The sequence below is a fragment of the Streptomyces sp. NBC_01717 genome (assembly GCF_036248255.1).
Classification (GTDB): domain Bacteria; phylum Actinomycetota; class Actinomycetes; order Streptomycetales; family Streptomycetaceae; genus Streptomyces.
Genome location: NZ_CP109178.1, coordinates 57,672 through 115,342 on the forward strand (window position 1 = coordinate 57,672; position 57,671 = coordinate 115,342).

Annotated in this window: 42 protein-coding genes and 9 pseudogenes (2 of these 51 cut by a window edge); 27 read left to right on the top strand and 24 right to left on the bottom strand. The window is 69.9% G+C overall.

Features of this window, described 5'->3' with window-relative positions; translation table 11 throughout:
- The 4 genes from OHB49_RS00245 to OHB49_RS00260 form a co-directional block, all read right to left on the bottom strand.
- Window positions 1-1,315, bottom strand: the start of a protein-coding gene (locus OHB49_RS00245) for a S8 family serine peptidase (RefSeq protein ID WP_329156892.1). It extends 2,558 nt beyond the left edge of the window; only the first 1,315 of its 3,873 coding nucleotides appear in the window; its start codon is at window positions 1,313-1,315; the stop codon falls past the left edge of the window.
- 80 nt (window positions 1,316-1,395) lie between these two features.
- Window positions 1,396-3,654: a M4 family metallopeptidase gene (locus tag OHB49_RS00250; RefSeq protein WP_329156894.1), complete on the bottom strand. Its 2,259-nt coding sequence runs from the start codon at window positions 3,652-3,654 to the stop codon at window positions 1,396-1,398.
- An 883-nt stretch (window positions 3,655-4,537) separates the two neighbouring features.
- Window positions 4,538-4,765, bottom strand: coding sequence for a hypothetical protein (locus tag OHB49_RS00255; protein WP_329156896.1), 228 nt, complete (start codon window positions 4,763-4,765; stop codon window positions 4,538-4,540).
- Window positions 4,766-4,979: 214 nt separating this feature from the next.
- Window positions 4,980-8,741: a S8 family serine peptidase gene (locus OHB49_RS00260; protein ID WP_329166281.1), complete on the bottom strand. Its 3,762-nt coding sequence runs from the start codon at window positions 8,739-8,741 to the stop codon at window positions 4,980-4,982.
- A gap of 568 nt (window positions 8,742-9,309) precedes the next feature.
- Here OHB49_RS00260 and OHB49_RS00265 point away from each other — a divergent pair.
- Both OHB49_RS00265 and OHB49_RS00270 read left to right on the top strand, forming a co-directional pair.
- Window positions 9,310-10,314 carry a LuxR family transcriptional regulator gene (locus tag OHB49_RS00265; RefSeq protein WP_327122536.1) on the top strand — a complete coding sequence of 335 codons (1,005 nt, stop codon included), beginning with the start codon at window positions 9,310-9,312 and terminating at the stop codon, window positions 10,312-10,314.
- Window positions 10,315-10,744: 430 nt separating this feature from the next.
- Window positions 10,745-10,969 (top strand): hypothetical protein, encoded by a 225-nt coding sequence (locus OHB49_RS00270; protein ID WP_329156900.1) that lies wholly within the window; start codon window positions 10,745-10,747, stop codon window positions 10,967-10,969.
- Window positions 10,970-11,172: 203 nt separating this feature from the next.
- On the opposite strand, the gene OHB49_RS00275 is transcribed toward OHB49_RS00270, so the two are convergent.
- On the bottom strand, window positions 11,173-11,364 hold the full coding sequence (locus OHB49_RS00275; protein WP_329156901.1) for a hypothetical protein: 192 nt from the start codon (window positions 11,362-11,364) through the stop codon (window positions 11,173-11,175).
- Here OHB49_RS00275 and OHB49_RS00280 point away from each other — a divergent pair.
- Window positions 11,363-11,614, top strand: a complete 252-nt coding sequence (locus OHB49_RS00280) for a hypothetical protein (RefSeq protein WP_329156904.1) — start codon at window positions 11,363-11,365, stop codon at window positions 11,612-11,614. The two genes, OHB49_RS00275 and OHB49_RS00280, sit on opposite strands and share 2 nt — an antisense overlap.
- Window positions 11,615-11,929: 315 nt before the next feature.
- Here OHB49_RS00280 and OHB49_RS00285 read toward each other — a convergent pair whose 3' ends face one another.
- Both OHB49_RS00285 and OHB49_RS00290 read right to left on the bottom strand, forming a co-directional pair.
- Window positions 11,930-12,076, bottom strand: a complete 147-nt coding sequence (locus OHB49_RS00285) for a hypothetical protein (protein ID WP_329156905.1) — start codon at window positions 12,074-12,076, stop codon at window positions 11,930-11,932.
- Window positions 12,077-12,149: 73 nt separating this feature from the next.
- Window positions 12,150-13,139 (bottom strand): LacI family DNA-binding transcriptional regulator, encoded by a 990-nt coding sequence (locus OHB49_RS00290; RefSeq protein ID WP_329166282.1) that lies wholly within the window; start codon window positions 13,137-13,139, stop codon window positions 12,150-12,152.
- 211 nt (window positions 13,140-13,350) lie between these two features.
- Here OHB49_RS00290 and iolC point away from each other — a divergent pair, with 211 nt between their 5' ends.
- From iolC to OHB49_RS45650, 6 genes and pseudogenes are all read left to right on the top strand, one after another.
- Entirely contained in the window at window positions 13,351-14,295 is a 945-nt protein-coding gene (iolC, locus tag OHB49_RS00295) for a 5-dehydro-2-deoxygluconokinase (protein WP_329156906.1), read from the top strand.
- Entirely contained in the window at window positions 14,289-15,170 is an 882-nt protein-coding gene (locus OHB49_RS00300) for a Cgl0159 family (beta/alpha)8-fold protein (protein WP_329156908.1), read from the top strand. Before iolC ends, OHB49_RS00300 begins: the two co-directional genes overlap by 7 nt.
- Window positions 15,167-16,027, top strand: coding sequence for a 5-deoxy-glucuronate isomerase (gene iolB, locus OHB49_RS00305; protein WP_329156910.1), 861 nt, complete (start codon window positions 15,167-15,169; stop codon window positions 16,025-16,027). The genes OHB49_RS00300 and iolB overlap by 4 nt, the downstream gene beginning before the upstream one ends.
- Window positions 16,024-17,880, top strand: coding sequence for a 3D-(3,5/4)-trihydroxycyclohexane-1,2-dione acylhydrolase (decyclizing) (gene iolD / locus OHB49_RS00310; protein ID WP_329156912.1), 1,857 nt, complete (start codon window positions 16,024-16,026; stop codon window positions 17,878-17,880). The genes iolB and iolD overlap by 4 nt, the downstream gene beginning before the upstream one ends.
- A gap of 135 nt (window positions 17,881-18,015) precedes the next feature.
- A pseudogene (locus OHB49_RS45645) lies at window positions 18,016-18,453 on the top strand (aldehyde dehydrogenase family protein); the annotation flags it as partial.
- A gap of 69 nt (window positions 18,454-18,522) precedes the next feature.
- Window positions 18,523-18,750 (top strand): annotated as a pseudogene (locus tag OHB49_RS45650) (aldehyde dehydrogenase family protein); the annotation flags it as partial.
- A gap of 69 nt (window positions 18,751-18,819) precedes the next feature.
- Here OHB49_RS45650 and OHB49_RS45655 read toward each other — a convergent pair.
- Window positions 18,820-19,071, bottom strand: a pseudogene (locus tag OHB49_RS45655) (aldehyde dehydrogenase family protein); the annotation flags it as partial.
- Window positions 19,072-19,311: 240 nt separating this feature from the next.
- Between OHB49_RS45655 and OHB49_RS00325 the strand changes: the two are divergent.
- Both OHB49_RS00325 and OHB49_RS00330 read left to right on the top strand, forming a co-directional pair.
- Entirely contained in the window at window positions 19,312-20,253 is a 942-nt protein-coding gene (locus OHB49_RS00325) for a TIM barrel protein (RefSeq protein ID WP_267009355.1), read from the top strand.
- 49 nt (window positions 20,254-20,302) lie between these two features.
- Window positions 20,303-21,310: a Gfo/Idh/MocA family protein gene (locus OHB49_RS00330; protein ID WP_328623925.1), complete on the top strand. Its 1,008-nt coding sequence runs from the start codon at window positions 20,303-20,305 to the stop codon at window positions 21,308-21,310.
- Window positions 21,311-21,359: 49 nt separating this feature from the next.
- Here OHB49_RS00330 and OHB49_RS00335 read toward each other — a convergent pair whose 3' ends face one another.
- Both OHB49_RS00335 and OHB49_RS00340 read right to left on the bottom strand, forming a co-directional pair.
- A complete protein-coding gene (locus tag OHB49_RS00335) occupies window positions 21,360-21,623 on the bottom strand; it encodes a hypothetical protein (RefSeq protein ID WP_267009353.1) in 264 nt (87 codons plus the stop codon).
- A complete protein-coding gene (locus OHB49_RS00340) occupies window positions 21,620-22,438 on the bottom strand; it encodes a phytanoyl-CoA dioxygenase family protein (RefSeq protein ID WP_329156917.1) in 819 nt (272 codons plus the stop codon). Before OHB49_RS00340 ends, OHB49_RS00335 begins: the two co-directional genes overlap by 4 nt.
- 70 nt (window positions 22,439-22,508) lie before the next feature.
- Between OHB49_RS00340 and OHB49_RS00345 the strand changes: the two genes are divergently transcribed.
- Entirely contained in the window at window positions 22,509-23,291 is a 783-nt protein-coding gene (locus OHB49_RS00345) for an AraC family transcriptional regulator (RefSeq protein WP_329156919.1), read from the top strand.
- Window positions 23,292-23,460: 169 nt separating this feature from the next.
- Here the strand turns inward: OHB49_RS00345 and OHB49_RS00350 are convergent, their stop codons facing one another.
- The 8 genes from OHB49_RS00350 to OHB49_RS00385 form a co-directional block, all read right to left on the bottom strand.
- Window positions 23,461-25,410, bottom strand: a complete 1,950-nt coding sequence (locus OHB49_RS00350) for an alkaline phosphatase family protein (RefSeq protein ID WP_443079461.1) — start codon at window positions 25,408-25,410, stop codon at window positions 23,461-23,463.
- A complete protein-coding gene (locus OHB49_RS00355) occupies window positions 25,394-27,070 on the bottom strand; it encodes a histidinol-phosphatase (protein WP_329156921.1) in 1,677 nt (558 codons plus the stop codon). Before OHB49_RS00355 ends, OHB49_RS00350 begins: the two co-directional genes overlap by 17 nt.
- Before the next feature lie 114 nt (window positions 27,071-27,184).
- Window positions 27,185-29,029, bottom strand: coding sequence for a LamG-like jellyroll fold domain-containing protein (locus tag OHB49_RS00360; protein WP_443079462.1), 1,845 nt, complete (start codon window positions 29,027-29,029; stop codon window positions 27,185-27,187).
- 127 nt (window positions 29,030-29,156) lie between these two features.
- A complete protein-coding gene (locus tag OHB49_RS00365; protein ID WP_329156923.1) occupies window positions 29,157-32,108 on the bottom strand; it encodes a glycoside hydrolase family 2 TIM barrel-domain containing protein in 2,952 nt (983 codons plus the stop codon).
- On the bottom strand, window positions 32,108-32,959 hold the full coding sequence (locus OHB49_RS00370; RefSeq protein WP_267009346.1) for a carbohydrate ABC transporter permease: 852 nt from the start codon (window positions 32,957-32,959) through the stop codon (window positions 32,108-32,110). The genes OHB49_RS00365 and OHB49_RS00370 overlap by 1 nt, the downstream gene beginning before the upstream one ends.
- Before the next feature lie 9 nt (window positions 32,960-32,968).
- Window positions 32,969-33,943 (bottom strand): carbohydrate ABC transporter permease, encoded by a 975-nt coding sequence (locus OHB49_RS00375; protein WP_371797151.1) that lies wholly within the window; start codon window positions 33,941-33,943, stop codon window positions 32,969-32,971.
- A gap of 3 nt (window positions 33,944-33,946) precedes the next feature.
- Window positions 33,947-35,227, bottom strand: a complete 1,281-nt coding sequence (locus tag OHB49_RS00380; protein ID WP_329166286.1) for an ABC transporter substrate-binding protein — start codon at window positions 35,225-35,227, stop codon at window positions 33,947-33,949.
- Window positions 35,228-35,301: 74 nt separating this feature from the next.
- The gene (locus tag OHB49_RS00385) at window positions 35,302-36,357 is read right to left on the bottom strand and encodes a carbohydrate kinase family protein (RefSeq protein ID WP_329156925.1); all 1,056 of its coding nucleotides are present in this window, start codon (window positions 36,355-36,357) and stop codon (window positions 35,302-35,304) included.
- 127 nt (window positions 36,358-36,484) lie between these two features.
- Here OHB49_RS00385 and OHB49_RS00390 point away from each other — a divergent pair, with 127 nt between their 5' ends.
- From OHB49_RS00390 to OHB49_RS00400, 3 genes are all read left to right on the top strand, one after another.
- A complete protein-coding gene (locus OHB49_RS00390; RefSeq protein ID WP_326623966.1) occupies window positions 36,485-37,234 on the top strand; it encodes a DeoR/GlpR family DNA-binding transcription regulator in 750 nt (249 codons plus the stop codon).
- Window positions 37,231-38,577, top strand: a complete 1,347-nt coding sequence (locus tag OHB49_RS00395) for a 6-phospho-beta-glucosidase (RefSeq protein WP_329156927.1) — start codon at window positions 37,231-37,233, stop codon at window positions 38,575-38,577. The genes OHB49_RS00390 and OHB49_RS00395 overlap by 4 nt, the downstream gene beginning before the upstream one ends.
- 66 nt (window positions 38,578-38,643) lie before the next feature.
- On the top strand, window positions 38,644-41,751 hold the full coding sequence (locus tag OHB49_RS00400) for an alpha-mannosidase (protein ID WP_329156929.1): 3,108 nt from the start codon (window positions 38,644-38,646) through the stop codon (window positions 41,749-41,751).
- Window positions 41,752-42,065: 314 nt separating this feature from the next.
- Here the strand turns inward: OHB49_RS00400 and OHB49_RS00405 are convergent, their stop codons facing one another.
- Complete coding sequence (locus tag OHB49_RS00405) at window positions 42,066-42,197, bottom strand: hypothetical protein (protein ID WP_327122555.1); 132 nt, start codon at window positions 42,195-42,197, stop codon at window positions 42,066-42,068.
- 141 nt (window positions 42,198-42,338) lie between these two features.
- Here OHB49_RS00405 and OHB49_RS00410 point away from each other — a divergent pair, with 141 nt between their 5' ends.
- Window positions 42,339-43,484, top strand: coding sequence for a hypothetical protein (locus tag OHB49_RS00410; RefSeq protein ID WP_329156931.1), 1,146 nt, complete (start codon window positions 42,339-42,341; stop codon window positions 43,482-43,484).
- A 173-nt stretch (window positions 43,485-43,657) separates the two neighbouring features.
- Here OHB49_RS00410 and OHB49_RS00415 read toward each other — a convergent pair whose 3' ends face one another.
- Together OHB49_RS00415 and OHB49_RS00420 are read right to left on the bottom strand one after the other, a co-directional pair.
- Window positions 43,658-45,214 (bottom strand): hypothetical protein, encoded by a 1,557-nt coding sequence (locus OHB49_RS00415; RefSeq protein WP_329156933.1) that lies wholly within the window; start codon window positions 45,212-45,214, stop codon window positions 43,658-43,660.
- Window positions 45,215-45,216: 2 nt separating this feature from the next.
- Window positions 45,217-45,933 carry a hypothetical protein gene (locus OHB49_RS00420; RefSeq protein ID WP_329156935.1) on the bottom strand — a complete coding sequence of 239 codons (717 nt, stop codon included), beginning with the start codon at window positions 45,931-45,933 and terminating at the stop codon, window positions 45,217-45,219.
- Between OHB49_RS00420 and OHB49_RS00425 the strand changes: the two genes are divergently transcribed.
- The 6 genes and pseudogenes from OHB49_RS00425 (at window position 45,916) to OHB49_RS00450 (ending at window position 49,613) form a co-directional block, all read left to right on the top strand.
- Window positions 45,916-46,137, top strand: coding sequence for a hypothetical protein (locus OHB49_RS00425; RefSeq protein ID WP_329156937.1), 222 nt, complete (start codon window positions 45,916-45,918; stop codon window positions 46,135-46,137). The genes OHB49_RS00420 and OHB49_RS00425 overlap by 18 nt on opposite strands.
- A 21-nt stretch (window positions 46,138-46,158) precedes the next feature.
- Window positions 46,159-46,385, top strand: a pseudogene (locus tag OHB49_RS00430) (hypothetical protein); the annotation flags it as partial.
- A gap of 278 nt (window positions 46,386-46,663) precedes the next feature.
- A complete protein-coding gene (locus tag OHB49_RS00435; protein ID WP_329156939.1) occupies window positions 46,664-47,566 on the top strand; it encodes an AraC family transcriptional regulator in 903 nt (300 codons plus the stop codon).
- Window positions 47,567-47,662: 96 nt separating this feature from the next.
- A complete protein-coding gene (locus OHB49_RS00440; RefSeq protein WP_329156941.1) occupies window positions 47,663-48,127 on the top strand; it encodes a nitroreductase/quinone reductase family protein in 465 nt (154 codons plus the stop codon).
- 46 nt (window positions 48,128-48,173) lie between these two features.
- On the top strand, window positions 48,174-49,202 hold the full coding sequence (locus tag OHB49_RS00445) for an aldo/keto reductase (RefSeq protein WP_329156943.1): 1,029 nt from the start codon (window positions 48,174-48,176) through the stop codon (window positions 49,200-49,202).
- Between the two features lie 198 nt (window positions 49,203-49,400).
- Window positions 49,401-49,613 carry a hypothetical protein gene (locus OHB49_RS00450; RefSeq protein ID WP_329156945.1) on the top strand — a complete coding sequence of 71 codons (213 nt, stop codon included), beginning with the start codon at window positions 49,401-49,403 and terminating at the stop codon, window positions 49,611-49,613.
- 40 nt (window positions 49,614-49,653) lie between these two features.
- Here OHB49_RS00450 and OHB49_RS00455 read toward each other — a convergent pair.
- Window positions 49,654-49,998: pseudogene (locus OHB49_RS00455) on the bottom strand (IS6 family transposase); the annotation flags it as partial.
- Between the two features lie 342 nt (window positions 49,999-50,340).
- On the opposite strand from OHB49_RS00455, the pseudogene OHB49_RS00460 reads away from it, so the two are divergent.
- Window positions 50,341-50,880 (top strand): annotated as a pseudogene (locus tag OHB49_RS00460) (hypothetical protein); the annotation flags it as partial.
- Here the strand turns inward: OHB49_RS00460 and OHB49_RS00465 are convergent.
- Window positions 50,859-51,242, bottom strand: a pseudogene (locus OHB49_RS00465) (GntR family transcriptional regulator); the annotation flags it as partial. The pseudogenes OHB49_RS00460 and OHB49_RS00465 sit on opposite strands and share 22 nt — an antisense overlap.
- A gap of 47 nt (window positions 51,243-51,289) precedes the next feature.
- Here OHB49_RS00465 and OHB49_RS00470 point away from each other — a divergent pair.
- The 3 genes and pseudogenes from OHB49_RS00470 to OHB49_RS00480 all read left to right on the top strand — a co-directional run.
- Complete coding sequence (locus tag OHB49_RS00470) at window positions 51,290-52,615, top strand: MIP/aquaporin family protein (protein ID WP_329156947.1); 1,326 nt, start codon at window positions 51,290-51,292, stop codon at window positions 52,613-52,615.
- The gene (locus OHB49_RS00475) at window positions 52,521-54,911 is read left to right on the top strand and encodes a SpoIIE family protein phosphatase (RefSeq protein WP_329156949.1); all 2,391 of its coding nucleotides are present in this window, start codon (window positions 52,521-52,523) and stop codon (window positions 54,909-54,911) included. The genes OHB49_RS00470 and OHB49_RS00475 overlap by 95 nt, the downstream gene beginning before the upstream one ends.
- Window positions 54,912-55,033: 122 nt before the next feature.
- A pseudogene (locus OHB49_RS00480) lies at window positions 55,034-55,769 on the top strand (IS256 family transposase); the annotation flags it as partial.
- A gap of 17 nt (window positions 55,770-55,786) precedes the next feature.
- Here OHB49_RS00480 and OHB49_RS00485 read toward each other — a convergent pair.
- Window positions 55,787-57,472, bottom strand: a complete 1,686-nt coding sequence (locus tag OHB49_RS00485) for an IS4 family transposase (protein ID WP_329156951.1) — start codon at window positions 57,470-57,472, stop codon at window positions 55,787-55,789.
- A 130-nt stretch (window positions 57,473-57,602) separates the two neighbouring features.
- Here OHB49_RS00485 and OHB49_RS45660 point away from each other — a divergent pair.
- Window positions 57,603-57,671 (top strand): annotated as a pseudogene (locus OHB49_RS45660) (transposase) (its annotated part continues 21 nt past the right edge of the window); the annotation flags it as partial.

The following is a 57,671-nucleotide window of genomic DNA, read 5'->3' on the forward strand; positions in this document are numbered from 1 at the left end:
CGACGATGCCGACGCCGGGGGCGGTCACGTCGGGCTTGACCGCACCGTCACCGAAGCGCGGGCCGCGGCTGGAGAAGGGGGCGAGGGAGTCGTCGCGGTCGACGGCCCCCACGGTCAGCGCGGCGTCGGCCGCGCCCGGCGTGCCGACCGTCGACTGGCCCGGGCCCGAGTTGCCCGCCGCGATGACGAAGAGCGTGCCGGTGGACGCGGTCAGGTCGTTGACAGCCTGGCTGAGCGAGTCAGTGCCGTCGGTCTCCATGTTCGCGCCGAGGCTCATGTTGACGACCTTGGCGTGCTCGCCGGCCGCCCACTCCATGCCGTCGATGATGCCCGACTCGTAGCCGCCGCCGTCGTCGCCCAGCACCTTGCCGATCAGCAGGTCGGCCTTCGGCGCCACGCCGCGCCGGGTCCCCCCCGACGCAGCGCCGGTGCCGCCGACGATCGAGGCGACATGCGTGCCGTGACCGAAGTGGTCATCGGTGTTGCCACTGTCGGAGAAGTCCTTGGACTCCGCGATGCGCCCGGCCAGGTCCGGGTGGTTCGCATCGACGCCGGAGTCCAGCACGGCCACCTTCACGCCCTGGCCCTCGTAACCGGCCTTCCAGGCGGTCGGCGCATTGATCTGCGCGGTGCTGCGGTCCAGCATGGCCTTGACCTTGCCGTCCAGCGAAACCCTGGGGGTGACCGCGGCACGGGCAGCGTCCGACGTTCGGCCCGGGTTCAGGGTCTTCCAGAACGTGCCCAGGTCGTGGTCGGCTACCCGCAGCGACCGCGCGTGAATGCTCGCCAGGCTACGGGAGGGCGTCTCGGCCGCCTTGAGCGCCAGCAGCCGGTCGGCAGTGGCCCCGGCGGCCTTCGCCGCCTGCGCGGTGACCCTCGCCCCGACCCGTGACGGCAGCGGCGTCGAGGAGACGATCAGCGGCAGTGTGGAGGTGTGGGCCTCGTCGTAGCCATCGGCGATCAGCGCCGTCACGTTAAACAGCCGCCGGTCCAGGGTGCCGGCTGTCACCAACCCTTGGGCGTCGAACGGAAGCACGGTCAGTGCCTTGTCGTCCCCCTCCAGGGTCTGGAAGGGGATGTGCTCGCGCCCGGGGCCGGGCTGCACCGACGCGGTGTGCCGTCCGCCGGGCAGCGTCGTCACGGTCACCTGGTCACCGGTCACCAGCCGCACGGTCGCGGAGCGAGCCCCCGGCACGGCGGCGGGACGAGTGGGGGTCCCGGTGGCTGCCGTCTGCGCTGCGACTGCGGCCGGCACGGCGCCTGCGACCAGGATCAATACTGTCGATATCGCCGCCTTTAGGCGGATTCTAGACATCAGTGAGACACCTCTCGTATGGCTGGGGGCAGTCGGGCTGTGATCAGGAGCACTGATCCAGCTGGGATGGGGCGCGCCGGTCAGAAGGTGAGCTTCCAGCTGTTGATGTAGCCGCTGTCCAAGTGGTAGGCGTCCTGGACCCTCAGCTTCCAGGTGCCCTTGGCGGTCTCGCTGGAGGCGTTGACGGTGTAGGTGGCATTGACGTTGGCAGCCGAGTCGAAGCCGTCGGACTTCTTCAGCCGGTACAGGCTGCCGTCCGGGGCGACCAGGTCGATGACCAGGTCACCGCGGTAGGGGTGGACGATGTTGACGTCGACCTTCAGGGCGCTCGGCGCGTTACCGGCGCGACCGGTGACGTTGATGTTGGAGTACACCGCGGCGCCGGCGTCCGGGATGGGCACGTCGGTGGTGTTCGCGAAGACGTTGCCGCCGATGGTGGAGACCCCCCACTCGAAGGTCGCCGAACCGGTGACGTTGGAGGAGTCCTTGGCCGTGACGGTCACGGTGCCGAGGCCGACGGTGGTCGGCGTGCCGGAGATCAGGCCGGTGCTCGCGTTGATCGACAGGCCGGCCGGCAGGCCGGTGGCGGAGTAGGTCAGCGCTCCGGGGTTGTTGCTGCCGGCCTGGATCTGCAGGCTCGCGGGGGTGTTGACGATCGTGTTCTGGGCCGCCGGCTTGGTGACCGTGACGCGGGCGACGACGCCGATGGCGGCCCAGGTGTCGGCGACCGTGTTGTAGGTGGCGCTGCCGGCCCCCCACAGATCGGCGGCAGCCTGCAGGGTCTGGGCGCGGGCGCCCGAGTAGTCGGTGGTGGAGGTGAAACGCTCGCTCAGGGCCTTGTACCAGAGCTTGGCGGCGTTGTCCCGGCCGATGCCGGGCACCGACAGACCGCCAGCGGTGGGGCTGTTGTAGCTGACGCCGTTGATCACCTTCGCGCCGCTGCCCTCGGACAGCAGGTAGAAGAAGTGGTTCGCCGGGCCGGAGGAGTAGTGCACGTCGAGGTCGCCGATGCCGGAGTACCAGTTGTCGGGCGAAGTGCCGTCGCGCGAGGGCTTGTCCTGGTAGCGCAGCGGGGTTCCATCGCCGTTGACGTCGATCTTCTCGCCGATGAGGTAATCGCCGACATCGCTGGCGTTGTTGGCGTAGAACTCGACCGAGGTGCCGAAGATGTCCGAGGTCGCCTCATTGAGGCCGCCGGACTCACCGCTGTAGTTCAGATTCGCGGTGGCGGCGGTGACGCCGTGGCTCATCTCGTGACCGGCGACGTCGAGCGAGGTCAGCGGGTGGCTGTCGCCGCTGCCGTCACCGTAGGTCATGCAGAAGCAGCCGTCGTCCCAGAACGCGTTGACGTAGGCGTTGCCGAAATGTGTGCGCGAGGAGGCGCCGACTCCGTCGTTGCGGATGCCGTTGCGGCCCATCACGTTCTTGTAGAAGTCCCAGGTCTCCTGGGCGCCGTAGGCGGCGTCCACACCGGCGGTCTGGGCGTTGGACGGGAGGCCGTTGCCCCAGGTGTCCGTGGAGTTGGTGAACAGGCTGCCGGTGCCCGAGTCGCCGTGGTTCAGGTCGTACGTCGCGTGCCCGCCACGGGTGTTGTCGGTCATGCTGTATGTCGAGCCGGACAGCGTGGTCCCGAGGGTGACCTGGCCGCTGTACTCGCTGTTGCCGATGCCGGTCTTGATCCCTTGGTACTCGAAGAGCTTGGCGCCGGTCTTCGCGTCCGTGATGACGTGCAACTGGCTCGGGGTGCCGTCGTCCTGCAGGCCCCCGACGACGGACTCCCAGGCCAGCACCGGTGCGCCGGAGGCCGCCCAGACCACCTTGCGGGAGGTGTCGACGGCCGGGCTCGTGGCGCCCTCGGCCTTCGCACGGCCGATCGCGAAGCTCTCGGCCGACGCAGCGGACCGGGTCGCAGTGGTGCTCGGCACGCTGATGGTCGCGTTGGTGGCCTTGTCGGCCCCCTTCAAGGTCCCGTCGGCGGCCGTGTGCACGACGAGGTCGCCGCCGAGGACCGGAAGGCCCGCGAACGTGCGCTCGTAGCGGGTGTGCACTGTGCCGTCGGCGTCCTTGAGGACCGACTTGGGGATCAACTGCTCCTGGGCGCCGAGGTGCAGCGACCGGGCAGTGGCCGCCCGGCCAGCCTTGGCGGCCCCGAGTAGCTCCGCGCGCTGCGCGGAGGAGAGCTGGACGGGCAGGGCGCCCGCTCGGGGCTGGACACGCACGGCGCTGTGCGCGTCAGCGGCGCTGGCCGACGCGCTGCCGGACGAGGCGGCGACGGCCAGCAGCGCGGCACTGGCTATGAGCGCGCCGGTGGCAACTGTCTTGCGGGGAGATCGTCTCACTCGGACTCCTTCTGCGGCGGCCACGGGAGAGCGGCCGGTGACAGTCCGGGCAGGCGGGGTTTGATGCTGCCCGGTTAGAACTGATGGTGTGGGTGGGACATGCGTGGCCGTTGCGTCGAAGGCGATCACTGCGCAGTGAGACTTCTTTCGCACAGCTGGGGTGCAAACTTTCGAAATAGTTGGCTAACGAAGCAAGAAATGTCACTGGCCACGGGTGTCGTAACTGCGACATGTCTCAACGGCGACACGCGCCGCCTGCGCGCTCGCTACGCTGTCAGCGCGACATGGATTGTCAGGAATTTGGTGTGCGCCTGGCATCACCGACTGCCCCATGCTTCGATCAAATGACCTAGTTATTGGATGAGGCGTGGCGCATGACATCGTGACTTTGACCAGATGTCACATGCGGTGATCTGGGCGGGAATGTCGCACTATCTCCGCCGTCAACTGGATCCAAGTCATCAGAGAAACACCTTTCGTTCAAAGGGGGCGGTGTCCGCCCGAAAGAATCGGCCGATGAAGCAGCACTTGTCACTGACAGCGTGTCAGTCCCGGGCTCTCGGCGACCGTTGCGCCGGCACGCTCGACCATCGCTCGCTGGGACGGCGGGGGATCATGCGGTCGTCGGCGGCGACCAAGTACCACTGGGCTTGGTCCGCCCCGCGGGCTCACTGACCGCGCCGTTGAGGGCTTCGAGGCCCCTCGGGACCTGCGAGTCAGCCGTGGACTGCGCCTGCGGGAGGTCACCGGCGAGGGAGGCCTGGAACTGGTCGGTCCAGGAAGAGATAGCCGTTCTTGGGCGGAAGGATCGGCGGGACGAGCGCGCTGGGCGGCGGGCCGGCGATTAGCGCGCCGACCTTGGGATCCTGGCCGGCTTCGGAGATCACAACACTGCCGTAGGAGTGCCCAGCCGGGCGAACAGACCATCCTGCTCCGCGATGACCTGAAGGGTCGCCGCGACGTCCCCGGCGAGGGAATCGGTCGGGTTCTGCACGAGGCTGACTTTGTAGCCCGCGCTCACGAAGCGCTCGTGGACGCCCTGCCAGCCGGATCCGTCCACGAATCCGCCGTGCATGAGAACCACGTTCCGTACTGCATGTTGCGCTGTCATGGTGATGTCCCCCATAGGGAATTCCCACGTTCTTCGGACGCATTCACCGTATGGATTCGTCGCCTGCGCGGCTTCGGTTAGATGACTTAGACGGTGTCCTGGGTGGTGAGTTTGAGGAAGCGTTTGTAGCAGCAGAGGGCACGCCGCCGCCCCCAAGGCCCCTGTCCGCGGTCTCCACCGCGGACAGGGGCCTTTCGTCAGCCGCCCGCTGTCGCTACTTCAGGCCGAAGGCGCGGATTACGGTCTGGCTCACACTGTTCCCCTTCGTGTCCCGCGCCGTCGTGCGCAGGCTCGCGAAGCGGGCCCGGGACGGCGCGTCGAGCTGCGCCTTCCAGTCGCCGCCCGACTGCCGCAGCGTCGTCCGGCGCCACGTGGCACCGTCGTCGTACGACACTTCCAGCATCACCGTGCGAATCTCGCCCGTGCCCGCCGCTCCCTTCAGGTGCGACGGGGTGACTGTCAGCCCGGTCCGCCGATGCGCATTGCCGGCCAGGTTGGTGGCCACCGCATAGTCGAGCTGCACCAGCGGCAGAGGCGTGAGAACCGTGTAGTCCGTGGTGCTGGAGGTGAACCCCCACTCGGTGCGGGTACGGGTCGAATACGGCCTGTCCGGCAGGTTCCGCTTGCCCTCCACCACGATCCGGTAGGGCAGCGGGTCCGGTGACACGTTCTCGACGGTGACGATCCGCTCGTTGACGTCCTCGCCGAGCAGTTCGTCGCCCTGGTACAGCGAGATCTTCGAGGTGTCGCCGTCGGCCCAGACAACGCCGGCGTGGCCGCCGGCGTCGCCCCAGGCCGGTACGGCGGAAGTGCTGATGATGTCGCCGGCCCGGAAGGGGGCCCGCCAGCTGATGCCGTCGTTGAGCAGTCGCGGGCGCTGGATGGGTGAGAACCAGCTCTCGCCGGTGGTGCTGCGCGGCTTGTACGAGCGCACCACGCCTCTTTGGCCGAGGTCGCTCATGCCCGCGCCGGAGACCCAGCGGACGCCGGTGCCCGCCGTGACCCACGACGTCAGCGTGCCCTGGGTCGCAACCGGCGTGGAGTCACTGAGCATGGGGCCGTTGAAGATGGCGGATATGTCATCGCGGAACTCGCGGGCCTCGCCCTGCTTGGTATCGCGGAACGACTCGTCGATCCGGGCCAGTTCGCCGGGGCCGGGCCGGTAGGACGGGTCGCGGGGGATCGCCCCGTCCTGGTGGCGGACCAGGTCGTACAGGTAGCGCGGATGCGGGTGAGAGACCACCTTCAGCGTTGCCATTCCGGGCTTGCGGATCCGGTTGAGCAGCCGTGCGCTGTCGTCGGTGCCGAGCGAGGCCACCGGCAGCGGGGCGGCGGCGGGCAGGTCGGCCCAGGGGTCAAACTTTCCGTAGCCGTCGTTCAGGATCAGCAGCTGCCTGGCGCCGGCCGTTGCCGCGGCCGCGGCCTGGTCCGGGGCGGGCACGGTGTCACTGCGGCGGACGACCGCCACTTGGCCGCGCACCTTCAGCTTGCGGAAGTCCGCGGCCGATCCGTTGCCGGCCCAGACGGCCCGGTAGGTGCCGGTGCCCTCGGGCAGCGCGCGGGACAGGCTCTGGATGACGACGTCGTCGTAGGTCTGCGAGCCGGAGGAGAACGTCAGCGGCGGCTGGACCTGCCGCCAGCGGGTCGCGAAGATGTACGAGCCCTTCGTCACCTTCGGCGTCGGGGTCACCCAGAGGCTGTCGTACAACCAGTACTCGGGCATGTAGCTGTCCATGAACGGAAACAGGTCGCCGTTCGTCCGGTACTGGTCGACCCTCATGAACTGGTTAGCGGTCGGCTGCGGGGTGAAGGCGGCCGCCCTGCGCAGCTTCGCGGCGTCGAAGCGGACGGTGCGGTCGGCGTCGAGGTCGATCTGCGGCGCGGAGAACATGGCGAAGCCCAGCGTGTGGGTGCCGTCGATCCCGGGAACGGCGGTGTTCATCCACGCCGAGTAGGTGCTCGGGGGCAGGCGCAGGCTCATGCGGCCCGAGGCATCGACCTCGTAAATCTTGGGCGCGGTGTTGCGCTCGACGTCCTTCAGAACGAGGGTGCCGGGCAGGGCGTCCCCGTGGCGGTCCTTCGCCGTGACTGACAGCGTGACCCGTCGCCCCTCCTTGTTCACGCCGACCGGCGTGCGGGTGAGGACCGTGCCGTCGGCACGGGTGGCAGTGAGCCGACTGGAGTAGGCGGCATTGTCCTCCGCCGCGTCGAGGTGGGTGATCACGCCGACGGTGGCGGTGCCGCGCGCGGGCACGCTCAGCTGCGAGTCGGTGAGGGTGAACACACCTTCGGGCAGCTGGTCCTGGCTCAGGGACAGGTCCACGGTGAGCGGCTCGGACCCGGTGTTGGTGTAGGTGACGTCCTTGCGGACGGTCTGGCCCGGCGTGTACGGGTAGTGGACCTGGGTGAACGCGGCCCCGGAGGCGAACAGCGTGGCCTTCACAGCGGCGGCGATGTCGAGCCGGCCGCTGCCGGCCTCGAAGGGGCTGAACCGCTGGGTGCTCGCGGTGGTGCTGACCAGGGCGTTCTTGAGCTGCTGCCCCGTCCAGTCCGGGTGCTTGGCGGCCAGCAGGGCCGCCGCGCCCGCGACGTGCGGTGTCGCCATCGACGTACCGCTCATCGTCTGATAGGCACCCTCCCCCTCCGCCGCGTACTGCGAGCGGGCCGCCAGCACGTTCACACCCGGGGCTGTCAGATCGGGCTTGATGGCATTGTCGCCCACGCGGGGGCCACGGCTGGAGAACTCCGCCAGCTGATCCACGCCCTTCCCCGGGCCGTTCACCGCGCCGACCGTCAGCGCGGCGTCCGCCGCTCCCGGGGCGCCCACACTGTACGGCGCGGGGCCGGAATTGCCGGCCGCGATGACGAACAGCGTTCCGGTCTCCTCGCTGAGCCGGTTCACCGCCTGGCTGAGCGGGTCGGTGCCGTCGGTGGGCCCGCCGCCCAGGCTCATACTGACGACCTTGGCGTGCTGGTCCCGGGCGGCCCACTCCATGCCCGCCAGGATCCAGGAGTCCTGACCACTGCCGTCGTTGTCCAGCACCTTGCCGATGTGCAGCCCGGCGCCCGGGGCGACGCCCTTCTCCTTGCCGCCGGACGCAGCCCCGGTACCGGCGACAGTCGAGGCGACATGGGTCCCGTGGCCCTGCCGGTCGGTGACGTCCTGCCCCGGCACGAAACTCTCCGTGGCCACGATGCGGCCGGCGAAGTCCGGGTGCGCGGCGTCGATCCCAGTGTCCAGCACCGCGACGTCCACGCCCTGCCCGGTGTCCCCGCCCGCCCAGACGTCAGGGGCCCCGATTTGCGCGGTGGTGTCGGACAGCGTGGCCTTGACCTTCCCGTCCAGCCACACCTTCGCGACCCCGCCCGCCAGCGTTCCACGGGCCGCGGCACCGGCGGTCCGCGCCTTGGCGGAGGATGCCGGAGTGCCGCTGAGGGAGGACCAGAAGTCCGCCGCCTGCGCGTGCTTGGCCGATATCGCCGCGCCCTGGATGCTGCTCAGGGCCAGGGTCGTGCCGGCGCCCTCGGGGACCTTCATGTTGCGGGAGCGGGCAGCCGCGTCGGTGTACGTGACGATCAACGGCAGATGGTCACTGCGCGCGTCGTCGTAGCCGTCCGCGAGCAGTTCGGTCACGTTGAACAGGTGCTCGTCCAGCGCCCCGGACGCGATGAAGGGCAACGCCGCGTCGGGATACACATAGATGTCGTCACCGACCGACATGACGTGCGCGCCACCGGTCCTGCCCTGCGGATCGGCCACCGACGTGACCGAGTGCCTGCCGCCGTTCGCGGTCACCGTGACCTTGTCACCGGTGATCAGCGTGACGGTACGCACAATCGCAGGACCGGCGGCGGAAGTCGCCGTCGGGAACGGGGGCGGCGGAGTGGCGTCGGCCGACGCGGTAGGGCCGGTGGCCGTCAGCACCACCAGCGCGGCGACGGCGGCTGTCAACCCGCGTCTGCGGGACGGAGGCATACGCAAGGGAACCTCATGAACTAGATGGGCAGCGGTCCTTGGCAGTCAGCCATCCCTTCGCATCACTGTAAAGTCAGCGCTTTGGCACTTCTGTGCCACGTCACCAAGTGGACATGGCGCAAGTCCACGCAATGATCCCCAAGCGGGACATGCTGCACGGTGCGAGGAGTTGCCGGATCCCCAAGGAGGCCCAACCATGCAAGCTGGCTGCCGCTGTCTTGCGCGGTACGGCCGGGCATGCCTCAACATGCAGTTTCCTTGGCCCTTTGACGGGTCGTCAGTTTAGCTGTCTTGCCGTCGTCGACTGCCCGGCTGGACGCTGCGAGCAGGAATGATGCTCCTGATGTTCAGCCCGCACGCCAGCGGCCTGACTTCCTGGCCCTGGGCTTCTTCCCGGCAGCCGGAGTGGAATCGATCGAAGATGTCGTTCATTGCGGCGGCGCGACGGCAACAGGCCGAGGGACCGTAACTGGAGGCAACCGACGACCGGGGCCCGTTCCTCTGGCCGCCACCACGGCTTGTATTTTCCTGATCGGTGTCACACGGGCAAGGCCAGAGGTGGAGAGCAATGATGGAAAACGACGCACCCTTGGAGTTGGTTGGACTCGATACAGAGGCGGAGGCTGTCTATCGCCATCTTCTGGTGCGCAGTGGCGGGACCGTCGACGAGATAGTGGCGGCATTCGGAGTGAGCTTCGAGCACGCATTGGCGTTGCTCGAACGTCTGCACCACTCCGGGTTGGTCAGCCGTAGGTCCTCGGGGGCGTTCCTCACGGTGGATCCCCGTCACGCGCTGCGGACACTGGTGGAATCACGCGAGCGTCAGCTGGCTGCCGTGCGGGACGCTGCGGGGCCGTTGGGTGCGATCTTCGACGACGCCAGGCGGTCCAGTACGGCCGAACCCGCCACCAGGACCATCAGCGGTCCGGAGGCGGTCGGCGACTGCTACTACCGCTTGAAGCAAGCTGCCCGATCCGAGATCTGCGCCATGGACCGCCCTCCGTTCCTGCTGGCTCCGAATGGACCACTCGACGAGGCAGCGGTCCGGCGCGGGGTGCGAGTGCGTGTCGTCTACGCGGCTGCCAGCTTCGATGCTGAAAGCGGCTGGCAGGCGCTGGGCAGCCTCGTGTCGCGTGGGGAAGAAGCCAGGGTCGTGCCGGCGCTGCCTATCAAATTGGCGATGGCTGACCGGTCGGCCGCGATGGTCTCGCTGAGCTTGTCAGCCGACAGCAACGAGTGTCTCTACACCGAAGCACCCCCCTTGCTGAAAGCACTGACCGAACTCTTCGAGCATTACTGGACCACCGCGCCCTCACTGAGTGGGGGCCCCGACTCCGAGTCGTTGCCGTCACCAGGGCCGTCCACCCAAGGCGACCAGACCCGGAAGCCCACTGACGAAGAACGGAACCTGCTTGCGCTCTTTGCCGCTGGGGTCAAGGACGACGCCATTGCCCGCCAATTCGGGGTTTCGACACGGACGCTGCGGCGGCGGATCCAAGACCTTTACGCAGAGCTAGGGACCACCAACCGGTTCGGCGCCGGTGTAGCAGCAGCTCGACGCAACTGGGTTTGAGCATCCCGGCCCCGCTCGGACCAATCGGAATTCCCCACGAGCCGACCACTCCCTCGGCCCGGATCGCGCCGGACCATCCGTTCGCATCGAGCATCAGGCGGGCCCATCAGGGAGCCGAGTGCCCCGCAGGGATGGGTGGCAACGCCCGTACAGCATGCAGGACGGACACCCAGTGAGCTCTTGGGCCGCGGCTCACGTGTTGTAGCTCAGGCGGCCATCCTGCGTCGTGCGGGGTGGCCATCGGGGTGGTGGTTGACCCATGCCAGGCCTCCGATATCGAGGCGTTGGCGGGCGCGCGTGACAGCTACATAGGCGAGCCGGGCTTCGCCATCGTCGATGGGCCCGGGAAGTGTAGGTGGGCTGATAGCGGTCGTTGAAGGCGTCGGTCGCGGTGGTGCAGGCGGCGCCGTTCACGTAGCGGGTGCTGCTGGTGAGCTTGCCTTCTCCGAAGGTGTCGTACGTCCACTTGGCCAGTACGGTGTCGCCCTGCTTGGTGTCGGTCTTGCGGCCGAGTTCGTCCTACTCCGTGGTCAGGGTGATGTCGCTGGTCGTCGGACACAGCGGTGACGTGGCCAAGGTCCTCGTACGTGTTGTGGACCGTGCCATGGTCCGGGTCCTTGACCACGTCTTCTGGCCGCGACTGTCGAAGGTGTAGCTCCAGATGTTGCCGTCAGGGTCGGTGACCGATTCCGGCTTGTCGTACTTCCCCTACGTGTAGGTGGTCTTCTGCGAGGCAGTTCGAGCGGTGTTGGTGTACTGCAGCAGGTCGTTTTTGTGCGGCCACGGGCGTCGGTCACCATGGTGGAGGCGGTGCCGCCCTCCGGTGGGATCACCGTAGTGCGGTCTCGTCTTCGTGCGTCACTGCTCGTCGCCGAACTTGACCGACAGCGCGTCGGTGACCCGGCCCGTTCCGTCGATCAGGTTCTGTGTCGCGGTCGGGACCGTGTTCACCGCGGCAGATCCAAGTTTCGCCGACGGCAGGCCGGTTGCGTAGTAGGTGGAGTACGACTGCCAGGCCCAGCCTCGGGTGTCGTACATCCTCTCGGTCATGACCCGGTTCTGGGTGCCGGTGGCCGGGGGCCTGTGTCTGGCGCTCACGCAGCAGCCCGTCGTTCAGCGCCGTACCAGGTACAGCTGGGCACCCCACCAGTCCGAGCCGGTCATGGTTCCCGTAACCGACGAAGTGGCCGACGGTCCCTGGCGCGCCACCCTTGAACGCAGAAGCGGACTGCTCGTCAAGAAGTTCCACGCGAAGATCAAATTCCCGCACACCCAGGCATCGCCCCAGCAGCCGCCGTAGACGCCGAAACGTCCAGCGGTAACGCACTCAAGGGACTGATCGCGGAGATCCTCCTGCTCGGCACCGCCCTCCTGATCATCACCAACCGCATTCGCCGCCACGGCAGAACAACAGCCGACGCATAGCAACCTCCCGGCCAGCCTGGAGCGGGCGCACATTAGGCGTGGACGGGTCTGATCTCGCCTGTCGGCTGCGTCGTGCACCTACCAAGTCCAGAAACCTCCAGCAGAGCGCAGGGCTACTCATTGCCCCCTTGGTCCCGCGTTCAACGGAGTGGGCCAATGGCCCAGGCGTGCCACCCCGGCCGGAGTGGCTTCAGCGGGCGTCGTAGCGTCGGCGGGATTCCTCGATCTCGTCGAGGGTCTCCCGGTCACCGGTGAGAGCGGCGAGGGGGGTGGTCAGCAGTCGGGGTATCGGTGGTGGCGGCGTGTTCAGTTCCTTGGCGCGCGTGGCGTAGTTCACCTCCACCCCACGCCACCGCCTGCCGCGTCTCCGCAACCCGGCGGGGTGTGGCTGTGCGACGGGAGACCATTCCTCACGCCCCCGGCGGCGGCCCCGTCGTCCCGCGCACCATCAGCCGCGGTTCCAGCACCAGTTCGCGCGGCGGCGGCGACGCCGCGTTCTCCAGCCGCTCCACCGCGAAGCTGACCGCCTGCGCGGCCTGAGCCGCGGCGTCCTGGCGGACCGTGGTCAGGTCGATGTGCGACAGATGGGAGAGGTAACTGTCGTCGAAACCCGCGACCGAGATGTCCCCCGGCACCTCCAGCCCCGCGCCTGCGAGGCTGTGCAGCAGGCCGACGGCGCAGCGGTCGTTGGCCGCGAGAACCGCGGTGGGTCGGGCGTCCTCCATGGCCAGCAGTCGCCCGGCGGCGATGCCCGCCTCCTCGGTATGTCCGCCGGGAATGACCCGGATCTCGTCGGCCAGGCCGTGACGACGCATCGCGGCACGATAGGCGCGGCGGCGCTCCGCGGAGCCGGCGCCCCGGCCGCCATCGATATGGGCGATACGGCGGTGTCCGAGGGTGACGAAGTGGTCGATGACTTGGCGTACGCCCTTGCCCTCCGCCGTACGGACGCTGTCCGCGGCGCTGCCCGGCACGTCCGCGCCCACCACGACCAGGGCGGAGCTGCGCCGCGCCAGTTCGCCGAGGAAGGCGGCGTCCGATTCGGGCCCGAGCAGGATCAGCGCCTCGCAGCGGTGGCTGAGCAGCGCCTCGGCGGCCGTGCGCTCGTCGCGCCCCGGGGCGCGGGCCGACAGCAGCACGTCGTACTCCAGGCGCTCCGCCTCCGGGTAGATCGCCTCGACCAGGTCGGCGTGGAAGGGATGGTGCAGGGTCAGCAGCACGCCGATGGTGCGACTGCGGCCGCGGGCCAGCAGCCGGGCGGCGCTGTCCGGCTGGTAGCCCAGCTCGTCGGCTGCCCGCAGGACGCGCTGCCGGGTCTGCTCGCTGGCGCCCGGCCGGTTACGGAAGACCAGGGAGACCAGGGCGCGCGAGACACCCGCCCGGGCGGCCACATCCACCATGGTGGGGCGCTTCTGGTCGGATCCTGCCAACGCTTCGCTCCTGTCTTGTCGCGCTCTGGCCGTCGTCCTGACGGTGCGGACCTTCGCGTCTGCTCCCGCGCGGGAACACACTTCCTCGGCCGGCCGCCGCCCGCACTCTTGACATCCCGGCGCTACGGGATCATGGTACTCGCATCTAGCGCGCTCTAGTAGAGCGCGACAGGAGGGTTTCATGGCACTGGATGTGCTGACGATGGGGCGGGGCGGCGTGGACATCTACCCGCTGCAGAGCGGCGTCGGCCTGGCGGAGGTCACCTCGTTCGCCAACTACCTCGGCGGCAGCCCGACGAACGTCGCCGTGGCGGCGGCCCGCTACGGGCGCGCCGCCGCCGTCGTCACGAAGACGGGGGCGGACCCCTTCGGCGAGTTCGTCCGCGCGGCCCTCACGGGCTACGGCGTGGACACCGCCCATGTGGGCGTCTCCCCGGGGCTGCCGACGCCGGTGACGTTCTGCGAGATCTTCCCTCCGGACCACTTCCCGCTGTACTTCTACCGCTTCCCCAAGGCTCCGGATCTGGACATCACGCCCGAGGAGCTGGACCTGGGCGCGATCCGCTCGGCAAGGGTGTTCTGGATGACCGGCACCGGGCTGTGCGAGGAGCCGAGCCGAGCCGCCACTCTGGCGGCACTGCGGGCGCGCGGGCGGAGGGCGCACACGGTCTTCGACCTGGACTGGCGCCCGATGTTCTGGACCACCCCGCCCCGGGCCTGGTACGAGGAGGCCCTGGCGCACGCGACCGTCGCTGTCGGCAACATCGACGAATGCGAGGTCGCCACCGGCGAGCGGGACCCGTATGCCGCGGCCCGAGCGCTGCTGGCCACGGGCGTGGAGCTGGCCGTCGTCAAGCAGGGACCGCGCGGTGTGCTGGCCGTGCATCGGGACGGCACCGCGGTGGAGCAGCCGCCGGTGCCGGTGGATGTGGTCAACGGCCTCGGTGCCGGCGACGCGTTCGGCGGTGCGCTGGTGCACGGCCTACTGGCCAGCTGGGAACTGGACCACATCATCGCGTTCGCCAACGCGGCCGGCGCCCATGTGGCCGGACAGCTCGCCTGCTCGGACGCCATGCCCACCGAGACCGAGGTCGCGGAGCGGCTGAAGGCGGCCGGCACATGGTGAAGGGGCGGATCCGGGAGCTGACCTCGCTGCGGGTGCGGGATCCGGAGGCGGTGGCCACGGCGGCCGCGGCCCGGAGGCGGGCCAAGTCCCCGCTGGGAGACACCGGGCGGGCAATGGTCATCGCCGCCGACCATCCGGCCCGCGGGGCGACGGCGGTGGGCGGCGACGCGCTGGCCATGGCGGACCGTGCCGAGCTGCTGCGGCGGCTGTGCGTCGCACTGGAGCGGCCCGGGGTGACGGGGGTGCTGGGCACCGCCGACATCCTGGAGGACCTGCTGCTGCTCGGGGTACTGGACGACAAGTGCGTGTTCGGGTCGATGAACCGGGGCGGACTGGCCGGCTCGGTCTTCGAGATCGACGACCGGTTCACCGGCTACGACGCGCATACCATCGCCGAACTCCGCTTCGACGGCGGCAAGATGCTCACTCGCGTCGCCCTCGACGATCCGGCCACCGCCGGCGTGCTGCAGAACTCGGCCCGGGCAGTCGACGAGCTGGCCGAGCGGCGGCTGCTGGCCATGGTGGAGCCGTTCCTGTCCCACTGGGAGGACGGCCGGGTGCGCAACGACCTGTCGCCCGACGCGGTCGTCCGCTCGGTGGCCATTGCTTCCGGTCTCGGCCGGCGCAGCGCCTACACATGGCTGAAGCTGCCGGTGGTCGACGACATGGAGCGGGTACTGGCTGCGACCACCCTGCCGGTGCTGCTGCTCGGCGGCGATCCGGGCGACGCAGATGGGGAGCGGGTGGCGCGAGCCAAGTGGTGGCGGGCGCTGCGGCTGCCCGGGGTGCAGGGGTTGGTGGTGGGCCGTTCGCTGCTCTATCCGGCGGACGGCGATGTGGCGGGAGCGGTGGACAGGGCGGTGGGGCTGCTGTGAGCACGAAATATCTGCAAGCGGATACCGCGGCCTCCGGGCCGTACCGAACGGTGATCACGCCGAAGTCGGCGGGGTGGGGCTACTCGGGCCTGCGGATCCTTCAACTGGCGCCGGGCCAGGAGCACGTCTTCGGCACCGGTGACGCGGAGCATCTGGTGCTGCCCCTGTCCGGCGGCTGCACGGTTACCGTCGACGGCGCGTCGTACGAACTGAAGGGGCGCGACGGCGTGTTCGGCGCTCCCACCGACTTCCTCTACCTGCCCCGGGACGGCGAGGCCCGCGTGACCAGCCGCAACGGCGGCCGCTTCGCGCTACCCTCCGCCCGCTGCGAGCGGCGCCTCCCGGTGCGTTACGGCCCGGCGGAGGAGGTGCCCGTGGAACTGCGCGGGGCCGGCAGCTGCAGCAGGCAGGTCCACAACTACTGCCTGCCGCAGACCTTCGACGCCGACCGGTTGCTGGTGTGCGAGGTGCTGACGCCGGGCGGCAACTGGTCGTCGTACCCACCGCACAAGCACGACGAGGCGCGGCCGGGCGAGGAGGGCGAGCTCGAGGAGATCTACTACTTCGAGGTGGCGGACGGGGGCATGGCCTATCAGCGGGTGTACGGCTCCCCCGAGCGGCCCGTCGACGTGCTCCAGGAGGTGCGCAGCGGCGACACGGTGCTGATTCCGCACGGCTGGCACGGGCCGTCCATGGCTGTGCCCGGCTACGACCTGTTCTACCTCAACGTGATGGCGGGGCCCGGCCCCGAACGCGCCTGGCTGATCTGCGACGACCCGGCGCACGGCTGGATCCGTACCACCTGGGAGGACCAGCCCACCGATCCGCGGCTGCCGTTCGGAGGGACGACGAGATGAGACTGACCACCGGCCAGGCACTGGTGCGCTTCCTGGCGAACCAGTTCAGCGAGCGCGACGGTCGTGAGCGGCGGCTGATCGACGGCGTGTGGGGGATCTTCGGCCACGGCAACGTGGCGGGGATCGGGCAGGCGCTGCTACAGTACCCCGACGAGCTGCCGTACTTCCTCGCCCGCAACGAGCAGGCGATGGTGCACACCGCCGCCGCCTACGCCAAGATGAACGACCGGCTGGCGACCTACGCCTGCACCTCCTCCATCGGCCCCGGCGCCACCAACATGGTCACCGGTGCCGCGCTGGCCACCGTTAACCGGCTGCCGGTGCTGCTGCTGCCCGGCGACACCTTCGCCACCCGCGTCGCCGACCCCGTGCTGCAGCAGCTGGAGGATCCGCGCCAGGGCGATGTCTCGGTGAACGACGCGCTGCGGCCGGTGTCGAAGTACTTCGACCGGATCGAGCGCCCCGAGCAGCTGATCCCGGCCGCCCTGGCCGCGATGCGGGTGCTCACCGACCCGGTGGAGACCGGCGCGGTGACGCTGTGCCTGCCGCAGGACGTGCAGGCGGAGGCCTTCGACTGGCCGGAGGACTTCTTCCGCCGCCGGGTCTGGCACGTGGGCCGGCCGCAGCCCGAACCCGACGCGCTGACGCGCGCGGTGGCGCTGCTCCGGCAGGCCGAGCGGCCGCTGATCGTCGCGGGCGGCGGTGTGGTGTACGCGCAGGCGTGGCCGCAGTTGCGGGAGTTCGCCGAGGCGACGGGCATCCCGGTGGCGGACACGCACGCCGGCAAGGGCGCGATCCCGTGGGACCACCCGTGCGCGGTGGGCGGCCTCGGCTCGACCGGCACCAGCGCCGCCAACGCGCTGGCCGCCGAGGCGGACGTGGTCCTCGGCATCGGCACCCGCTACAGCGACTTCACCACCGCCAGCCGGACGGTCTTCGCCTACCCGCAGGTGCGGTTCGTCAACCTCAACGTGGCCCGGCTCGACGCCGTCAAGCACGCCGCCGAACCCCTGGTGGCCGACGCCCGGGCGGGCCTGGAGGCGCTGACCCGCAAGCTGGCGGACTGGCGCACGGACGAGGCGTACCGGGCCCGCGTGCGGGAGCTGGCCGCCGACTGGCGGGGGGCCACTGACCACGCCTACCACCTGGGCCACGGCCCGCTGCCCGCGCAGACCGAGATCCTGGGTGCGCTGAACGAACTCCTCGACGACCGGGACGTGGTGATCAACGCGGCCGGCTCGATGCCGGGCGATCTGCAGGCGCTGTGGCGGGCGCGCGATCCGAAGGCGTACCACGTGGAGTACGCGTACTCCTGCATGGGTTACGAGATCGCCGCCGGGGTCGGCGCCAAGCTGGCCGCCCCCGACCGCGAGGTGGTGGTGCTGGTCGGCGACGGCTCGTATCTGATGATGTGTCAGGAGCTGGTCACTGCCGTCTCGGAGGGGCTGAAGCTGACGGTGGTGCTGGTCGACAACGGCGGCTTCGCCTCGATCGGCGCGCTGTCGGAGTCCCTCGGCTCGCAGCGCTTCGGCACCCGCTACCGCTTCCGCGACGAGAAGTCCGGGCGGCTGGACGGCGGCGTGCTGCCGGTGGATCTGGCGGCGAACGCGGCGAGCCTGGGCGCGCGGGTGCTGAGTGCGGGCAGCGTTCCCGAGTTCCGTGCGGCGCTGTTGGAGGCCAGGGCCGCCGACCGCACGACGGTCGTGCATGTCACCACGGACCATCTCAGCCCCGGTCCGCCGAGCTCCGCCTGGTGGGACGTGCCGGTGGCGGAGGTCGCGGAGCTGGACTCCACCCGGCAGGCACACGCCTCGTACGAGACCGCCAAGCGGGCGCAGCGGCCGTATCTGTGATCCGTTCCGACTGAACAGCGAAACGAGAACCCCTTGCACGCCATCGAGCACTGGATAGTCGGCTCCCCCGCCGCAGGCTGCGGCAGCCGCACCGCCCCCGTCTTCGACCCGGCGACCGGACGGCAGCGGGCGAGCGTGCTGCTGGCGGAGCCGGCCGACGTGGACGCGGCGGTCACCGCCGCGGCCGAGGCCTTCGACAGCTGGAGCGAGAGCTCCCTCAGCACCCGGATGCGGGTCATGTTCGCCTTCCGTGAGCTGCTCGTACGGCATGAGGACGAGCTGGCCCGGATCATCTCCGCCGAGCACGGCAAGGTGCTGGACGACGCGCGCGGCGAGGTGGTGCGCGGGCGGGAGGTCGTGGAGTTCGCGTGCGGGATCGCCGACGCGCTCAAGGGCGACTACTCGGCGCAGTACTCGCGCGGGGTGGACGTGCTGTCCTTCCGTGAGCCGCTGGGGTGTGCGCGGGGATCACCCCGTTCAACTTCCCGGCCATGGTGCCGCTGTGGATGCATCCCATCGCCATCGCGACCGGCAACACCTTCGTCCTCAAGCCCAGCGAACGCGACCCCTCGGCGTCGAACCGGATCGCCGGGCTGTACGCCGAGGCCGAGCTGCCGGGCGGCGTGTTCAACGTCGTGCGCCGTGGTACTGCCCGATGCGGACCCGGAGTTCGCCGCCGACCAGCTGATCGCCGCCGCCTACGGCTCGGCCGGGGAGCGGTGCGTGGCGGTCTCGGTGGCCGTCGCGGTCGGGGACGCGGCGGACCCGCTGGTCGCGGCGCTGGGGCGCAGGGCGCGGGCAGTGCGGGTCGGGCCCGGCGACGATGCGGCCAGCGAGATGGGGCCGCTGGTCAGCCACGCCCTCCGGGCCGTGGATCGGGCTGTCGCCGATGAGGGAGTCCTTCCAGCCGCCGAAGGAGTAGCCGGCCATCGGCACCGGCACATTGACGCCGATCATCCCGACCTGCACCCCGCGCTGGAACCGCCGCGCCGCGCCGTCGTCGCCGGTGAACAGGGCGGTGCCGTTGCCGTACGGGTTGGCGTTGACCAGCTCGATGGCGGCGTCGAGGGTGGCGACGCGTACGACGGCGAGGACGGGGCCGAAGATCTCCTCGCGGTAGGCGTCCATGCCGGGCGTGACACGGTCGAGCAGCGACGGGCCGGTGAAGAACCCGTCCTCGTGCCCCGGCACCGTCAGCCCCCGCCCGTCACCACGACGACCGCGCCCTGCCGCGCCGCCGAGGCGACGGCGCCCTCCACCCGCTCCCGTGCGGCTGCGCTTCTACACCCGGCCGAAGGTCGTCACCACCCGCTGGCCGGACGGGGGCGGCCCGCGCGCCGCCTTCGCGTTCCCGACGTCCACCTGAGACCGCCGAGACGGCTGCGACCGCTGAACCCGCCCGTATCTCCCAGACCCCTGAAAGGCCATACCGTGAGCACCGCATCGACCCCCCGCGCCACCGCGGGCAACCTCTGCCTCGGCTCCGCGCCCGACTCCTGGGGCGTGTGGTTCGCCGAGGACGAGCACCAGGTCCCCTACACCCGCTTCCTCGACGAACTCGTCCAGGCCGGCTATCGCTGGCTGGAGCTCGGCCCGTACGGCTACCTCCCCGTCGACCCGCGGCGCCTGGCCGACGAGCTGACCGCCCGCGGACTGCAGGTCTCCGGCGGCACCGTCTTCGGCGCGCTGCACCGGCCCGAGCAGTGGGACGAGATGCTGGCGGGCGCCCGCCGTGTGGCCGAGCTGACCGCCGCCGCGGGCGCGCACCACCTGGTGTTCATCCCGCCGCTGTACCGGGACGAGAAGACCGGCTCCTTCACCGAGTCCCCCGAGCTGACCGCCGCACAGTGGGACCTGGTCGGCGGCGCGGCGGATCGGCTGGGGAAGATCCTGCTGGAGGAATTCGACGTACGCCTCGTCGTCCACCCGCACGCCGACAGCCACATCCAGACCCAGCCGGAGATCGAGCGCTTCCTGAACGCCTCCGACTCCCGCTACGCCAACCTCTGCCTGGACACCGGGCACGTCGCCTACGGCCGCGGCGACAACCTCGATCTGATCCGCCGGTATGCCGAGCGCATCGGCTACGTCCACATCAAGCAGATGGACGCGGAGATCCTCGCCCAGGTCGAGGCGGAGGACCTGTCCTTCAGCGAGGCCGTCAGGCGCGGCGTGTGCGTGGAGCCGCCGGCCGGGGTGCCGAACCCGGCGGACATCGTCGCCGCGCTGTCGGAGCTCGACGCGGAGCTGTTCGTCATCGTCGAGCAGGACCTGTACCCCTGCGCCCCGGAGGTGCCGCTGCCGATCGCGGTGCGCACCCGCGAGTATCTGAACGGCGCCGGGCTGTCGGGGACCCGGCGCCCCAACCGCTAGCCCGCAAGCCCGCCTCTGTCCCGCCCGACCCGCAAGGAGAACGACTAGCATGACCATACGTATCGGAGTGATCGGCACCGGCTCGATCGGGCGCGAGCACATCGAACGCGTCACCCGCCGTACCAGCGGCGCCGTCATCTCCGCCGTCACCGACATCGACCGGGCCCTGGCCGAGAAGGCTGCGGGCGAGGCGGGCGGCGCCCGGGTGTGCGCCGACGGCGCCGAACTCATCGCCTCCGCGGACGTGGACGCGGTGCTGGTCACGTCCTGGGGCCCGACCCACGCCGAGCATGTGCTCGGCGCCGTCGCGGCGGGCAAGCCGGTGCTCTGCGAGAAGCCGCTGGCCACGACCGCCGAGGACTGCCTGGCCGTGATGGCGGCCGAAGAGGCCTACGGGCGGCGGCTGGTGCAGGTCGGCTTCATGCGCCGGTACGACACGGGCTACCGCGAGCTGAAGCGGATCATCTCCGGCGGCGGCATCGGCCGGGCGCTGATGATGCACTGCGCGCACCGCAACCGGGCTGTGCCGGACGCGTACACCACCGACATGGCGGTGCAGGACTCCGGCGTGCACGAGATCGACGCGGCGCGCTGGCTGCTGGACGACGAGATCGTCTCGGTGCAGGTGATCGTGCCGCGGTCGACCAGCCGGCGCTTCGAGCACCTGGCGGACCCGCAGTTCATCCTCTTCGAGACCGCCGACGGGGTGCGGATCGATCTGGAGGTCTTCGTCAACTGCCAGTACGGCTACGACATCCAGTGCGAGGCGATCGGCGAGGAGGGCCTGATCCGGCTGCCCGACCCGGCCCGGGCGCAGCTGCGGGCGGCGGCGCGGATCGGCACCGCGATCGACCAGGAGTGGGACGACCGCTTCTCGGCGGCCTTCGACGCGGAGCTGCAGGCGTGGGTGGACTCGGCCGCGGCGGGCCGCGCCACGGGGCCGTCGGCGTGGGACGGCTACGCCGCGACGGCGGTGTCGGTGGCGGCGGTGCGGGCGCAGCGCTCCGGCGGGGTGGAGCAGGTGGAGATGGTGGACAAGCCGGCGTTCTACGCCTGACGTCGGCGTGCGTAAGGGGCGCCCTCCGCGGAGGGCGCCCCTTACGCGTTCAGCCCTGGAGCTTCTCGAAGAAGAACTCGTGCTTCAGGAACGACGTGTCGTACTCCGCGCCCGGGTACGGCGGGATCAGCTGCGCGGCCTGGAACAGCCGCCAGCCGTCCTGGAGCGCCGCGACGCCCGTCTCGTACGGCGGTTCGTCGCTGTCGCCGGTGGTCGGGCTGGTGCGGCCCGTGCCGTCGTACTGCGACCAGCCCACCACCTCGGAGTCGAGCGCCGAGTTGGCCAGATAGAGGACCAGGACCTGCTGCTTCATGCGTGGCTCCGGAGGGTGGGGCGGTTGGCGACGCGGGTCGCCCAGTAGTCGATGTCGAAGGTGTCGTCGCCGGTCAGGGCGCGCCAGAGTTTCACCCGGTTGTAGACCTCCAGGCGGCCGGTGGCGGGCTCGTACCAGGGGAAGGTGCGGCTGAGTTCCCTGGCGACGGCGGGGTCGTCCAGGTCGGAGGTGTCCCAGAGGCGGACCTGGGGGACGGTCGGGTTGAAGCGGATCTTGAACATGTAGCGCAGGATGTCGCTGTCGTTGCGCCGGCCGCCGTGCCAGATGCCATGGTGCAGCAGGACGACCGTGCCGGCCGGGCAGGTGAGGCGGGTCTGGCCGCGGAGGTTCTGGTAGCGGCCGGTGTCGGACTCGTTGGTGCGGCGCAGATGGCTGCCGGGGACGCTGAGGGTGCCGCCCATCTCGGTAGTGACGTCCTGCGGGTAGTACATGAGCTGGACGTCGAACGCGTCGGGCCGGATGTCGATGACGGCGTCGGCGTGCAGGGGCTGGGCCTCGCCGCCGTGCGGTTCGCGGACGTGGACGAAGTGGTGGTCGACGGTGGGGCCCGGGCCGACGAGGCTCTCCAGGGCGCCGGCGACGGCCGGGAGCTCGATCAGCCGGCGGGCGAAGGACCCCCCGGGGAAGGCCTTGTCCACGGGGGTGCCGGACGGCACCTCGGGGATCCCGGCGTCGAAGACGCCGATGGACTGCTCGTTCATCTCCGGCGGTACGACGGCGTCCAGGCGGAGCGAGCCGTGCGCGACGAAGCTCGCCACCTGGGCCGAGTTCAGTAGCTGCTTGCTGGTTGACATACGGCAAGCCTAGAAAGGGCCTGCTCCCCTGTCGTGTGCTCTATTCATCGACTACTGGTAATTTCTCACCATGACCGGTCATGTGGTACTGCCGCTGGACGAACCGCCGCAGGCGGTGAACGCGGGCGTCGGCATGCACGGCACCCTCGGCTCGCACGACGTCTTCCGGCTTCCCGGCCTGTGGCAGCTGCACCTGTACACCTACTCCGGCGAGCTGGCCTTCGGCGGCGGCCGGTATCCCATCCGGCCCGGGCACGTGAGCCTGGTGCCGCCGGATGTAGAGGTGCACTTCCACTACGAGTCGCGCCGGAACGAGCATCTGTACGCGCACTTCGCGCTGCCCGGCCGCGGTGAGAGGCGGACCGTGCCGGTGATGCAGGACGCGGGCGCGGAGGCCCCGGTGCTCACCGCTCTGCTGCGGCACGCGGTGGCCGCGATGCCGGTGTCGCCGGCGCGGGCGGCTGCGGAGGTGTGGACGGTGCTGTGGCACACGGCGCAGCTCGGCGGCGGCCAGGAGGCGGCGGGGCAGCCGCATCCGGCGCTGGCGGCGGCGTTCGCGTACATCGAACAGGGGCTGGCGGGACCGCTGCCGGTGCCGGGGATCGCCCGGGCGGCGAGGGTCTCGCACAACCACCTCACCCGCCTGTTCCGCACGGGCACGGGCGACACGGTGGTGTCCTACATCCGCCGCCGCCGTATGGAGCGCGCCCGGCATCTGCTCCAGGCCTCGACGATGCCGATCCCGGCGGTGGCGGCGGCGGTCGGCATCCCGGACCTCCAGGCCTTCAACAAGACCTGCCGCCGCGAACTGGGAGCGGCGCCGCGTACGATCCGCGAGGCGGCGTGGTCCTAGCCGTCGCCGTATCCGGGGGTTGAGAGCTGCTACTCGCTGTGTGTGCAGGAGCGTGTGAGTGCGTCCTCGGGCACGGTGTGGGAGCGCGCGTTGGCAGGCGGGTCGGACTGTCGGTGGAACGAACCCGGCTCGGCCTGACCGCTCCGGGCTGTCGCGGCTGGCGGACCGGTCACCCCGTGACGCTCGGCCTCCCGTCCTCGATGTGTCCCGCCAGCCGCCGGGAGAAGGCCGGGTCGCCCGCCACGGTGACCACCAGGTCGTACCAGCCGTGTGCGGCGCTGGTGGGGTGGGTGAGGGTGCGGGTCTCGCCGGGTGCCAACCGCAGGCAGGCCGGGTGCGGATCCCGTTCACGGGCCTGCGGGCGGACCGTTGCCGTCTGAGGCCGCGCCGAGGTGTTGGTGAGCGTCAGCCGCAGCTCACGGGCCGGGGCTTCGACCGCCGAGGCGACCTCCACGCCGTCGGACGGCGTGCCCGTGAACTCGCGGCGGAAGCCGTTCGGGCCGGTGACCGTGAAGCGGTAGTGGTCGGCGGTAAGGGGCACCGTCCACTGCGCCTCGCCCCTTACATCCCGGTGCTGGGGCGCGGCGAACTCACCCGCGTAGGGGTAGAGCGCGAAGTGCGCGCTGGACGCGCCGGTGTTGACCAGCGTCACCGCGACCTGCTCGCCGCGCACAACGGCGTGCGCGTCCGGCTGGTACGGCAGCGCGCGGGCGGGACGCGTTCCCGGCGGCACGGCGGCCGGAGCGGGCTCCGGGTCGAACGCGAACGCCGCCGTCAGATCGCCCGTCACCGTCCGGCGCCACGGCGAGACGTTCGGGTCCTCGACCCCCGTCCACCGCTCGAGGAACCGGTTCACGGAGGTGTGGTCGAAGAGCTCCGAGCAGACGTGACCGCCCGTCGACCAGGGTGAGATGACCAGCATCGGCACCCGGATCCCCAGGCCCGTGGGGTGTCCCTCCCACCACTCGTCCGGGTCGTCCGGGCCCGGCACTGGCGGCGGGACGTGGTCGAAGAAGCCGTCGTTCTCGTCGTAGGTCAGGAGGAGGACCGTGTGGCGCCACACCTCGGGGTGCGAGGCCAGCGCGTCCAGCAGCCCGTGGATCACCTCCGCTCCGGCCTGCGGGGAGGAGACGTTGGGGTGCTCCGACGACACCGCCGGGGCGACGACGTAGGAGACCTCCGCCAGCCGGCCCGCCGCCACATCGCGGGCGAAGGCGTCGGTGAGGGTGCCGGTGGGCACCCGGCGCAGGGCCCGCTCGAACAGGCTGCGCTCCGCCGGGGCGAGGGCGTCGACGCCCTCCTCCAGCAGGCCCAGCAGCCGGTCCCGTTCGGCGTCGTCGGCCGCCTCGCGGACGGTCTCGTAGAAGGACTCCAGGTAGGTGTGGCCGTCGGTCTTGCGCAGCGCCTTGCGGGCGACGGCCTTGAAGGTGGCGAAGAACTCCGGCTGGTTGTCGGTGTAGTTCTCCCACTCGCTGTACGTCTGCCAGCTGCGGCCCGCCCGCTCCAGCAGCTCGGCGTACGTCGGCCAGTCGTAGCCGGGGTGGACGTCCTCGTCGTTGGCGTCGTTGTCGACGGCGCGGCGGCCGTCCGGCTCCTGGCCGGACAGGCTGGACCACAGGTAGTTGCGGTTGGGGCTGGTCGAGGAGTGGATGGACGCGTGGTAGGCGTCGCAGATCGTGAAGGCGTCGGCCAGTGCGTAGTGCAGCGGGATGTCGTCCCGGTCCAGGTAGGCCATGGTGGCCGGGGTCTTCGCCGGGACCCAGCCGTCCATCCAGCCGCCGTGCCAGGCCTGCTGGGCGGTCTCCCAGCCGTGGTCGAGGTCGTGGAAGGTCGCCAGCTGCGGCGTACCGGCCGCGGCGCGGGCGGCGAAGGGGCGGACGGTCCGCTCCCCGTCGGGCTGGTCGAAGACCAGGGCGCCGCCGGGGAGGCGGATCGCGTTGCGGTCGCCGAAGCCGCGGACGCCGGGGAGCATGCCGAAGTAGTGGTCGAAGGACCGGTTCTCCTGCATGAGGACCACCACGTGCCGGACGTCTTCCAGCCCGCCGGCCGGCGGCTCCTCGGCCAGCATCCGCAGCACCGAGGCCGGGAGCTGAGCCGTCACGTCAGTTCCCCGCGACATCGACGAACACCGGGTTGGTGTAGAACCACGTGTCGAGCCACGGGTCGCCGTCGCCCGGCTCGTGTGCGATCGGCCCGTGCGGGTCGATCGACGCGCCGAGGTAGCCGGTGCCGTTGCGGTTGCCGTCGCTGCCGCGCAGCCGGACGTAGAAGGGCTCGTCGCCGGCCGTCAGCGGGATGTGCAGGGTATAGGTCCCGGAGCGGCCGGTGACGTCCGTCGTGTGCACGACCCGGGTGTCGGGCGCCCGCCACGAGTCGCGGTCCGCGGCCGGGCCGCGCACCGCACCGCGGATCACATCGACGTGGGCGAGCTCCGGCAGGATGTCGTGCGCGTTGGGCCGGGAGGCCGTGGTGACGGTGACGGACAGGGTGAGCCGGTCGCCGGGGCGTACCCGCAGCCGGCCGCCGAGGGTGACTCCGCGGCCGGTGTCGTCGGCGCGTCTGAGGCGCACGTCGAGCCCGTCCAGGAGCTGGCCGTGGTCGAGCCAGACCCTGCCGGCTCGCAGACCCGCCATGACCGGCCGGTAGCCGTACTTGGTGACGCCCACATGGGTCCGGCTGAACTGGCCGGGCCAGAAGTCGCCGCCGGGCTGCGGCTCGGTGGTGTTCACCGGGTCGGGCAGTCGGCCGGTGTTGTCGAAGTTCTGCCCCGGCGGCCAGTCGCCGTTCTTCCAGGTGTCGAAGACCACCCGGTGCACGTCGGAGTTGGTGGTGATGGTGAACAGCCTGCCCTCGGAGAGCATCGCGTCCCACAGGCCGCCGACGGTGGCGGTCACCCAGTCGAAGCCGCCGTACGTGACGTAGGCGTCGGTGGGGTAGCCGGGCCAGGAGTTGGCCGAGGGGGCGTTCTCGTACTCGCCGCGCTGCGAGTCGGGGCCGCGCCAGCCGGGGATGCCGCCGCCCTGGGCGCCGGGGGCGCCCTCCATGCCGATCATGATGTCGGGTGCGGCGTCGCGCCAGTTGCGCATCTCGTGCGGGGAGTCGATGCCCAGGCGCATTGGGTGGTTGGCGATGACCAGGACGTCGTCGATGTAGCCGGTGCGGCGCTGTTCGGCGAGCCAGCGGATGGCGGCCACGGCGTGCGCCTCGTTGCGCGGGGTGTCGGGGTGGTCGGGGCCGCCGGCGGTGTAGTCCAGGAGCTTGCCGTCGTAGGCGAGCTCGAACCGCGTGAGCAGGTCGACCTCGTGCGGTCCCGGGGCGGCGAAGACCGTGCAGTGCTCGGCGGCTGGGATGTACCACTCCAGGCCCTGGAAGATCAGCTGCCGGGGGTGGGCGGCGCGGGCCTTGAGGATCTCCTCGTGCTCCAGCCGGGCGCCGTAGCTCGCGTGGCCGAAGTTGGAGTGCTCGTTGAAGACCATCCAGTCCAGGCCGTAGCGGGCACCCGCGTCGGCCAGCTGGCTGAACGTGTACTTGGCGTCGTGGCTGTAGACGCTGTGGATGTGGTGGTCGCCGACCAGGTACGCCAACTCCGGGTCCGTGCCGCCGAGCTGGGGCGCGGACGCGGCGGAAGCGGTGGACGGGCTGAGCAGGGATCCGGCGGCGAAGGCGGCGCCGAACAGGCCGGCGCGGCGCAGCAGGCCGCGGCGGGACAGGGCCTGGGCGCTGAGCGCGGCGGCGGGCACGTCGGGGTCGGCCCAGATCGGCAGCTTGGAGGACGGCATGCGGGTGCTACTCCCTTGCGGTGGATGGCGGGAATCGGCGGGATGGAGGGCTCGCCCCCGGAGGCGAGAGGGGGCGAGCCCTCGGGCGGGACCGGTCGGCCCGGATGAAGTCCGTCAGCTGAGCATGAAGTCGCCGACGGCCAGCGCCCGGTCGCAGATGCGGACGTCGCCGAGGCGGCCGTTGAGGATCTGGTCGATCCTGCCGCCGTACTCGTAACCCCCCAGCAGCCACGGCAGCCCGACCGAGGTGAGGCCGACGGCTGCCGCGTGCGGGTTGCGGGCGACCGGGCAGCCCTGGACGTACATCGTGGTGTGGCTGCCGTCGTTGACGACGGCGACGTGCCACCAGCGGCCGGGCGCGGTCTCGTCGCCCCAGTTGGTGGCGATGCCCTCCTGGTTGAGCGGCCGGACGGCCCACTGCGGGCCGGGGCCGTCGGACAACGACAGGGTGGCCAGCGGCTCGTCCGGGTCGTCCTGCGTCTTGCCCGCGGCGCCGCCGGTGCCGGTGCGGCCGACGAGTCCGCCCCAGGCGTTGCGAGCGGAGTCCCAGTCCTCGGCGGGCTGGTAGAAGGCCTCGATGGTGTAACCGTCGGGGAAGGTCGCGGCGTTCAGCGGTGCGCCCTGGACCGTACGCAGATATGCGCCCTGCAGCGGCGGCTTGCCGCCGGCGAAGCGCAGGCTGCCGTGACCGGGCTGGTCGGGGTGGTGGGCGGCGGAGAAGGTGAGGCTGCGGGAGGAGGAGCCGGGGACGGCGACGACGGTGAGGTCGTTGCCGCGGCCGGTCAGGTCGCGGATCGGTCCCTCGGCCCTGGCGCCGTCCTCGCGCCCGTCGAAACGCCAGTACGCCACGGTGCCGGGGACCAGCAGCTGCGCCGCGGGCCGGGGCCCGCGCGCGGCCACGGGGGCGAAGCCCGCGAAACGCTCGGCGAAGTCCACCGCGACGGAGAACCGGTCGTCGGGGCCGGTCAGTTCGATCTCCCCGCGCTCCAGCTCGTTCAGGCCGTCGGCGGCCCGGCCCAGGATCCACGGCGAGACGGTCTCGACGTCGATGGTGTCGCGGTCCAGGTCGAAGTGGTAGAGGCGGATCATGGCGGCGCCGCCGTAGTAGCGGTTCTGGTAGTTGGTGAGGTGCAGGTGCACGTCGTTGCCGGCGGCGTTCTCGCGGACGGTGCGGGCCGCGGGCCAGAAGTGGCCGTTCAGGGTGAGGAAGATCTGGTCGTGGTCGTGGATCAGCTCGGACCACAGGCGCTGCCCGTAGTCGGACAGGACCGCCCCGCCCTTGTCCTCGTCGACGCCCACGAGGTCGTGCGTGGTGAGGATGACGGGGGACTTCGGGTGGTCGGCGATGACCTGGCGGGCCCAGGCGAAGCCCGCCTCGGACATCCGCCAGTCCAGCGCCAGGACCAGCCACTCGCGGCCGGCGGCGGGGATCAGGTGGTACGTGTTGTAGCCGTCCGGCGTGGCCCCGCCGAAGGTGGGCAGATCGGCCATCCGGTCCGGGCCGAAGGTGCGCAGATACGGGGTGGCGCCGCGCTGGTCGTCGGTGCGCGAGGGGATGTCGTGGTTGCCGGTGAGCACGCTGTAGCCGACGCCGTTGCGGTCCAGCAGCTCGAACGCCTCGCCCACGGCGGCGAACTCGGCGTCCGTGCCGTGCTCGGTGAGGTCGCCCAGATGGGCCAGGAAGACGATGTTGTCGTCGCGGCCGTGGTTCAGGACGTAGCGCAGGGAGGCCTCGACGGGTGCGCGCTGGATGCTCGGACCGTCGAAGAGGTACTGGGTGTCGGGCATCACGACCAGCGTGAACCGGTTGCTGTCCGGGTCCGGCCGCCAGTCGGCGGGCTCGTCCGCCTGCGCTGCGGCCTGCGTGGCGGCGGTGGCCGTGGCGAGCGCGGTGCCTGCGGTGATCAGCCCGGCGCGGCTGAGGAAGGTGCGCCGGTCGGTGCCGTGCGAGGTGCACACATCGTCTCCAGGAGAGGTTTCGGGCAGCCCGGACCGCGCTCCGGCTGGGGGACGGAGCGCGGTGGGCTTGTCGGCCCGGTGGATGCGGACTTGGCTGGCTGGTGGTGGACGGTGCCCCGGGGGCCGCCTACTCGCCGGTCAGCCTCCAGGACCAGCGGTGGACGCCCGGGCCCACGAGGTACTGCGGCAGCGTGTCGGGCCCGCAGGACGCCGTACCGACACCGCGGTGCTCGGCGTCCAGATGGACCACGCAGCGCTCTTGCGGTGTGAGCTCGTCGTGGTGCGTGGCGGCCGTCAGATCGGCGGCGCGGTGCCGGGTGACCGACACCTGGCGCGGCTCGTCCAAGCGCACCGCGAGCCGCTCCCCCGCGGCGGAGTGCAGGGCGAGGCTGCGTACGCCGTGCCGGCCGCCGCTCTCCTGCGGGCGCAGATAGGGGGTGAACAGGTCGTCCACGGCGACCCGGTGGTGGCCGACGGGCGGGCCGGCGCAGCGGTCGGGGTAGGACTCCCACGGCCCCTGGCCGAACCAGTCCAGATCCTCGTAGCTGGCGGCCGTCTCGAAGACGGTGCCCACCCGGGCGACGTCCGTCAGGCCCTCGGGGAGCTCGGCCGTCTCCTCGACGAGGACTCCGCCGGGGATCGGGGTGAAGGTCTGCTCATGGCGTACGGCGCCCTCGGCGGTGGCGTACTCCGCCCGTACGACGGTGCGCCCGTCGCGTACGGACACGTCCAGCAGGGTGCGGGTCGGAGCCTGAAGGCCCCACTTGCGCCAGCGCTCCGCGATCCCGCCGAGCTCGTCGTTGTCGGTGGGCGCGCGCCACAGGCTCAGCGTGGGCGGCGCGGCCAGCAGCGGGTGCACGAGCAGGCCGTCCTCGTCGAGGGTGACCTCGCCCTGCGCGGTGTCGGCGGCCGCCGGGGCGGCGCCGCGCAGCCGCACCTGCGGCGTGCACACCTCCAGCCCCGCCGGCGCCCAGCTCTCCGCGCCGGCCGTGGTGGCGCGCAGCGTCAGCCACGCCTCGCCGCCGTCCCCGTCCGCCTGCGCCAGCAGCTCCGCGGGTACGGCGACGGTCGCAGACTCCCCCGGACCCAGGTCGGGCAGGACCGCTGGGACGGTGTGCGTGCCGGTGCGCTCCGCCGCCAGCACCCACTCGCCCGCCAGCCAGGACAGATCGCGGAAGTGCTGGTGGTTGCGTATCGTCACCGACCCGTCGACCGACGCGGTCAGCCGGACCGGCGCCGCCAGTTCGCGGTGCTCGTACATCGCCGGCTTGGGGGTGCGGTCGGGGAAGACCATGCCGTCGGTGACGAACGCCCCGTCGTGCGGGGTGTCACCGAAGTCGCCGCCGTAGGCCCAGCGCAGGCCCGGACCGGCGACACCGTCGGCGAAGGCGCCGGCGCCCGCGGTGCCGGTCGGTCGCTTGTCGTCCACACGCTGCAGGATGCCGTGGTCGCGGAACTCCCAGATGAACCCGCCCTGGAGGCCCGGCGTGCTTTCGATGGCCGCCCAGTGGTCCGCGAGGGTGCCGTTGCTGTTGCCCATGGCGTGCGAGAACTCGCACCAGATCAGCGGTTTGGTCTGGCGCCCGGACAGGGCGTGCTCGACGACCTCGGGGAGGTTGGCGTACATCGGGCAGGCGATGTCGGAGGCCAGCGAGGTGTCGGCCCAGTCGATCTTCGCGGCGCCCTCGTACTGCAGCGGCCGGGTCGGGTCGCAGCGGCGCAGCCAGCCCGCGGCGGCGTCGTGGTTGGCGCCGTAGTCGGACTCGTTGCCGAGCGACCAGATCAGCACGCTGGGGTGGTTCTTGTCGCGCAGCGCCATCCGCGACACCCGGTCGGTGAACGCCGCCAGATAGCGCGGGTCGTCGGCTATCTCATGGGCGTGGTCGTGCGACTCGATGTCCGCCTCGTCGATCAGATAGACGCCGAGTTCGTCGGCCAGATCGTAGAAGGCGGGGTCGTTGGGGTAGTGCGAGGTGCGCACCGCGTTGAACCCGAAGCGCTTGAGCAGGACGAGGTCGGCGCGCATGTCCGCCTGCGACACGACCCGCCCGGTGAGCGGGTGGAAGTCGTGCCGGTTGACACCCCGCAGGAAGATCCGCTCGCCGTTGACCAGCAGGTCCCGGCCCTGGATCTGCACGGTGCGGAAGCCCACCCGGTGCCGCGAGGTGTCCGCCACGCTGCCGTCCGCCCGGTGCAGCCGCACCGTGAGTCCGTACAGCTCGGGGGTCTCCGCGGTCCACGGCCGCACGTCCGGCACGACGGCCTTGAGCCGCGCCTCGCCGAGGAAGTCGGAGACCCGCCACTCCTCCTTGCAGTACGCGTCGAACTCCGCGTCCTGCGCCAGCTCCCCGACACCCTCCAGCTCGCCGCTGACATACCAGCCGGCGGGCAGCGCCCCCGCCGCCGAGCGGACCTGCACCTCGGCCAGAAGACCGCCGTCCACCGGGGCGGTGATCTTCACATCGGCGAGATACAGCGGATCGGTGGCGTAGACGTACACAGAGCGGGTGATACCGCCGTGCCACCACTGGTCCTGGTCCTCGATGTGCGTGGCGTCGGACCACTTGACCACGGTAAGCCGTACGGTGGCGCGCTCGCCGGGCCGTGCGGCGTCGGTGATGTCGAACTCGCCCGCCAGATGTGAGTCCTTGCCCATCCCCACCGGTCGCCCGTCGACCGCGGCGACCAGCACGCTCTCCGCCGCCCCCACGTGCAGCACGATCCGCCGCCCCGCCCACTCCGCCGGGATGTCGACCTCCCGCTCGTGCACACCGGTCGGGTTCGCGGCGGGCACCTGCGGCGGGAAGTGCGGGAACGGCATCTGGACGTTGGTGTAGTGCGGCAGGTCCGCCACCCCGTGCAGATCGTCGAACTCCTGCATGGTCCAGAGGCCGGGCACCTCCAGCTTGGTCCAGAAGTCCGCGAGCGGGACATCGGGCGCGGGCAGCAGCTGGAAGCGCCACCTGCCGTCGAGCTCGATCCGGTCCCCCTCCCGGCGTACGGCGTGCATCGGCAGCCGCTGCCAGGAGGTGAGCTCCGGGCTCTCCCAGGGGCGGGTGGGCAGGGACGGGCGGGTCATCAGCGGATGGCTCCCTTGGCCAGGTCGGCGATGAAGTGGCGGGCCGCGAAGGCGAACACGATGAGCAGCGGGATCAGGGCCAGCAGGGCGCCGGCCATGACCATGCCGTAGTCCGTCATGCTGTGCACGCCGTTGAGCTGGGACAGCGCGACCTGGAGAGTGACGTTGTCCGGGTTGGTGAGGGCGATCAGGGGCCAGGCGTAGTCGTTCCACTGGCTCATGAAGGTGAAGATGCCGAGGAACGCCAGGCCAGGGCGGACCACGGGCAGCGCCACATGCCAGTACTGGCGGAGGAAGCTGCAGCCGTCGAGGCGGGAGGCGTCCATCAGCTCGTCGTGGATGGCGCCCGTCATGTACTGGCGCATCCAGAAGATGCCGAACGCGTTGGCCGCCGCAGGGACGATCAGCGCGGTGAGCGAGCCGATCCAGCCCAGCTTCGCCATGATCACGAACTGCGGGATGGCGGCCAGCTGCGCGGGCAGCATGAAGATGGCCATCATCAGCCCGAACAGCAGCTTGCGCCCCGGGAACTCGAACTTGGCGAAGACGAACGCCGCGAGCGAGTCGAAGAACAACACCAGCACCGTGACGCTGACCGCGACGATCAACGAGTTCAGCATCGACCCGAAGAAGTCGACGTTGTCGAAGAGGTTCTTGACGTTCTCGCCGAAGTGCGAGCCGGGCAGCAGCTTCGGCGGGTACGAGAAGATCTCGCTGGTCGTCCGGGTGGCCATGACGACGGCCAGATAGAACGGGAAGACCGACAGCAGTACGCCCGCGATGAGCGCGGTGTGCAAGGAGACACCGCGGGCCAGGGCACCCTTGATCCTCGGTGTGAAGGTCTTTGTCATGGCGGCCTCCTAGTCCCTTTCCCGGCGCTGGACCAGCCGCCAGTTGATGATGGAGAAGACGACCACGATCAGGAAGATCGCCCAGGCGATGGCCGCCCCGTAGCCGAAGTCGTTGTTGTCGAAGGTCTGTTGGAAGAAGTAGAGGACCACCGTCTGGCCGGCGTGCTCGGGGCCGCCGGAGAACGTCGAGCCGCCGTTGTTGGCGCCGAGCAGCACCTGCGACTCGGAGAAGGACTGCAGACCGGTGATCGTGGACACCACCACGGTGAACAGGATGACCGGGCGCATCATCGGCACGGTGATCTTGAAGAAGGTCTTGACCGGACCGGCTCCGTCGACCTTCGCGGCCTCGTACAGCTCGCTGGGGATGGTCTGCAGACCGGCGAGATAGATGATCGCGTTGTAGCCGGTCCACTGCCAGGTCATCAGCGCGGCGACGGCGACCTTGATGCCCCACGGCTCGTTCAGCCAGGCGACCTCGCTGACCCCGATGGCCTTGAGCACGGCGTTCACCATGCCGAAGCTGGTGGAGAAGATGGAGCCGAAGATGATCGCGACGGCGACCACCGAGGTGACCGACGGCACGAAGTAGGCGAACCGGTAGACGCGCTTCAGCCGCACCGCGGAGTTCAGCATCACGGCACTGATCAGGGCGATGACGAGCATCGGGAAGGTGCCCATGGCCCAGATCACGAGTGTGTTGCCCAGCGCGTCCCAGAACTGGGTGTCGGTGAGCAGATAGCGGAACTGCGACAGCCCCGCGTACTCCATGTTGCCCAGGCCGTCCCAGCGTTGGAAGGCGAGGAAGAGCGAGAAGCCGGCCGGGATCAGGCCGAAGCAGAGAAAGAGGAGATAGAACGGCGAGATCGCGGCGTACAGCCGCCAGTGGCGACGGATGCCGCCCTCCGGATGGGCCTTGACAGCGACAGCCGGTGGGGGCGCGTCCATGGCCGCTGCGGCCGGTGCGGTCTTCAGATCGGCCATGACTCAGCTCACCCCCAGGTGGTCTGCGATACGTCGGCACTGGGCCATGGCGTCCCGCCAGGCCTTCTTGCGGTTCTTGCCGGAGATGTAGACGGAGGTCAGCTCGTCCCTGATGGGCTGGCTGAGGGCTACGTCGTACGGGCTGTTGTAGGAGACCGGGACCCGCTGGGCGGCCGGACCGAAGACGTCCATGGTGATCTGGCCGCCGAAGAACTCGTCCGGCGTGCGCAGGTCCGGCGACTCGAAGGAGGCCGGGGTGGAGGGGAAGAGGGAGGCTTCGAGGAAGCCGCGGGACTGGTTCTCGGGGCCGAGCAGCCAAGTAATGATCTGGAAGGCGAGCTCGGGATCACGGCAGTACCTGGTGATGCCGAGGAAGGAGCCGCCGTCGTTGGCCGGGCGCTCCGGCATCGCGGCGACCCGCCACTTCCCCTTGGACTTCGTCAGCTGCGACTTGAAGTCGCCGGCCACCCAGGAGGCGCCGATCTGGCTCGGCAGTTTGCCGTCCTCCAGCGCCGGGTTGATGTCCACGGTGCCGGACTTGAAGGGGGAGTCGATGCCCCGGTCCAGGCATTCCAGCGCGAGGTCCCAGGCGCGGGTGATGTGTTCCTGGTCACCGATGAAGTGCCGGTCCTTGTCGACGTAGCGTTTCATCGACTGACCCACGGCCATGCCGAAGATCGCCAGCGGGTCGCTCACCATGTAGGAGCCCTTGGCCTTCTTCACCAGCTGTTCACCGGCGGCGAAGTAGTCGTCCCAGGTGCCCATCTGCGCGGCCACGTCCTCGGGCTCGGTGGGCAGGCCCGCCTTCTCGAAGATGTCGGGGCGGTAGTAGTGGACGCAGGGGCCGGTGTCGATCGGGAAACCGATCTGGCGGCCGTCGTCGGCGGTGCCCTGGCTCCACTTCCAGTCCAGGTACTGGCTCTTCAGCTTGTCCGCGCCGAGGGTATTGAGGTCGATGAACTGGTCGGCGTTGGGCAGCAGGGAGGCTATGTCCTCGCCCTTCAGACCGGTGATGTCGGGCGCATGAGCGCGGGCGGTGAGGGTCGTCAGCAGCTTCGAGCGGAAGTAGCCGCCGATCTGAGTGGCCTTGAGGTCGACCTGGGTGAAGCGCTTGACGGCGTCCTCCACCAGCTTGTCGCTCAGTCCACCGCCCCAGTACCAGAGCGTCATGTCGCTCCCGGTGGATCCGGCTGGGACCGAGCAGCCGGCGACCGTGCCGCCCAACAGGGCGGCCGAGGTGGTTGCCAGGCCCGCGCGAAGCAGTCCTCTGCGCGAGAGATGCACTGCTCCCACCGCCTTTCGGTTTCTCGTCGTTGAGGGTTCAGGAGGTGTTACGGAGGGTCTTACGGAGGAAGGTCCTACAGGGGAGTGACTGGTGCCCTTGGTGGGGGCGGACCGGGGTCGGTGGGGATCCGGTCGGTGAGGAAGCCGAATTCGCGGCGCAGCGCCTCGGCGCCGGGATCGGCTGCGACACCGCGCCACCACTCGGCGACGCCGCCCCAGCCGGGCGCCGCCAGCGCCCCGCCGTGCAGGCGTACGGACAGCCCCGCCGCGAGCGCCGCGAAACGCAGCCGTTCGGCGAGCGGCCAGCCGGCCAGGGAGGCGGCGACAAAGCTCGCCCCGAAGACATCCCCGGCGCCGGTCGCATCCAGGACATCAACGTCAAGCGCGCCGGCCTCGGCGAACTCACCCGTGCTCTGGTCGACGGCGATCGCGCCGTCCCGCCCCCGGGTGACCACCGCGACCGGCACCAGGTCGGACAGCGCGTGCAGCGCCGCCGTCGGGGTGTCGGTGCGGGTGTACGCCATGGCCTCGCCCTCATTGGGCAGGAACGCGTGGCACAGGGAGAGCCGGTCGAGCACGTCGGACGACCACTGCTGGGAGGGGTCCCAGCCGACGTCGGCGAAGATCTTGGTGCCCGAAGCGGCGGCCTTGGCGAGCCACTGCTGCGGCTCAGCGCCGATGTGCACCAGCGCGGAGCGGGCGGCCGGTGGGTCACGGATGAGCTCGTCCTGGCTGTACGGCGGCTCGTGGCCGTTGGTGACCAGCGCCCGGTCATCCCCCAACGCGAGGGAGACGGTGACGGGCGTGTGCCAGCCGACCGGGGCCGTACGGGACAGGGAGAGGTCGATACCCTCCTGCCCGGCAAGCACCTCGCGGCAGTAGCGGCCGTAGAAGTCGTCACCGAACACGGTGGCCAGCGAGGTGCGCAGGCCGAAGCGGGCGGCGGCGACCGCGAGGTTCGCAATGCCGCCGGGACCGCTGCCCATCCCCCGGGTCCAGATCTCTTCGCCCGGCACGGGTGGCTGTCCGAGGCCGGTGAAGACCAGGTCGTAGAAGAGCAGACCGGTGAGCAGGAGGTCGGGCGCTTCATCGCCCGGTGTCACGTCGGAGGCTGGGAGCGGCTCGTTCACGAGCGCGTCCTCTCGTCAAGAGTGTGCAAGTTCGACCAGCCGATCGTGGGACAAGTGCGCAAACTTTTCAAGACTTCTTCAATATCAAGCATGGAATTGAATGAAATTGAAGGGTAGTGTGCACTGCATGCTGGCAGAGCGACGACATCAACTCATCCTGCGGGCACTGCGCTCCGGGGGGCCCGCCTCTGTGGCCGATCTCTCCTCCGAGCTGGACGTGAGCGCCGCCACGGTCCGCCGCGACCTGATCAGGCTGGAGGAGGACGGCCTTCTCACCCGCGTCCACGGGGGCGCGGTGGTGGAGGAGGGTGATCAGCCCTTCGCGGAGGTAGCCGAGGTCCGGGTCTCCGACAAGGACGTCCTGGCGGAGCGCGCCGCGGCAATGATCAAGGACGGCCAGACGGTGCTGCTGGACATCGGCACCACCGCCTACCGCCTGGCCCGGCAGCTGCACGGCCGCCGACTCACCGTGATCACAAGCAATCTGGTGGTGTACGAGGAGCTGGCCGAGGACACCGGCATCGAGCTGGTGCTCCCCGGCGGTGTGGTCCGCCGCGAGTACCGCTCGCTGGTGGGCTTCCTCACCGAGGACAGCCTGCGCCAACTGCACGCCGACTGGCTGTTCCTGGGAACGAGCGGCGTCCGACCCGGCGGACAGGTCATGGACACCACCGTGGTCGAGGTGCCGGTGAAGCGGGCCATGATGGCCGCCGCCGAGAAGGTGGTGCTGCTCGCCGACGCCGGGAAGTTCCCCGGCCAGGGGATGGCCAAGGTGTGCGGTCCGGCGGACCTCGACGTAGTAGTGACCAACGCGTCCGCGGACCCGGCGACCCTCGCCGCGCTCGCGGAGGCCGGCGCAGAGGTGATCAAAGTATGAAACTGACCATTCTGGGCGGCGGGGGATTCCGAGTGCCGCTCGTGTACGGTGCGCTGCTCGGCGACCGCGCGGAGGGCCGGGTCACCGGCGTGACCCTCTACGACCTCGACGCCGGCCGGCTCTCCGCGATCGCCCGGGTGCTGGCCGAGCAGGCCGCCGGTCACCCGGACGCCCCGGCGGTGACCGTCACCACGGATCTGGACGAGGCGCTGAGGGGCGCCGACTTCGTCTTCTCCGCGATCCGCGTCGGCGGTCTGGAGGGCCGGGCGGCGGACGAGCAAGTGGCGCTCGCCAAGGGCGTGCTCGGCCAGGAGACGGTCGGCGCCGGCGGCATCGCGTACGGGCTGCGCACACTGCCGGTCGTGGACCACATCGCCCGGCGGGTGGCTGCGCTGGCCCCGGACGCCTGGTTCATCAACTTCACCAACCCGGCGGGCCTGGTCACCGAGGCCATGTCCCGGCATCTGGGCGACCGGGTGATCGGCATCTGCGACTCCCCGGTGGGCCTGGGCCGCCGGGTGGCCCGCGCGCTGGGCGCCACACGCCCGCAGGACGCCTGGATCGACTACGTCGGGCTGAACCATCTGGGCTGGCTGCGCGGCCTGCACATCGACGGCCGCGACCAGTTGCCGCGGCTGCTCGCGGACCGGGAGCTGTTGGGCAGCTTCGAGGAGGGCAAGCTCTTCGGCCCGGAGTGGATCCAGTCGCTGGGCGCCGTACCGAACGAGTATCTGCACTACTACTACTTCAACCGGGAAGCGGTGAAGGCGTACCGGGAGGCGCAGCAGACCCGCGGCGCCTTCCTGCGCGACCAGCAGGCCCGCTTCTACGACTGCATGCGCGACCCGGCCGCGCCCGCGCTGCGTACCTGGGACGGCACCCGGGCCGAGCGCGAGGCGACCTATATGTCGGAGAACCGCGAGGCGGCCGGCGCCGGCGAGCGGGACGAGGCGTCGCTCAGTGAGTCCGGCGGCTACGAGAACGTCGCCCTCGCCCTGATGCGGGCCATCGCCCGCGACGAGCGCGCCACTTTGATCCTCAACGTGCGCAACCGGACGACCCTCCCCATCCTCGACGAGGACGCCGTCATCGAGGTCCCCTGCCTGGTCGACGGCAACGGCGCCCACCCGGTGACCGTCTCCCCGCTGCCGGGTCATGCCGCCGGGCTGGTCTGCGCGATCAAGGCCGTGGAGCGCGAGGTGCTGGCCGCGGCCGCCTCCGGCTCCCGGCCCGCCGCCATCAAGGCCTTCGCGCTGCACCCGCTCATCGACTCCGTGGAGGTGGCGCGGCGGCTGGTCGACGAGTACCGCGAGGTGCATCCGGGCCTCGCGTACCTGACGTAGCGCCGCGCCTCTCCATTGCCGCAAAGCTCCCTGAGAGCTGCCCAAGAACTTCTGAAAAGAGATCCCATGCACGACGAACGCCGCCGGATCGAGGAGCGCGTCGAACGCATCCACGACCAGCGCATCAAGCCGGCCGTCTACTCCGCCTCCGTCCCGCTCATGGTCGAGGCCTGGCAGGCGCCCGGTGAGCCGGTGCCCTTCGCCGAGGCCGCGGATGCCGCGTACGAACCCTTCGCGATGGGCACGCCGTGGGGCCCGCCGTGGGGCACCACCTGGTTCCGGATGCGCGGCCGGGTGCCGGCCGAGTGGGCCGGCAAGCGTGTCGAGACGGTGATGGACCTGGGCTTCGTCGGCGACTGGCCGGGCAACCAGGCCGAGGCGCTGGTGCACGTGCCGGACGGCCGCCCGCTGAAGGCCGTCAACCCGCAGAACCAGTACGTCCCGGTCGCCAACCCGGCCGTCGGCGGCGAGGAGATCCACTACCTGGTGGAGGCCGCCTCCAACCCGGACATCCTCGCCAACGACTTCATCGGCCCCACTCCGCTGGGCGACCGGCTCACTGCCGGTGACAAGCCGCTGTACACCTTCAAGCGCGCCGATCTCGCCGTACTGGACGAGGACGTCTGGCATCTGTCACTGGACCTGCAGGTGCTGCGCGAGCTGATGCTGGAGCTCGAGGCGCACGACCCGCGCCGGCACGAGATCATGACGTGTCTGGACCGCGCCCTGGACGCGCTGGACCTGGACGACATCTCCGGCACCGCGGCCGACGCCCGCGCCGTGCTGAAGGAGGCCCTGGCCAAGCCCGCGCACGCCAGTGCGCACCGGATGTCGGCCGTCGGGCATGCGCACATCGACTCGGCGTGGCTGTGGCCGATCCGTGAGACCAAGCGCAAGACCTCCCGCACCTTCTCCAACGTCACGGCGCTGGCCGAGGAGTACGACGAGTTCGTCTTCGCCTGCTCGCAGGCCCAGCAGTACGAGTGGGTGCGCGACAACTACCCGCACGTGTGGGCCCGTATCCAGCAGGCCGTGAAGAACGGGCAGTGGGCGCCGGTCGGCGGCATGTGGGTGGAGTCGGACGGCAACCTGCCGGGCGGTGAGGCCATCGCCCGCCAGCTGATCCACGGCAAGCGGTTCTTCATCGAGCACTTCGGCATCGAGACCAAGGGCGTGTGGCTGCCGGACTCCTTCGGCTACAACGCCGCCTACCCGCAGCTGGCAAAGCTCGCCGGCAACGAGTGGTTCCTCACCCAGAAGCTGTCGTGGAACCAGACCAACAAGCTGCCCCACCACTCGTTCTGGTGGGAGGGCGTGGACGGCACCCGGATCTTCACCCACTTCCCGCCAGTGGACACCTACAACGCCGAGTTCTCCGGCAAGGAGATGGCGCACGCGGTGCGCAACTACCAGGACAAGGGCGTCGGCACCCGCTCGCTGGCCCCGTTCGGGCACGGTGACGGCGGTGGCGGCCCCACCCGGGAGATGCTGGAGCGCGCCCGCCGGCTCGCCGACCTCGAGGGCTCGGCGAAGGTGACGGTCGAGCACCCGGACACCTTCTTCGCGGAGGCGGCGAAGGAGGTTCCCAAGGACCAGGTGTGGTCCGGTGAGCTGTATCTGGAGCTGCACCGCGCCACGTACACCTCGCAGGCGCGCACCAAGCAGGGCAACCGGCGCAGCGAGCACCTGATGCGCGAGGCGGAGCTGTGGGCGACGACGGCCGCGCTGCACGCGCCGGGCTACCGCTATCCGCACGAGAAGCTGGACCGGCTGTGGAAGACGGTGCTGCTGCACCAGTTCCACGACATCCTGCCGGGCTCCTCGATCGCCTGGGTCCATCGCGAGGCAGAGGCGGAGTACGCGCGGGTCGCGGCCGAGGTGCAGGAGCTGACGACCGAGGCACTGGCGGCGCTTTCCGGTGGTGAAGGCCTTTCGGTGTTCAACACCGCTCCGCGCGACCGCGCCGAGGTCGTCACGGTGCCCGCGGGCACAGCGGCCGACGGCCAGCAGCTGGCCGACGGCTCGGTGGCCGTGTACACCGAGGTCCCGGCGAGCGGCATCGCACCGCTCGGCGCGTCGGGGGCCGCCCCGCAGCCGGTGACCGTCGAGGGCCGGGTGCTGGACAACGGCCTGGTGCGGGTGGAAGTCGCCGCGAACGGCACCATCGCCTCCGTCCGCGACCTGGTGGCCGGCCGTGAGGTGCTGGCGCCGGACGCTGCCGGCAATCTGCTGCGCCTGCACAGCGACCTGCCCAACTACTGGGACGCCTGGGACATCGACAAGCACTACCGGAACCGCTACACGGACCTCACCAAGGCCGAGTCGGTCACTGTGTCGGAGGAGGGTCCGCTGCTCGGCGCGCTGCGGGTGGAGCGCTCCTTCGGCAAGGGCTCACGGATCGTCCAGAGGATCGTGGTACGTGCGGGCAGCCGCCGGATCGACATCGAGACGGAGATCGACTGGCACGAGGCGGAGAAGATGCTCAAGGCCGCCTTCCCGGTCGACGTCCGGGCCGACCACTCCCGCGCCGAGATCCAGTTCGGCCATGTGCAGCGCCCCACGCACACCAACACCAGCTGGGAGGCTGCCCGGTTCGAGGTCTACGGCCACCGGTGGGTGCACATCGGGGAGCCGGGGTACGGCGTCGCGGTCATCAACGACTCGACGTACGGACACGATGTCTCCCGCACCACGCGGGAGACGGACGGCGGTACGACGACGACGGTCCGTCTCAGCCTGGTGCGAGCCCCGCGCGTCCCGGACCCGGGGGCGGACCAGGGCAAGCACCGCTTCACCTACGCCCTGTTGCCGGGCGCGACGGTCGAGGACGCCGTCGCCGAGGGGTACGCACTGAACCTGCCGCTGCGGGTCGGCGCCGCGGCCTCGGCCACCCCGGTGGTCACCAGCGACAACCCGGCCGTCACCGTCGAGGCGGTCAAGCTGGCCGACGACGGCTCGGGCGATGTGGTGGTGCGGCTCTACGAGTCGCTGGGCGGCCGGGCGCAGGCGGTTCTGCGCCCGGGCTTCCCGCTGGGCAAAGTACAGGTCACGGACCTGCTGGAGCGCCCGCTAGCGGGGCAGCCCGCAGAGGTATCAGCGGCCCGTGAGGGGGAGGTGGCCGTGACACTACGGCCGTTCCAGATCCTCACCGTGCGGCTGACGCCCGCGGGCTGATGGTACGGGGCCCTGCCCGGTCTTCCCCATGGGCCGGGCGGGACCCTTGTGCCGGTTGCTTCCGGCGGCGCGCGCTGATTCCCGGCGCACCATGGGACGGGCCAAAGGGCGCGTTTCGTCGCTCCAGGGCAAGATCCTGCAGCCCGTGGGCAGCACCATCCGCAATCGCGCACACCGACGGCTGACCGGTGCGCCAGAGAGCAGCATCAGCCGCGCCGCTACGGCACGCTCAGGACTGCGCACGCCTTGGAGGCAATCCGCGAGGCGCGCCGTGTAAAGACGGCCACGGCGGGCTCCGCGGCCCGTGCGTGGGCTCACCGCGAGATCAGCCACACGAGCAACCCGGTCGTGATGGTGCTGCCGGACGCGTACGCGGCGCCGCGGAGCATGGCGACGCCTGCGGCATGCAGCAGTCGGCGTCGGGTTCGGCGAACAGGTCGTGGCATGAATCCTCCTACGTGTGAAGGGAGTTGAGAACGTCGCACCCGTCAGGTACGTGCTGGTTCGGCGGGCGTGCGATCCAGTAGGGCATCTCGTCAGCCGGCAACCGGGCGGCGTAATCGCGGGGTTCTAACTAGAGTGTGGCCGTGGCGTGGAAGGGGCCGAGTGCGGCTGAGCGGGAGCTGTCTGAACTGCTGCGGGCGCGGGATCTGTGCGTGAGCTGGGCCCGGATCAGGCGCTGGCGTGAGTTCGGGGCCCTGCCGTGGGGCGCCCGGCGCGGTCTGGGAAGAGGTGCCGGATCGGTCTCGGAACTCACGGCCGACACCGCCGTGGTCGCCGAGGCTCTTGCCCTGGCCACGGCCAGGAAGGCGCGTCTTGAAAAGGCCGTGCTCCGCGTCTTCACCGTGCACCCGCGGTGCGAGGATGTGTTCGTCGCCACCTGGGTTCCGCTGCCGGAACGTGGGGTTCGTAAAGCGTTGACGTGGTACCTCGGCCAGGACCGTTCAAGTGCGGTGGCCGTCGTCGAGCGGGCTGTCGAAGCCGTAGGCGACGATCCTGAGCGGCGTGCGGAGGCCGCGCATGCTGCCGCACACGCCTACTACACCAGGCGCTATCACCAGGCGCGGAGAATGCGCTCGCCAGGTGGAGGCGTCCACCCGGCTGATCCACACAGCCGGGCGGACGCTCAGGGACTGGCTACGTTCGCGGCAGCCGCAGTGCTCGGCATGGAGGAATTCGGCGCGGACAGCGTGATGGAATCCCTTCAACAGTCACTGGGGTCAGAAGACGATGAAGCCCTGTCAGCTCAGACGTTCACCGAGATGACGGCCATCGCCGCGCAGCGCGAGCTCTCCGGCAACAGGCTGGCCGACCCGAGCTGGATGCTCACGGCCGACAGGGCACGCCGACTGCGCGAGACGGACTACAGCACCATCTGCACAGTCCGCCACGTGCTCGCCGTGCTGGTGGAGTCCGCCCTGCCGCTACGCCTGGCTTACCGGGCCTGCCCGCAGGATCCCGCGCTGCAGCACATCGAGCAGGTCCGTACGGCCAACCCGCGCGTACACCACTACCTGGACTGCGCTGAATACATCAGCCGTCGCTCTCCAGCCGACGCCTGGGAATCGTTCACCTCTCTGCTGCTCAGCATCTGCACCGACCCCGAGAGCCTGGAAGCCTTCCAACAGGATGTCACCGCCCTGGACCCGGCCCTCGACGAGGTCCACGCCCTGGGCCGGCACGCGGCAGCCCGCCTCGCACCGGTCTCGGCGGCGGCGAGCCGCCCGGCCTGAAGGCCGCCCCGACGCGGGCTGGATCTTCCCCCCAGCCGGTCCGCTGGTTGCCGTCATGGTCACTTCGGCAGCTTCAAGGGCTGCCTTGAGGTGGTCGAAGTGCCATGCCCGAAGGCAGCACTGGGCGTCTGGGCGGGCGGTGTGTGCTGTTCCTTCGTGCGCTCCCCTGCCGATCAGATCGTGTCGTCCTCTGCGGTCGGCCAGTCGAAGGGGTCTGTGTGCTCGATGTCGTCCGTCCAGTAGCCGTACCGTTCGCCGAGCACCAGCAGCAGTGCCTGCGGGTCGAGCGAGCCAGGGCGGATGACGAGGCCGAGGCCGCACGCGGTGCTCACGGCAGCCGCGGACAGGTGAGAGCGCAGGGCGTGTTCGGTGAATGCTCCTGCAGGAACAGGCAGGTCGTCGGAACGCTCGGGGGCCTGCATGGCGGCAAGGATGCGGGCTCGGTGTTCGTGGGAATCGCCCGGGGAGGGGCGCAGACCCTGCTGCTGGGCGCGATGGTTTCCGGCCGCGTTCGCGATGGCGGTCAGCAGTTGCCAATCACGCCACCCTTCTGCCCGCAGCTGCGTGGCCATACGCCGGAAGTCAGGGTCAGCAGTCAGACGGGGAAGGGTGTGGCTCACGATGGGGAGCATGACGGCATAGCGGTTGCGGACTGTGTCGAGGGCTGTCTCGTGGACGTAGCCGGGTCCAGGTCCGGTCCGGGCCGGCAGGGCAGCCGGTTTCGCCTGGCCGCGCGGCATGCCTGTTGCGACGGCTGCGTCGGTGAGCGCAGCCATCGTCTGGTAGTCGTCGGGTTTGAGGAAGTCGGCCAGTTCGTCGTAGGGGCGGCCGACGAGGAGCTTGTGCCAGAGACCGCCGACGAGCGACTGCTCGACGAGGTGCATGAATGCCTCGTCGGAGAGCAGCGACTGGGAGAGCACCACCCTGATCAGGGCGGTGAGCAGACGGGGCGGCTCTGTTTCCAGGTCTGCGGGGGCGGCCGTGGGCAGGTGTAGCCTCCACCGGTTGGTGTTCCGGTCGGTGCTCTGGTCGCAGACGGCGGGCTGATCGTGGGGCGCGGTGGTGTCTGCGCGGACCTCGACGCTCAGGCGTCCGGGCAGGAACAGCGGGTCCTGTGTGGCGAGTTCGCCGAGGAACACCTGGAGTGCTGCGGTGTAGCGTTCCGCGACGAGCACCGAGAGCCGGTCGTTCGTCCAGGTGATCTCCCAGTCGACGCCGAGCGCGTTCCAGGCATAGCGGCGTGTGGGGCCGGCGTCGCTGAAGGGCCGTCCCACGCCTTGTGCATCGGCCTCCTCGGCGTATGCCTCTTCGGTTGCGGTGGGGACGTCGGCGGTCGTGGCGAGCATCTCGTCGATGACGGTGTCGATGCCTGCGGAGGCTGTGATCGCGCGGAGCGGGGAGACGAAGCCGGGCCGCACCGCGCCGGCCACGCGCAGGGTGAGCGCCTGGTCGGCCATCACTTCCCAGACCTGTGGGTAGCGTTCGCCGTCGTAGGGCTCGTCGCAGTAGACGTTCTGTGCCATGAGACCGATGGCGAACAGGTGGGCGGCGGAGATCCAGTTTCCGGCCTGATGGTCATAGCGGGCGGCGAGGATGATGCCGCGGGGGATGAAGCGGCTGAGTTCCGGGTCGGGTGCGGACTTCGCGGCGGTGGCGGCTGCGAGCGCGTACTGCTTGGCGGCGATGGGCAGGCCGAGTTCGCTGTAGAGGTGCGCGCACAGGAGCAGCATGATCAGGCCGCCCTCGAGGGTGTCGCCGCGCAGCCAGTTGGCCTTGGCTTCGTGGATTTCCTGGAGCGCTTGCGGAAGGCGCCGTTCTTGATCAGGGCGTGGCCTCGGGACTGGGCGCGTTCGCCTCGTGCGGTCTGGCCGGTGACCCGGTCGGTGGCCTGGTCGAGCAGGTCACGGACCTCCCGATACAGCGGGTGGTCCACGAGTACGGGGGTGAGGTAGTCGAAGAGGTCGGCGGTGTGCTCGATGGGGAACAGCGGCGCGTTGTCCAGGTGGCGGCCCAGCCGCAGCAGGGTGTGCATGGCGGTGTCGAGGTCGGTGAGCGGCGGCTTCGTTTGCAGGACAGGTATCTGTTCACCGGCTTGCACCGCTTCGAGGACGGATGCGGTGACCTCCGGGACGGTCGGCAGGTCCTTGGGCACGGATTCGAGGTCGGTGGTCATGTCGGCATGCAGGGCCAGGCGGGCCCGCATGGCCAGCAGATGGGCCATGGCGTTGGCGGGCAGGTCCACGTCCAGCAGGCGGTCGATCTTGTCTGCCAGCAGGCGCTGCCAGCGGCACAGGTTGTCTGCGGTCAGCGCCGTGAGGCCGCGCATCAGAGCCCCGAACCCGTATCCGAGGAGCACGACGGCGTCTTCGAGGATTCCAGGGTCGGTGAGGGTGTCGTCGGCGGTGATCGTGTCGAAGAAGTCGCGGGCCTGTTGGTCCGTCGGGTGCATGTCGCCGAGGCCGGCGAATCCGTCGAGCAGATCCGCCCGGACCTGATCATCCCCACCGGCAAGCGCAAGGGCCAGAACCCGGGCCTGGCCAGCATCTACAGGGCGCTGGCCGAGCACGAGAAGCGCCAGGCGTACCCGGAGGCCGTCGATACGGCGCACGCCGACTTCGCCACCCTCAAGCAGCGCGACCGCAGCCCCGTGTAGTTACTCAGCGCTACACGCCACCTGGCCGTAGCTATACGAGAACAAGGCCTTCACAACCCGAACACGGTCCGCAGCCATTCGACCAGCGTCGGGCAAGACCGCCGAGCGCATCGGGGAAGCCCGCCCGCTGGGGTCGGTCGCGGACGACGAGATCGGCGAAGCCCTGGAACTGCTGTGGGGGCACCGCGGCGGTCAACACCTGGAACGCCCGCCGGGCGGCGGTGCTGTCGTGGCTGGGCTGCTCCGAGACCCCCGGCCGAGAAGTAATCGCGGCCCGATTATCAGCCACCTCACGATCTAGTAGAGCTGCTGGGGTACTCATCTGTGCTTGGGCCGCCGCATGGAATGCCAATCCAAGCCCCTATGTCTGGAACAAGACCGCGAGGTCCTCGAACGCTCGCCAGTGCCTGACGGAATCCCTGACTCAGAAGATCAGGGGCGCCGGGCCTTTCACGAAAGTCGCACATTTTTGCACGATCCTCTTGCCGATGGGCGATCGCCGCGGCTTTTATGCTGTAATCGTGACATGTCTCTGGACGAGCTCCGCGCCCTGATGGATCGGCATGCCCGTCCCGATCTGACCACGGCGATCGACGGTGTTCGGATCTGCAGGGTCGACCACGCCGCTGGGCCGGAGTCCTCGATGTCCGGGACGGTGCTGGCGGTGATCGCCCAGGGTGGGAAGCGTCTGGCGTCGGGTGACCGCTTCTATGACTACCGGGTCGGTCAGTATCTCGTCGCCTCGGTCGACGTCCCGGCGACCGGACATGTCATGGACACCGCTTCCGACAGCCCCACGCTCGGCTTCGGGATGACTCTCGAACCTGCCGTCATCGCGGACCTGCTGCTGCAGGCCGGTCCGGGGGATCTGCCAAGGTCTCTCAGCTCAGCGCGACCGGGGATCGCGGTGAGTGACGCCCCAGGCGAACTGCTCGACGCCGTCGTGCGGCTGCTGCGCCTGCTCGATCGTCCACGGGATCGGAAGGTACTCACCCCGCTGTACCAGCGCGAGATCCTCTGGCAGCTGATGACCGGGGAACAGGGTGATGCTGTCCGCCAACTCGGTGTGGCCGACAGCAGTCTCACGCACGTCAGGCGCGCCGTGCAGTGGATCCGGGACAACTACACCCAGCCGTTCCGCGTCGAGGAGGTGGCGCGGCTCTCGGGGATGAGTGTCTCCGCCTTCCACCGGAACTTCCAGGCGGTGACGGCGATGAGCCCGATCCAGTTCCAGAAGAACATCCGGCTGCAGTCCGCGAGACTGCTCCTGGCCAACCATCCGAACGACGTCACCGGTGTCGGCCTGCGTGTCGGGTACGACAGTCTGTCCCAGTTCAGCCGTGAGTACCGGCGTCAGTTCGGCGCCCCGCCCAGCGTCGATGCTGCGCGCTTGCTCGGCGGAACGAAGCCTGCTGCGGCGCTGCCGTGAATTCGCTCTGCGAAAGAGGATTGGGCAAAGATGCGAGAGGATCTTGCTAGCCCCGGCGCCGCGCCTGCTGGTTTGGTGAACGTAATGGAAATTTCCATGCATTCCGAGCAGGCCAACCCATGGCATGGGAGGCGGAACGACGCAGTCGTCCGCGCCCTCGACATCGGGCCGTACTCTTCCGCGGCCGAACGCACCATCGACATCACCACGACGGGCAGGCGCAGCGGCGCCCCCCGTCACATCGAGGTCTGGTTCCACCACATCGACGGCCGCTGGTACCTGAGCGGCGTGCCCGGCCCCCGCAACTGGTACGCCAACTTGCAGGCCGATCCGCGCTTCGTCGTCCACCTCAAGCACGGGGTCACCGCCGATCTGCCCGCGACCGCAAGGCCGGTCGACGAGCCACCCCGGAGGCGGGTGATCACCGAGATCCACAATCTGCAAAACCGGCCCCAGCTCGCGGCGCGGGCCGGCCGACGCCAGAACCTCGATGAGTGGCTCGCGAGCAGCCCGCTGGTCGAGGTCGTGCTCGACGACGAGCAGTTGCGGACGCGGACGTAGCCGCATCGCTGTTCACCGAAAGCTCCACGCTCCAAGGGAGAGAAACATGAAGTACCGCACGCTGGGCCGGACCGGAATCCAGGTCAGCCCCTACGCCCTGGGCGCCATGATGTTCGGGGTGATGGGAAACCCCGACCATGACGACTCGATCCGGATCATCCACAGGGCCCTGGACGCGGGAATCAACTTCGTCGACACCGCCGACGTGTACTCCAACGGCGAGTCCGAGGTCATCGTCGGCAAGGCGCTCAAGGGCCGCCGCGACGACGTCGTGCTCGCCAGCAAGGTGCACTACCCGATGGGCGACGACCCCAATCACCGGGGCAATTCACGACGCTGGATCATCACATCGGTCGAGAACTCCCTGCGCCGCCTGCAGACCGATCACCTCGACCTCTACCAGATCCACCGCCCCGACCCGACGGTGGACGTGGAGGAGACCCTGTCGGCGCTGACGGACCTGGTCCACAGCGGCAAGGTGCGCACGATCGGCGCATCCACCTTCCCAGCCTCGAACATCGTCGAGGCGCAGTGGGTCGCCGAGCGGCGCGGCCTGGAGCGTTTCCGTACCGAGCAGCCGCCGTATTCGATCATCAACCGGAGCATCGAGCGCGAGGTGCTGCCAGTCGCCCAGCGCTACGGGATGGGCACGCTGGTCTGGAGCCCGCTCGGCCAGGGTCTGCTCACCGGCCGCTACCGCAAGGGCAAGCAGGCCGTCACCCACCGCGGCGGCACCATGCCGCAGCACTTCGGCGACGAGCGCAAGCTCGACGTGGTCGAACAGCTGATCCCGCTCGCCGAGAAGGCGGGACTGCCGATGACCCACCTCGCGATGGCCTTCGCGATCGCCCACCCCGCCGTCACCTCGGCGCTCGTCGGGCCACGCACCATGGAGCAACTCGACGACCTGCTGGCCGGCACCGACGTCACCCTGGACGACGAGATCCTCGACCGGATCGACGAGATCGCCCCGCCCGGCACCGACGCCGGCCCCAACGATGTCGCTTACACCCCACAGGCCGTCACCGACGCGAGCCTGCGCCGGCGACCGGTCACCCAGCGCTCCGCCGCCTGAACGACCCCCACGAAGGCTCCAACGCTCAATCACCCCAGGTCAAAGCGCCAACCAGCCCGGAGAAGCCTTAGCGCCAATACCGGTGACTTTGCCGCTGATCAATCGGCCGGAAGGTCACGTTTCCGCACGTCAGGAAGCCGAACCGATTGCTATGTCACCGGTATTGGCCTTAGCGCGCGATCTGACATGGATGTCACCGTGCTTCGCCGCCGGGCGAACGGCGAATCCGTCGAGCAGATCCGCCCGGACCTGATCATCCCCACCGGCAAGCGCAAGGGCCAGAACCCGGGCCTGGCCAGCATCTACAGGGCGCTGGCCGAGCACGAGAAGCGCCAGGCGTACCCGGAGGCCGTCAATACGGCGCACGCCGACTTCGCCACCCTCAAGCAGCGCGACCGCAGCCCCGTGTAGTTACTCAGCGCTACACGCCACCTGGCGCGCGCGAACAGGGCCGAGGCACCGCGCGCGTCTTCTTCATCAGGTGGCGGAAGAAGCGCCGGGCGGCGGTGTCTCGCCGGTTCTGCACGAGGATGTCCAGGACGTTGCCGTCCTGGTCGACGGCCCGCCACAGATGCTTCCGCTCGCCGTTGATCTTGATGAACACCTCGCCCAGATGCCACTTGTCCCCGGGGCGGGGCTGCCTGCGGCGCAGTCCGTTCGCGTAGGGCTGGCCGAATTTGGCGCACCAGCGGCGGATGGTCTCGTAGGAGGCGATCACGCCGCGCTGGAGCATCAACTCCTCCACCTCACGTAATGACAGCGGGAAGCGGAAGTACAGCCACACACAGTGGGCGATGACCTCGACCGGGTACCGGTGCCCCCTGTACGACGGCGGCGCGCTCTCTACGGACGACCCCTCCCCGCATGATCAACCCGAAGATCATCCCACCCGATCAGCCAACGTGACAGTGCCTGGGGAGAGCCAGGGAATGGCTCTGACTTGTTGCTCTCCCGGGGCGGCCTCTGCCGCGCGGGTGCGCATGCACAGTATGAACAGAACTGTGTGATCAATGGTGCGCGAGCCGATGCGTTCCTAGCATCGCACCGGTCGGCGCGATGATGCGCCACTGAGTTCAGGAGCGTTGCTTTGCACAGCCCAAGTCGGAACAGACCTTTCTCTCCGCGCGCCCGGTCCCGCATGCGACGTAGCGTGGCACTGGCCGCTGGCATCGCGGGCATCGTCGTCGCGTTGAGCGGTGTCAGCGCGGCCCAAGCCACCCAGCCGCGCCCCGGACTGGCCGCGTGCCCGGCGAGTGTGGGTGACAAGGCCACGTGTTACACCGGCCAGGACGCCAACGGGGCCTATTACGCGATCGCCGTGCCCAAGCAGTGGAACGGCTCGCTGGTCGTACATGCTCATGGCGGCCCCGACTTGGGTGAGGGAGCAGATCCAGAGCGGAGCATCGGCGACCTGGATCGCTGGTCGGTGATGGTGGACGAGGGATATGCCTGGGCCGGCTCGTCCTACCGGCGAGGTGGTTACGGAACCCGGATGGCGGCTGCCGACACGGAGAACCTGCGTCGCCTGTTCGTGGATGAATTCGGCAAGCCGAACCGGACATACGTGCATGGTCAGTCCTGGGGCGGGAACGTCGCTGCCAAGGTCCGCCAAGGTGCCGGGTTCGACGCGTCGGGTCATCTGACCGTCGGCGTCGTAGGTGAAGTTGTCGGTGGTGGTGGTCCCGTTGGCGATGTGGTTGGTCTTGCGGATGCCGTGGGGCTGGGAGCAGCCGGCGCGGCCCTGCGCAGCTCGGCCCGCCTGGCCACCCGCGCCCCGGAGCCCTGCTGGGCGGTGGGCCAGCCTTCGGCAACCAGTTCGGCGTAGGACTCGGTCACGGTGTTTCGGCTGATGCGGAGATCTGCGGCGAGCGAACGGGACGCCGGCAGCCGGGTGTCGGGCACCAGACGCCCTGTGCGCACGGCCTCCCGCAGGGCGTCCGTGAGTCCGGCGCGCAGCCCGGGTCGGTTCAGTTCCAGATGCAGGTCGGTACCGAACGCAGAAGGCCGGGCGGCCGCAGAATTGGTCCGGGAATCTATCATGGAAATGGACCCTACTCCCGTACCACTGGGTGCGTAGCGTTGCAGGTATGACGCCGAACGGAGCGCAGGAGAGCAAGGAACGCCTCCCGGAGCACGCACCGCGCCTGGCGCGTGCCGCCGACGAGTTCGCGCTCACCACCGTCCTGCTGTTCGTCGCGATGACTGTCGTCCGGTGGCTGCGTGATCCAGGCTCCACCTTTTACATCGCCGACCTGGACGTCGCACTCGCTGTCATCGGCGTTCTCAGCGGGACCATCCTCACCGGGCTGATCTTCACCCCGTCCGGCCGACGCAGCGGGGGGCACATGAATCCCGCCGTGACGGTCGCCCTGTGGCTGATGGACGCCTTCCCCGGTCGCAGTGTCCTGCCCTACGTGCTCGCTCAACTTGCGGGTTCCGCGGCGGGAACGGGTCTCGGGCGCCTGGTGTGGGGGCGTGCGGTCTCCCTCCCGTCGGTCGCTCACGCCGCGATCAGGCCCGCACCCTCTTGGCAGCCCGCGTCGGTCTTTCTCGCCGAGGCGGGAAGCATGATGGTCCTGATCCTTGTCGTCGGGTACTTCGTAGCCCGTCCTGGCTATGTTCGCCTGCTGCCGTACGTCATCGGACTGTCCGTCGGGCTGGTGATCGCTCTCCTTGGCCCCCTCAGCGGGTGCTCGATCAACCCCGCCCGCCAGTTCGGTCCTGCCGCACTCTCCGGGCAGACCACCTATCTGTGGATCTATCTGATTGCGCCGGTCCTGGGAGCGGTTCTCGGGGCCCTGGTCCACCACCTTCTCACCCAGCGGTTCCACACGCGCCGGCCCCTGACACAAGATGTGCAGGTGACGCCGAGCAGGAGGTCGTCACCTGAAGTGAGTATCCCTGCCGCCGGCGTACGCCGAAGGTCCTCACGTCCCACACCGGCCCCGACGGAGGCCCTGTCCGGACCGGCCGACGGGAGCACTCGGGGCGCCCCACCCGAGGTGCCCGCGGCCGACGTGTCCTACGACCCGCTTCCGCGGCTCGCCGACACGCTGCGCGAACAGCTCACCCCCGCCGGGGCCCGCCTCGCTGCACTTCTCAGCGATCCGCCCCAAGACAGTCGACGACGCCGCGCTCTATCGCATCCTGCCCCGGGCCTACCGGCACACCGAACGGCCGAGAACCCGGGGCACCTCATCACGGGGGACACGGAAGGCATGATCGATGAACAGTTCCACAGAATCGGCAATCTCCGCAGTTCAGAGGGGCTTCGAGGCGGTCGGCGCGGCAATAGCTCTGCTCGACGCGGAGGGGACGGTGGTCGGGTGGACTCAGGCCGCCCAGCGGCTTGTCGGCTACTCGGCCGCGGAAGTGGTGGGCCGGTCCGCGGCCGTCCTGCTAGCGGCTACTGAGGACCGGGTGAAGGCATCGGCGTTCTCGGAGCAGAGCAGTGCCCCGGGTAGCTGGTCCGGCTCCACGGACGTCCGTCACCGTGACGGCCGCAGGATCGACGTCCGCCTGTACGTGCAGTCGCTGTCCGGACCGGACCGCCGAGCCCGGTGGGTCGTATTGGCGACCGACGAGGCCACGCTTCCCTCGTGGGCGACGGACGGATCGGGGGTGGAGTCGCTCCCGGCCGCGCTGCGCCTCCCGAGCAACCTGCCGATCGGTGTCGTGATACGCGACGCCCGACTGCGCTGCACCTGGGTGAACGACACCCAGGGCTTCCAGGACGGCATCCCTCTCCAACAGCGGCTCGGGCGCAGGCTGACGGAGGCGGCGCCCGGCCCGGGGACCGAAACGCTCGAGGCGCTGATGCGCCAGGTGCTGGAGAGCGGCGTCCCGACCATCAACGTGGAATACGAGGCTTTCCTGCCGACGAATGTGCGCCGGGAACACGCGTTGGCGGCCTCCTTCTTCCGTCTTGACGACGCACAGGGCCGTGCGCTGGGCGTGTGTACCGTGAGCGTGGATGTCACCGAAAGCCGACAGGCGCGGGAGCGTCTCGCGATCCTGGGCGAGGCCAGTACGCGGATCGGAACCACCCTGGATGTCATGCGGACCGGGCAGGAACTGGCCGACCTCACGGTGCCGTTCCTTGCGGACTTCGTCACCGTCGACCTTGCGGAGTCGGTCCCGCTCGGCAAGGAGCCCTTGGCCCGGCTCGGCCCGCAGGGCGGACGCATCCCCGCCTTCTGCCGCGCGGGGCTGGCCTCGATCCACCAGGCGTCCCCGGAGTCCCTGTTCGCGCGGGGAAAGCCGGTCTTCGTCCCACCGACGTCGCCCTTCACCAGCGTCCTACGCTCTGGCAAGTCCCACTTCGAACCGATCCTGGATACCTCTCCCGGCACGTGGCTGGACCACCACGACCCGGCGCGGGCCGAGAAGATCCGCGCACACCGGATGCACTCATTGATGGTCGTCCCGATCCACGCGCGGGGCGCCGTGCTGGGCGTGGCGGTGTTCGTGCGGATGCAGGATCGTCTGCCGTTCGAGGAGGACGACCTGCTTCTGGCCGAGGAGCTCGTCAGCTGGGCCGCGCTGGCCCTGGACAACGCCCGCCAATACGCGCGCGAACGCTCCGCGGCCCTTGCCCTGCAGCGCTTCCTGCTCCCCCAACGCGCAACGGGCGGGTCCGCTGCCGACGTGGCCTGGCGTTACCTGCCGGCCGACAGCCACCATGGCGTCGGGGGCGACTGGTTCGATGTGATCCCGCTGTCCGGCGCCCGGGTGGCCCTGGTCGTCGGCGACGTGGTCGGGCATGGCATCAACGCCGCGGCGACCATGGGCCAGCTCCGCACCGCCGTACACACACTGGCCGACATGGATATGCCTCCCGACGAACTGCTGGCCCGCCTCGACGAGCAGGTCATCCGCCTCGCCGAGGCGGAAGCCGACCCCCTGGACCCAGCCACCGCGACGATGGCCGCCACATGTCTGTACGCCGTCTACGACCCGGTCACCCGGTGCTGCACGATGGCGCGGGCCGGCCACCCCCCGCCCGCGATCATCGACCCGCACGGCGGCGTCACCTTCCCCGATCTGCCCAGCGGAGCCCCGCTCGGCCTCGGGCTCGTCCCCTTCGAGTCCGTGACACTGGAACTACCCGAGGGAAGCGTGCTCGCCCTCTACACCGACGGCCTGGTCGAGGCCCGCAACCAGGACATCGACGTCGGCATGAACCGCCTGGCCACCGCCCTGGCGCAACCCGGCCTCCCGCTGGAAGACCTGTGCTCGTCCGCCGTGGACACGCTGCCCACCAGGGCACCGAACGACGACGTCACCCTGCTCCTCGCACGGACCCGCTCACTCAGCCCGCACCAGGTGTCCTCGTGGCAGCTTCCGGACGCCCCGGCCGTCGTCAGCCGTGCCCGGGCCCTGGCCACCCGCCAACTGACCCAATGGGGACTGGAGCACCTGATCGAGTCCACACAACTGATCGTCAGCGAACTGGTCACCAACGCCGTCCGTCACGGCAACGGAGACTGCAACAGCACGATCGGCTTGCGCCTCATCCGGCACGAGGTGCTGACCTGCGAGGTCTCCGACACCAGCCACAGCCACCCGCGTCTGCGCCACCCCCGCGCCACCGACGAGAACGGCCGCGGCATCCTCCTCGTCAAGCAGCTGTCCCACAGATGGGGAACCCGCTGCGCACCGGACGGCAAACTCATTTGGGCCGAACAGCAACTGACACCCACCCCATGAGGCTCACCCGCCCGGGCGTCGTCGCCGCTCTGCCGGTGTCCGTCCTGTCACGGCCCTCTCCCTGCCTTGGGAGCGGGACTGTAAATCGTTCGGTGTAACTCCTGATCAAGGAAGATGCATCGGTGACCAGTGACAACGTGACTGAGGCCGAGTCCGTCAAGGCGGCTGAGCCGCAGCCGGCGAAGGGGTTGGATGACCAACTGATCGACGAGTTGGTGGGTCGTGCCCAGGCCGGGCCTCTGCAGCTGACCGGTGAGGGCGGGCTGCTGCAACAGCTGTCGAAGTGGAGTCGGCTCTCGAGGGCGAGATCACCGACCACCTCGGCTATGACAAGCACGACCCGGCCGGGAGGAACGGCGGGAACTCCCGCAACGGCACCCGTGGCAAGACCGTGCTCACGGACGTCGGCCCGGTGGAGATGTCCGTTCCCCGCGACCGTGACGGATCTTTCAAGCCGAAGATCGTCCGCAAGCGGCAGAAGCGCCTGTCCGGCGTGGACGAGATGGTCATCTCGCTGTCCGCCAAGGGCCTGACGACCCGTGAAGGTCCAGGCCCACCTGGCCAGAGGTCTACGGAGCCGAAGTCTCCCGCCAGACAATCTCCACGATCACCGACAAGGTCATGGACGGCATGGCTGAATGGCAGAACCGGCCCCTCGACGCCGTCTACCCGGTGATCTTCATCGACGCGATCCACGTGAAGATCCGCGACGGCGCCGTGGCGAACCGACCGATCTACGTGGCCCTGGCCGTCACAGCGGAGGGTCGGCGGGACATCCTGGGGCCGTGGGCCGGCGACGGCGGCGAGGGCGCCATGCACTGGATGCACATCCTCACCGAGATCAAGAACCGCGGCGTGACCGCAATGCCGCGTCGTTAAGCCAGCCCGACGGCCGTCAAGGTGGTTGTTTTCCAGGCTTCCGCGAGGGTGTAGGTCCCGTATCCGACCTTGTGGAGGAGTCCTTCGGCTGCCCACTGGCTCATCTGTGTCGCGAAGCTCCGAGCGTTTTCGATCTTCAGGATGGTGGCGACCTCCAGGGGGCGCCAGGTCCGCTCGGGGTCGGTGGACAGGAGATGGAAGACGCGGTTTCGATGGCCCGCTCCGGTCGGCCTGAACCCGCGGACGGCCTTGCGCCTGTCCAGTGGATCGTCGGGTGAGGGCGGCGGTGGGGTGTTTGGTGCGGGACGGAGTAGAACGGTCAGTCCGGTGATGTTGCGGCTCCTGCGGGGGCGGGGCTCGGTCGGCTGGGTGGGGTAGCGGGAACGGGCGGCCTTGACCGCTCGGGCGCTTGTGCGGGGGCGGCGTGAGGGACGGAGGCCACCCAGAACAGCAGTGCCGATGGCGCCGATCAGCACGGGGAGAGATGCTCTGCGGAGGTCTCCCGCTCGCGCGCCGGTGAGGATGATCTGCTCGCGGGCGGTCTCCAACGCGATGGTGAAGCTGGCGCGGTCCGGATCGGTCCCGGGCTGTGACTCCACGGCGTCGACCATAGCGATCCGTAGGACTTGGTAGACGGTCAGCTGGGCCCACATCTCCTGGTGCAGGCCGGATGGGTCCGAGGACCTCAGCACGGTCCCGTCCAGCATGGTGTGGCGCAGGGAGTAGAAGGCGGACTCGACTTCCCAGCGCTCGTGATAGAGGCGGACCAGTGTCTTCGCGGGGTCGCGGTGGTGGTCCAGGAGAGTGGTGGCGATCCGGTATCGGTCATGGACCCGTTCGCCGCTGCTGGTGGTCATTGTGATCTCCGCGTCGATGATGCGGATCTTCAGGTTGCCGAGCCGGGTCAGGTAGGAGCCGTCGGGGAGAACGGCGAGGACGGCCGGACGACGGCGGGCCGTCACGCGGATGACGAACTGGGCGCCGGTTTCGGCGGTTTCCGTAAGGAAGCCGTCGGCGTCAAATCCTCGGTCGGCCAGCAGGAGCATGGTCTTGTTCAGCAGAGGCAGCAGTTGCCGGGCGTAGGTGGTCTCGTACTGGCTGATTGGGCCGAACACCGCACCGATCAGGCCACGCGTCCCGGTCTCGCACAGTGCCATCAGCCGAAGCGTGGGGTAACCAGCCCACCCCAGGCGCGTCCGGACCTTCCCGAGCCAGGCCCGGTTCCGCTCGTGATCGGGGACCTTGACCGCGCTGCACCCGTCGAAGGCGACGGTCCGCCAGGAGCGGTAGCGGACCCCCGCGGTCGTGGGCTGCGCGATCGGGCCAGCAACCATCTCGAACAGGGTTTTGAGCGGCGCCGGCCCCAGTCGGCGGCGCAGATCACGAAGGGCCTTCTCGCTGGGCCGATGCGGACCACCCTTCCGGAACCCGGCCGTCAGCTTGCCCCAGACCCGTAGATAGCCCAGCGACGGGAAGAGTGCCAGGGCGAGCACGAAGTACACCCCGACCCGGGAGGGAAGCCGTCGCAAGCGCCTCTGGAGCGTACGGGTTTCCTCCAGGACCTCGTCGACGAGCTCGACGGGAAGGTATCGGGTCAGCTCACCCAAGTGCCCCGGATCGAAGACGGACTCGCGCCCGAGGCCAGGGGATTTGGGCGTGGCGATGGCACACTGGTCGGGCAACGGGACCTCTTCACAGCAGGTAGATCTTGGTCGATCCCCTGCTCTACCCGAGGTCCCGTTCCCATGTCCGCGCAACACGCGGGGACATCCGTCTTGACGGCCGTCGGGCTGGCTTAACGACGCGGCATTGGGCGTGACCGACGTCCTCATGCTGGTCTGCGACGGGCTCAAGGGACTTCCCGACGCGGTCGAGACCGTC

Excerpts from the sequence above, each read along its gene's own strand:
- OHB49_RS00255 (WP_329156896.1), bottom strand. The coding sequence starts at position 4,765 with ATGACAGCGCAACATGCAGTACGGAACGTGGTTCTCATGCACGGCGGA.
- OHB49_RS00260 (WP_329166281.1), bottom strand. The coding sequence starts at position 8,741 with ATGCCTCCGTCCCGCAGACGCGGGTTGACAGCCGCCGTCGCCGCGCTG.
- OHB49_RS00265 (WP_327122536.1), top strand. The coding sequence starts at position 9,310 with ATGATGGAAAACGACGCACCCTTGGAGTTGGTTGGACTCGATACAGAG.
- OHB49_RS00280 (WP_329156904.1), top strand. The coding sequence starts at position 11,363 with ATGACCCGGTTCTGGGTGCCGGTGGCCGGGGGCCTGTGTCTGGCGCTC.
- OHB49_RS00275 (WP_329156901.1), bottom strand. The coding sequence starts at position 11,364 with ATGACCGAGAGGATGTACGACACCCGAGGCTGGGCCTGGCAGTCGTAC.
- OHB49_RS00290 (WP_329166282.1), bottom strand. The coding sequence starts at position 13,139 with ATGGTGGATGTGGCCGCCCGGGCGGGTGTCTCGCGCGCCCTGGTCTCC.
- iolC (WP_329156906.1), top strand. The coding sequence starts at position 13,351 with ATGGCACTGGATGTGCTGACGATGGGGCGGGGCGGCGTGGACATCTAC.
- OHB49_RS00300 (WP_329156908.1), top strand. The coding sequence starts at position 14,289 with ATGGTGAAGGGGCGGATCCGGGAGCTGACCTCGCTGCGGGTGCGGGAT.
- iolD (WP_329156912.1), top strand. The coding sequence starts at position 16,024 with ATGAGACTGACCACCGGCCAGGCACTGGTGCGCTTCCTGGCGAACCAG.
- OHB49_RS00330 (WP_328623925.1), top strand. The coding sequence starts at position 20,303 with ATGACCATACGTATCGGAGTGATCGGCACCGGCTCGATCGGGCGCGAG.
- OHB49_RS00335 (WP_267009353.1), bottom strand. The coding sequence starts at position 21,623 with ATGAAGCAGCAGGTCCTGGTCCTCTATCTGGCCAACTCGGCGCTCGAC.
- OHB49_RS00340 (WP_329156917.1), bottom strand. The coding sequence starts at position 22,438 with ATGTCAACCAGCAAGCAGCTACTGAACTCGGCCCAGGTGGCGAGCTTC.
- OHB49_RS00345 (WP_329156919.1), top strand. The coding sequence starts at position 22,509 with ATGACCGGTCATGTGGTACTGCCGCTGGACGAACCGCCGCAGGCGGTG.
- OHB49_RS00350 (WP_443079461.1), bottom strand. The coding sequence starts at position 25,410 with ATGTCGCGGGGAACTGACGTGACGGCTCAGCTCCCGGCCTCGGTGCTG.
- OHB49_RS00355 (WP_329156921.1), bottom strand. The coding sequence starts at position 27,070 with ATGCCGTCCTCCAAGCTGCCGATCTGGGCCGACCCCGACGTGCCCGCC.
- OHB49_RS00365 (WP_329156923.1), bottom strand. The coding sequence starts at position 32,108 with ATGACCCGCCCGTCCCTGCCCACCCGCCCCTGGGAGAGCCCGGAGCTC.
- OHB49_RS00370 (WP_267009346.1), bottom strand. The coding sequence starts at position 32,959 with ATGACAAAGACCTTCACACCGAGGATCAAGGGTGCCCTGGCCCGCGGT.
- OHB49_RS00375 (WP_371797151.1), bottom strand. The coding sequence starts at position 33,943 with ATGGCCGATCTGAAGACCGCACCGGCCGCAGCGGCCATGGACGCGCCC.
- OHB49_RS00390 (WP_326623966.1), top strand. The coding sequence starts at position 36,485 with ATGCTGGCAGAGCGACGACATCAACTCATCCTGCGGGCACTGCGCTCC.
- OHB49_RS00395 (WP_329156927.1), top strand. The coding sequence starts at position 37,231 with ATGAAACTGACCATTCTGGGCGGCGGGGGATTCCGAGTGCCGCTCGTG.
- OHB49_RS00400 (WP_329156929.1), top strand. The coding sequence starts at position 38,644 with ATGCACGACGAACGCCGCCGGATCGAGGAGCGCGTCGAACGCATCCAC.
- OHB49_RS00405 (WP_327122555.1), bottom strand. The coding sequence starts at position 42,197 with ATGCCACGACCTGTTCGCCGAACCCGACGCCGACTGCTGCATGCCGCA.
- OHB49_RS00415 (WP_329156933.1), bottom strand. The coding sequence starts at position 45,214 with ATGCTGCTCCTGTGCGCGCACCTCTACAGCGAACTCGGCCTGCCCATC.
- OHB49_RS00420 (WP_329156935.1), bottom strand. The coding sequence starts at position 45,933 with ATGCACCCGACGGACCAACAGGCCCGCGACTTCTTCGACACGATCACC.
- OHB49_RS00435 (WP_329156939.1), top strand. The coding sequence starts at position 46,664 with ATGTCTCTGGACGAGCTCCGCGCCCTGATGGATCGGCATGCCCGTCCC.
- OHB49_RS00440 (WP_329156941.1), top strand. The coding sequence starts at position 47,663 with ATGCATTCCGAGCAGGCCAACCCATGGCATGGGAGGCGGAACGACGCA.
- OHB49_RS00445 (WP_329156943.1), top strand. The coding sequence starts at position 48,174 with ATGAAGTACCGCACGCTGGGCCGGACCGGAATCCAGGTCAGCCCCTAC.
- OHB49_RS00470 (WP_329156947.1), top strand. The coding sequence starts at position 51,290 with ATGACGCCGAACGGAGCGCAGGAGAGCAAGGAACGCCTCCCGGAGCAC.